The following is a 57133-nucleotide window of genomic DNA, read 5'->3' as shown; positions in this document are numbered from 1 at the left end:
GCCGGCGTGCACCACCGCCGTACCCCACGGATAGTCGGCGCGCCGCTCCAGCTCGTCCACGAACTGCGAGATGCGCTCGTCGGCGAGCTCGGCGTCGCCGTCGACGATGCCCCACTCCTCGCCGAAGCCGTAGTGGGTCGACAGCCACACGAAGATGCGCCGGCCCGACGGGCCCTCCCACCAGAAGCCGCTCGGCTGGGTGAAGGGCGCCCGTCCGTGATCGGGGTTGAGGGCCATCACAAGGCGCGTGAGCCCGACATCGCGCATCTGGTCGACGACGCCCCACGCGATGCCGTTGACATCGCCATGCTGCTGGGTGCGCACGGCGATGCCCGCCGCGCGGATCTGCGCGAGCTGCTCGTAGGCGGCGTCGAACTCGAAGGTGCTCGGCAGTTGCGTCATGTTGAGGTAGCCGCCGGTGACCGCCAGCGCGCCGTTGCGCGTGAGGCCGGCCAGGTGCTCGATCTGCTCGGGCGTCGCGCGGTGCAGGAAGTTCAGGACCGGACGGGCGACCTCGAAGGTCCAGCGGAAGCCGTCGGGACCGGTCGTCGGCAGCTCGTCCGCGATCTCGAGCACGCGGTCGACGATGCCGCTGTGCATCCGGTCGATCAGGCGGGGGCTGTTGGTGTAGCCGACGTCGTGGTGGGTGTGGCCGATGAGCAGGATCTGCCGGATGGGCATGGCGAGTGCATTCCTTGGTGGATTCGTCTTCTCGGAGGTGTTCGTCTTGTCGAGATCGCCCGGGGCGAGGAAGGGGCGGGCCGACCGAAGTCGACCCGCCCCCGTGTTCCCCCCGGAGCGAGCGCGCCGGCTCAGCCGGCGGTCGCGTTCTCGTACGCCCGCATCGCGGCCTGCTGCGCGTCGGCAAGTGCCTCTTCGGGCGTCTTGTCGCCGAGCAGCGCTGCGGTGACGGCGTTGTTCAGCTCGTTCTGGATGTCCTGACCTGCCGGTGACGAGCCGAACGACTGCCCGTACTCGAGCACGTCGTAGTACGTGCTGATCGTCTGGTCGAAGCCCGCGTTGCCCGACTCCGTGACGTACTGCTCGCGGATCGACTCGTCAGGACCGGGCGAACCGGTGAACAGACCGGTGTTGATGCCGCCGTCCTCGGCGCGCGTCTCGGCGCGGGCTGCGCCGGCGGCCTCCCACGCGTCCTCGCTCGTGAGCTCGACCATCCACGCGCACGCAGCGGCAGGGTTCTCCGCGCCGGCGGGGATCACGAACGCCGTGCCGCCCGACACCGAGAACGGGTTGCCCTCGCTGTCCTTGAACGGCACCGCCTCGATCTGGATCTGGTCGACGTACGGCGAGAGCACGTTCGGGTACCACTGGGCGTTGACCTGCGCGCCGACCTGGTCGGCGACGTACTGGTTGTTGTCGCCGAAGGTGTCGAACGAATCGGTGAAGCTCTTGACCGCCGCGTAGCCGCCCTGAGCGTCGTTGATCTGCTTCAGCAGCTCGATCCCCGCGATGTTGCTGGGGTCGTCGAGCGTCGGGGCGCCGTCGCCGTCGATCAGCTGACCGCCCTGGCCCAGGATCCACAGCGCAGCCTGCCCGGTCGAGACCGGGTCGAAGCCGAGCACCGACGGCACGCCGCCGGACTCCTGATACATCTTCTCGACCGCGCCGAGCAGGGCGTCGGGGTTCGACGTGTCGATCTCCTCGTTCGTCACGCCCGCGGCATCCATCACGCGCTTGTTCAGGATGATGGCCGGCGGCTGGTAGAACTGCGGCACCGCCCAGATGCCGTCCTCGTACCGCACGTCGTCCACGACGAACGGGTACCAGTAGTCGTCCGGCGTGACGTCCTGCGCTTCGAAGCACGCGTCGAGCGGGATGATGAGGTCCTGCGCGGCGTACTGGGTGACGTACCGGCGGTCCATCTGCACCACGTCGGGCACATCGCCGCTGGCGATGCGGGTGGTGAACTTCTGTGCGTCGAACGCGGTCGCGTCGAGGTCGACTTCGACATCGCTCAACTGCTCGGCGGCATAGTCCAGGCGCGACTGGCCGACGTCGTCGGCGTTCTCGAAGCCCCACGCCGACAGGGCGCCCGTGGGCTCGGCCGTGAAGTCGATGTCACCGCCCGTGCCACCGCCGCCACCGCCGCTGCCGCACCCGGCGAGCACGACGGCAGACGCCGCGATGGCGGCGATTCCGATAATGCGCTTGCGCATCTGTTTCCCTTTCGATCGGGGCGGCTCCGTCGCCGCCGCCGCGTGGCTGGGTCCCGAATGTGGGAACCTTCCCACATGACGGTACCCACTTCATCGCGGCGGGGCAACGGATGTGCCCTGGTGTTTATTGGTTTGTGATGTGTACGTTGTGGAATCGATGTCAGTCGGGCAGCGGCATCCGGATCATCCCTTCCGGCCCTGCGTCGCGACGCCCTCGATGAAGTACCGCTGACCGAAGGCGAAGATGATGAGCATCGGCAACGTGACGAGCAGCGATGCCACCATCACGTACTGGTAGTCGCCGTGGCCTCCCGCGGTCGGGCTGTACTTGGTCATCGCGTACGCGATGCCCAGCGGTGCCGTGAAGTCGTCGACCGAGCCGGCGTTCAGATAGATCAGCGCGGCCTGCAGGTTGTTCCAGCTCGCCTGGAACTCGAAAAGGAACACGATCACGAACGACGGGATCGACAGCGGCATCGCGATGCGCCAGAACAGTCCCCAGTAGCTCGCGCCGTCCAGTCGCGCCGCTTCGAAGAGCTCCTTCGGCAGACCGAGGAAGAACTGGCGCTGCAGGAAGATGTAGAAGGCCGAGCCGAACAGGTTCATGCCCCACAGTGGCACCCACGTGCCGAGGAACCCGGTCTCTTTCCAGATCAGGTAGATCGGGATCATGGTGACCGCGCCCGGAAGCATCATCGTGGCCAGCACCAGGCCGAAGAGCAGATTGCGTCCGGGGAACTTGAAGTACGCGAAGCCGAACGCCACGATCGAGCTCGACACCGCCACCGCCGTCGCCGCCAGCAGCGCGATCGCGACGCTGTTCCACATCCAGCTCAGCAGCGGCAGCTGGTTCCACACCTCGACGTAGTTCTCGGGCATCCACGTCTTGGGGATGAGCGAGTTGTCGAACACCTCGCCGCGCGGCTTGAGACTGGCCGACAGGAGCCACACGAACGGGTAGAGGAAGAGCATCCCGAAGCCGATCAGGACGATCGTCAGGATGATGTTGCCGAGGAGTGTCTTTGGCCGCGCGAAGTGACGGCGCCAGCGCGAGCGCTTGGGCACGGTGACCACGACGGTCGCCGCCTCGGGGGTGGGCCGGGTCACGCCCGGAGTCTGCAGCGACGCCGACATCAGCGGTCTCCCTCGTAGTAGACGAAACGGTTGCCGAACTTCACCTGGATGACCGTGATGATCATGATGATGACGAACAGCAGCCAGGCCATGGCGGCGGCGAAGCCGAAGTTGAACTGACGGAAGGCCTGCTGGAACAGATAGATCGCATAGAAGAGGGAAGCCTCAGGCGACGAGTTGCTCTGATCTCGCCAGAACAGCAGGAACGCCTGGTCGAACACCTGGAACGCCGCGATCGAGAGCACGATGACGTTGAAGAACATCGCGCCCGAGATCATCGGCAGCGTGATCGAGAAGAACTTGCGGATCGGGCCCGCGCCGTCGAGCGAGGCGACCTCGTACAGCTCCTGGGGCACGTTCTTCAGTGCCGCGAGGAAGATCACCATGGTCCCGGCGACCGTCCACAGCGTCATGATCACGATGCTGGGCTTCACCCACGCCGGATCGACGAGCCATTGCGGCCCTTGGATGCCGAAGAACCGCAACCCCTGGTTGATCGCGCCGGTGTTGCCGTTGAGCAGGAGAAAGAACACCGCCGCGGTCGCCACGGCGGGCGTCATCTTGGGCAGGTAGTAGAGGGTTCGCCAGAAGCCCGCACCGCGTGCGGCGCGATTGAGGAGCATTGCCAGCACGAGCGCGAAGATGATCTCGAGCGGCACAGCCATCACGACGTAGAACAGGGTGTTCGCCAGCGACACGCCCACCCGCGGGTCATCGAACAGCCGGGCGTAGTTGTCGAAGCCGACGGGCCGCGCGGTGTTGGTGGCCAGGTTGTAGTTGCTGAACGAGATGTACAGGCTGTAGACCATCGCGCCGGCCGTGAAGACGAGGAAGCCGATGATCCACGGCGAGATGAACAGGTAGCCCGCGATGGCCTCGCGCTTGTTGTAGTGCGTCTTGACCTTCGGTGCGCGGTCCTTCTTCTTGCGGCCGCGCTCACCTTCTTCAGCGCGCCCTTCGAGCGCCTCGACGTAGGCGTCGGGCTGCGACGTCAGGCTCATCTCGGCGCCTCGCTCAGCGCGGGCTGCCAGCCGTTCCTTCTCGTCATCTCACTTCTCCACCTCGAGATGTGGCATCGTTACCACATGCCAGTGACTATACGGCGGGACGTCTGCTCGCCGCAACCGCCCCGGTTCGACCACGCGCCGATGCTAGGCACCGGTGACGCTGCGATCACGGGGGTTGCGCGCCCCGGCGCCTCTGTGCTTCTCGCCGGGCGGCCCTCGTGATCGGGGCGGACGTCGTGGTCTACGCGGCGACATCGGCAGGCGTGTGCGCGGCGGTCGCCGCGGCCCGCACCGGCGCCCGCGTCGTGCTCGTCGAGCCGGGCCGCCACATCGGCGGCATGACCAGCGGCGGCCTCGGCTACACCGACGTCGGCGACGTCCGCGCCTTGGGCGGCATGGCCGCCGAGTTCCGTGCCGCCGTGGCCGAGCACTACGGCGTGCCGGTCGGGCACTACGCCGGGCCCGAACCGCACGTGGCCGAGCAGATCTTCCTGCGTTGGCTCGACGAGGCCGGCGTCACCGTCGTGTTCTCCGCGAGCATCGCGGGCGTCGACATGCGGGACGGGCGGATCGCACGGCTGACTCTTCGCGACGGTTCGGTCGTCGAGGCCGCGGTGTTCGTCGATGCGAGCTACGAAGGGGATCTGCTCGCGGCATCCGGTGTCTCGTATGCCGTGGGGCGCGAGTCGCGGTCGCTGTACGGCGAGGAGTTCGCCGGACGGCGCGAGGTCGTGCCGGGACGCCATTCGATACCGCCATGGATCTCGCCGTTCGGTGACGATCCCGCGGGTCTGACGTCCGGGCCACTGCTCCCCCAGATCAAGCCGGAGCCGATGGCCGACGTCGGCGCGGGCGACGGCGGCGTGATGTCGTTCGGATACCGTGTGTGCCTGTCGCGCGCTCCCGACCGCATCCCATTCCTTCGTCGCGAGGGCTACGACGACGCGCACTGGGAGCTCGGCCGTCGCATCTTCGCCGACGCCGAACGCCGCGGCGACGTCCATCCTGCGGGCCGGTATCTCGGGCTCGAGCCGAACCTGCCCGGGGGCAAGGCCGACGGCAACTCGCTCGGGCCGTTCTCGCTCAGCGTGCTCGACGGCAGTGCGTGGGAGTATCCGGATGCCGCTCCCGAGCGCCGCGAGCAGCTCCGGCTGCATCACCTGCACCACGCCGAGGACTTCCTGTGGTTCCTCGCGAACGACCCCGGCGTGCCGGCCGACGTGAGGCGAGGCATGCAGGAGTGGGGACTGCCCGCCGACGAGTTCGCCGACACCGGCCACCTGCCGCACCAGCTGTACGTGCGCGAAGCGCGCCGGATGGTGACGGATGCCGTCATCACGGAGCACGAGCTGCGGTCGGGGACGGTTCCACCCGACGTCGTGGCGCTCGGGTCGTACCACCTCGACATCCGCGAGGTGCAGCGAGCGTGGCGCTGGGTCTACGAGCATCCCGACCCGATCGCGATGGTGGTCAGCGAGGGGTACCTGTCGGTGCCCGTGCCGATCTACGGCATCGGCTACTCGGCGCTCGTCCCGCGGCGCGACGAGTGCTCGAACCTCGTGGTCGCGGTGTGCGTCGCGGCATCCCATGTCGCGTTCTCGTCGATCCGCATGGAGCCGCAGTACCAGATGCTCGGCCACGCGGCCGGGGTGGCCGCGGCCCTCGCGGCCCGGGCGGGGGCCGCGGTGCATGACGTCGACGTCGATCTGCTGCAGCAGCGTCTGCGCGACGGCGGGGCGGTGCTCGGGCTCGCCTTATGATGGGCCACGTCTCAGACCCCGGTTCGGAAGGGGGCCGCAATGGCTTCGGGCGATCTCACCCACCTGCAGGAGGGTGCCGTCATCCCGTTCGGCGGCGACCGCTTCACGACGGTCCCCGCTGAGCTGGCCGAGGCGTTCCAGCCTGGCGATCACCTTCACGTCGTGCAGACCACGGGTGCGCTGCTCCATGTGCCGGCCGCGGTGCGCGACGCCGTCCGCGAGCAGGTCGACGCCGCCGTCGCCGCGTTCGAGCAGCTCCGCACGGCCGGCGCCGAGCCGGTGCACGCGTTCTACGCGGCGTTCGCCGACGCGCTGGCCGACGACGGGGTCTGGGCGCGGATCGTGCACGCGAACGAGGCCGACGTCGAGCGGGCGGAATCCCTGGGCCGCTCGACCACGCGGCTGCGCGTCTCGGACCGCATGCGCGAGGACATGATCGAGGGACTCCGCGGTTGGGCCGCGCACGTTCTGAACGCGCCGGCCGCCGATGTCGTCGCCCGCGTCGAGCACGACGACTGGGTCGTCGAGACGGTGGCCGCGCCGTTGGGTGTCATCGCCTTCGTCTTCGAGGGCCGGCCCAACGTCTTCGCCGACGCCGCGGGCGTGCTGGCGACCGGCAACACGGCGGTCCTGCGCATCGGCGGGGACGCGCTGGCCACGGCCCAGGCGATCCAGGACCACGCGCTGCGCCCCGCGCTCGAGCAGTCGGGCCTGCCCGACGGCGCCGTCCGGCTCATCCCCGTCCGTGAGCGCTCGGCCGGGTGGGCGCTCTTCAGCGACGCCCGCCTCGCGCTGGCCGTCGTGCGCGGATCGGGCACGGCCGTCACCGAGCTCAGCAGCGTCGCACGGCAGAGCGGCATCCCCGTCAGCTCGCACGGCACCGGCGGCGCGTGGCTGATCGCCGACCGCACCGCCGATCCTCAGCGCCTCGCCGGCGTGGTGCGCAACTCGCTCGACCGCAAGGTGTGCAACACGCTCAATGTCGCCGCCGTCGTGCGCGATCGGGCGGCCGAGCTGGTGCCGCTGCTGCTGGCCGCCGCCGACGAGGCCGCCGCCGCGCGGGGCGGCGTCGCCCGCCTCCACGTCGTCGACGGCAGCGAATCGTGGATCCCCACCGAGGACCTGGCGCGCACCATCGAGGTGCGTCGCGCCGAGGGCACCGTGACCGAGCCCCGCGCCACGCTGCTCGACGTGGCCGACCTCGGCACCGAGTGGGAGTGGGAGGAGACGCCCGAGCTCAGCCTCGTCGTGGTCGACGACGCCGAAGAGGCCGTGCGCCTCTTCAACGCGTACAGTCCCCAGTTCGTCGCGACGCTCATCTCGGAGGACCCCGACGCGCACGCACGCTTCCGCGAGAGCGTGAACGCCCCCTTCGTCGGCGACGGATTCACCCGATGGGCCGACGGCCAGTACGCGCTGCACCAGCCCGAGCTCGGCCTGTCGAACTGGCAGAACGGTCGCCTGCTCGGACGTGCCGGCATCCTCACCGGCGCCGACCTGACCACGCGTCAGACCTTCGCCCACCACGACAGCGCGGATCAGCACCGCTGACGGGCGTCGCCCCGCCCGACGTCGTCGAGCGGGGCGGGGTGGCCGTCAGGCGTGGAAGGCGCTCGCGTGCTCGCGGGCCCATTGCGCGAAGGGGCGAGCGGGCGTTCCGGTGAGCCGGGCGACCGTGTCCTGCACGCGCTGTCCGACCGCGGGCGGGTTCTTCGCCAGCCCGATCATGAACTCGACATACTCCGGCGGATAGCCGAGCTCCTGCAGGCGCAGGCGCTCCTCGTGCTCGGTCAGGTGCACCCAGCGCAGCTCACGGCCCAGCGCCTCGCCGATCCGCGCAACCCGCTCGGCGGGCCTGAGCGCCTCCGGACCGGTGAGGTAATAGGTCTCACCGTGGTGCCCGTCTTCGGTGAGGACTGCCACGGCTGCTGCCGCGATGTCGGCCTCGTGCACCATGGCGCTCGGGAAGTCCGCCATCGTGCGAATTACGCCTTCGCCCGACACCTGCGCCGCCCACTCCAGGGCGTTCATCATGAACTCGACGGGCGCCACCAGCGCCCACGCCAGTGCGCTGTCCCGAAGCGCCGGCTCGAGGGTGCTCTGCTCCCATCCACCGAGGACGCTCACCCGCCTCACGCCGGCCTTCTCTGCGACCTCGACGAGGTCACGGCCGTTCCGCAGCGTCGTGCCGGATGCTGCGTCGAAGGTGATGAAATGCACCGCGTCGCATCCAGCCATCGCCGCGCGCATCGCTCCGGCATCCGTGAGGTCCCCGCGCACCACCTCGACACCATCAGGCAGGTCCGCCGCCTCCGGCCTGCGCGTGAGCGCCCGCACCGTCTCACCCCGCTCCACCAGCTGGGCGACGATCTGGCGGCCGACATTTCCGGTTGCCCCGGTGACGAGAATGGTCATGCGTGATCCCTTTCGTTCGATGTTCACGAACAGAGACTCTCGCTCCACCCGGACAGGAACTGTCCTCAACGAGGACCCGACCGAGTCGCCGCCAGGACCAGTCGATATCATGCAGCGCATGGCCATCAAGCTTGAGAACGTCGGCATCGCGGTTCGCGACATCGAAGAGGCGATCGCCTTCTTCACCGACCTCGGCCTCACAGTCCTCGGACGTGACACGGTCAGCGGCGAGTGGGCCGAGACCGCCGTCGGGCTCGACGGCAACCACGCCAAGATCGCCGTGCTGCAGACGCCGGACGGTCAGGGCCAGCTCGAGTTCTTCGAGTACATCCACCCGCAGGCGATCGAGACGGAGCCCACCCGTCCCAACGAGATCGGCATGCACCGCGTCGCGTTCTCGGTCGACGACATCGATGAGGCGCTGGCGATCGCCGCGCGGCACGGCTGCTACCCGCTCCGTGGCGTCGCCACCTACGAGGACGTGTACAAGCTCACGTACCTCCGCGGTCCGAGCGGCATCCTCGTGATGCTCGCCCAGTCGCTGCAGAAGGACTAGAGGAGCAGACATCACCAGGACAAGGAGCGCACCGTCGTTGCCCAGTCCGCGCCGCGTGCAGGGCACGTACTACACGCTCATGCTCGGCAACACGCTCGCGGCGTCGTTCATCTGGGGGATCAACACCCTCTTCCTGCTCGATGCCGGCCTCTCGAACCTCGAGGCATTCGCTGCGAATGCCTTCTTCACCGCGGGGATGCTGCTGTTCGAGATCCCGACGGGCGTCGTGGCCGATACCGTCGGACGCCGCGCGTCGTACCTGCTCGGCACGGTCACATTGGCGGTGACGACCGTCCTCTACTGGCTGCTCTGGGTCTGGCATTCGCCGTTCTGGGCCTGGGCCGTCGTCTCGGTGCTGCTCGGACTGGGCTTCACGTTCTTCTCGGGTGCCGTGGACGCCTGGCTCGTCGACGCACTGAAGGCGACCGGCTACCAAGGCAGCCTCGAGACCGTCTTCGGCCGCGCGCAGATCGTGGGCGGCATCGCGATGCTCTCCGGGTCGGTGCTCGGCGGCGTCATCGCGCAGGTGACGGATCTCGGCGTGCCGTTCCTCTTCCGAGGCGCCATCCTGCTGCTGATGTTCATCGTCGCCGCCCTGCTCATGCGCGACCTGGGCTTCGTGCCGGATCGGAGCGAGAGCCCCCTCCGGGCGACCCGCACCGTCCTGCGCGCCTCCGTCCGCTACGGCCTCGGTGATCCGCCGGTGCGCTGGCTCATGCTCACGGGCCCCTTCACCGCGGGCGTCGGCATGTACGTCTTCTACGCGCTGCAGCCTTATCTGCTGGAACTCTGGGGCGACGAGGAGGCCTACTCGGTCGCCGGGCTCGCCGCCGCTCTCCTGTCGGGCGCGGCGATCCTCGGCGGAGCGCTGGCACCCCGTGTCCGCAGACTGTTCCGAAGGCGCACTTCGGCGATCCTGCTGGCGACGGTCTCGAGCGTCCTGGTACTGATCGGTCTCGGGCTGGTGCGTGAGTTCTGGTTCGCCGTCGTCCTGGTGGCGCTGTGGGGCATCGCATCGGCGATCGATGATCCCGTGCACCGGGCGTATCTCAACGACATGATCCCGTCGAAGCAGCGCGCAACAGTGCTCTCGTTCGACTCGCTGATGGGCTCGGGCGGTGGGGTCGTCTTCCAGCCGATCCTGGGGCGAGTTGCGGATGTCGGGGGCTACGGTGCATCCATGATCTGGAGCGGCGCGATTTCGGTCCTGGCCGTTCCCCTCATCCTGCTGAGCAGAGCGCAGCACTCGCCGGCCGACACGGCCCGCGAGGTCACTGGCACCGACGCCTAGACCCGGACGGGGTTGCGAGCGCGGGTCGGTCTCCTTCGCAGTCTGCGGACGAACGACTGACGTCGGCGGAGCGGCGTGGGTCAGCGACCAGCCGGTGCGGGGGCGGTGCTCTCGCGCACCGTGAGGGACGTCGCCAGCTCCACGTGACGGGACGAGGGATGCCGCCCCTCCGCCATCACAAGTATGGTCTGGACCGCCATGGCGCCCATGCCCTCGAGGTGCTGGTGGACGGTCGTCAGAGGAGGCGTGGTCCACGCCGCTTGCGGCGTGTCGTCGAAGCCCGTGACGCTCAGTTGCTCGGGTACGCGGATGCCGAGTTCGTGGGCCGTCGCGAGCACACCGACGGCGATCTCGTCGTCGCCCGCCATGATGGCGGTCGGGGGCCGGGTGGACGTGAGCAGATCGCGCGCGTGCTTGGCGCCCGAGGCGACGGCGAACTGGTCTGCGCGGATGAGCCCCGGATCGACGGCGATGCCGGCGGCGTCGAGCGCCGCTTGGTATCCGTAGAGCCGGTCGCGCGCAGCATCCGACGCCTCGGGGCCGCCGATCCATGCGATGCGATCGTGACCCAGCTCGATGAGAAGCTCGGTCGCAGTGCGTGCGCCGGCCCAGTTGCTCGAGCCGACGCTCACCATGCGGGGGTGGTGCGTGTCGACGGGGTCGACGATGACGAAGGGCAGATCGGCATTGCTCGCCGCTTCGATCAGCGCGTCGGGGGCGGACAGCGTCAGGCCGATGATGCCGACGACACCCGACTCCTGCTGCTCAGCGACCCATCTGCGCGCCACGGCACGCTGCGTGCGCGTGGCCCGAGCGGGGGCGAGGCGCGTCAGCAGGTCGATCTCCGTCTCTGTCGTCGCCGAGAGGACGCCCTGCAGCACGCCGAGGATGTACGGCGAGGCGGGGAGATCGAACACGACGGCGATCGCGCGGCGCGCCGACTCGGGCGCCGTGACGGTGGTCGGCCGGTAATCGAGTTCGGTGACGGCAGCCAGGACGCGTTCCCGTGTTTCGGACGAGATGTCGTCACGGCCGTTGAGTGCCTTTGAGACCGTGCCCCGCGAGACTCCGACCGCCGCGGCCACGTCGGCGAGAGTTGCGCGACGTGGCGTGCTCTCACGGCCCATAGCGTTCTCCAGGTCGAACTAGTTTCGAAATTCGACGCCTCATTCCCCGCCGATCCCTGCGTCTTTGACGGCGCATGTTGACATGGTACGCCGCTGTACCTAACATGATCACACGATACACGTTGCGAAACATTTTCGCAAGAGTCGTTCCCGAATCTCTTCTGCTGTGACCAAAGGAGGTCGTCTGTGTCCGTCGTGACATCGCCCGCGCTCATGATCGACGGCCGGGTCCCCGCCGACGCGCCGTTGCACCATGTCTGGAGCGTGTGCGTCGGCGCCGGTCGGGCCAATGAGGCGCTCCGCGCGGACTGGCAGAGCCACTTCCGCGAAGCCGTCACGACATTCGGCGCACGATACGTGCGATTCCACGGCCTCTTCCACGACGACATGTTCGTCTACCGTGCATCGAACGGCGGAGGCTTCGGCCCGCCGACTCCCCTCGACAAGCCGGTGTACACCTTCGCGTACGTCGACAAGGTCTTCGACGCGATCCTCGACACGGGGGCTCGCCCGTTCGTCGAGCTGGGATTCATGCCCCGAGAGCTCGCGACGCAGACCGAGACCCTCTTCTGGTGGAAGGCGCATTGCAGCCCGCCGAACGACATGAACGCGTGGGTCGACCTCGTCACGGCGACCGTCCTGCACTGGATCGAACGCTACGGCCGCGAGGAGGTGCGCACGTGGCCGTTCGAAGTGTGGAACGAGCCGAACCTCGTGCCTCATTTCTGGACCGGCACGCGCACGCAGTACTTCGAACTGTACGAGGCGACCGCCCGCGCGCTGAAGGCGATCGATCCCGGCCTGAAGGTCGGCGGCCCCTCGTCATCCGTCTTCGTTCCCGACTCCCGGTACGACGGCGAGTACCACGACAGGTCCGTCGAGGCTGCGACAGCCGAAGCGCCCGATCCCGAGGTCCTGCCGTGGAAGCCGGTGTGGATCCACGAGCTCATCGCCTACTGCGCGGAGCGCGAGCTCCCGATCGACTTCTTCTCGACGCACCTCTACCCCACCGACTACGCGTTCGACACCCAGGGCGTCGGCCGCGCGATCAGCCGCGACCGGGATGCCACACGCAATGACCTCGAAGAGATGCGGCGGATCATCGCGGCATCCCCTTACCCGGATGCCGATCTGCACATCACCGAATGGTCCACGTCACCGTCGAGCCGGGATCGGATGCACGACACGGTGTACGCGGCGACCTACATCACGCGAGCTTTCCTGCAGGCCCACGCGCTCGCTGATTCCATCTCGTACTGGACCTTCACGGATGTCTTCGAAGAGGGCGGCGGCGGCATCGGACCCTTCCACGGCGGATTCGGCTTCGTCAACGAGCAGGGCATCCACAAGCCCACCTTCCACGCGATGGCGATGCTCCACCGACTCGGCGAGCGCATCGCCCTCCAGACCGAGCACGGCATCATCACGAGCACGACCGACGACGCGATCGCCGCTGTCTTCTTCAACTACCCCGACTCGATGGGATCGCGGTCGGTCGGCGATGCCACCAGCTACGTACAGACGCGCCGGCTCGCCGGCGAGGGGCCCGCTCGACGAATCAGTCACTCCGTCGCCGGGCTCATCCCGGGCGACACCTATGCCGTCGAGATCCTCGACCAGGACCACGGGAATGTGGCCGAGGCGTGGCATCGACTCGGCGAGCCTCTCAACCTCTCTCGCCAGCAGGTCGCGGATCTCCAGAGGATCGCCGACGACCTCTCCACGAGCACGCTCACGGTGAACGACGACGGCGTGCTCGCGATCGACGTCACCCTGGCGCCCTGGGCCGTCATGTCGATCTCACGAGCAACCCCCTGACCCAGCCGATCCGGGCACAACGACGTCACGAAAGGACCCACATCATGAGACTCAGCAAGCGAGCCGCCGCGGTCGCGGCCACTGCAACGCTCACCGCTCTCGCCCTCGCCTCCTGCAGCGGAGGCGGCGGCGGGGGCGGCGGCGGCGAAGAGGCCACCGAAGACAACAAGCCCGAGAAGCTGACCGTCGCGGCGTGGATGGACTTCCCGCCCGAGCTTCTCGCCTCCTTCGAGGAGGAGTACGGCATCGAGGTCGTGGTGAACTCGTTCCCCGACGGCGCCTCAGCTCAGACCGTCCTGCGCAACGGCCTCTCGTCCGAAGGAGCAGGGCTGTCGGACGTCCACCTCATCGAGCTCGACTGGTGGACCGAGATGATGGCGGTCCCCGAGGACTGGGTGGAGCTGCCCGAGATCCCCGACCGCTGGGTCGACTGGAAGGTCACGCAGGGCTCCGTCGACGGCGTGATCACCGGATACGGCACAGACATCGGTCCCCTCGGCATCGCCTTCAATCAGGACATGACGGGGACGGCCGGCCTCGCCGCAGACCCCGAGTCCTTCGGCGAGTTCATCGGAGGCGATGCCGCGACGTGGGAGTCGTTCCTCGACGCCGGCCGCGAATACGTGGCCGTCTCGGACAACTTCTTCATCGACTCGCTCTCGAGCGCCTTCCAGGCAGCCATCAACCTGCTGCCCGACGCCTTCGAGGATCCGGAGTCGGGTAAGCCGTACAACCTGGCCGACAACGCCGCCATCGAAGAGCTGTTCATGACCTTCGCCGAGGCGGCTGAAGACGGCATCTCCGCCGGCATCCCCATCGGGCACGCCGACTGGGGCGCCGGATTCCAGAACCGCCAGTGGGCGACCGTTGTGACCCCCGCCTGGATGGCCGGCATCATCGCCGAGAACGCCGACGGGATCCCGGGCTGGCGCGTCTCGAGCACGTTCCCGGATGGCGGCGGCAACTGGGGCGGATCGTTCTTCGCCGTGCCGTCGACCGGTGAGAACACGGGATGGGCGGTCGAGCTGGCCGACTATCTGACGTCGCCGGATGCCGCCATCCAGTGGTTCCACGAGACTGGCCAGTTCCCGTCGCAGCTGGAAGCCATCGAGAGCCCCGACATCGCCGAGACCGAGAACGAGTTCTTCGGCGGACAGCGACTCGGGCAGATCTACGGCGATCTCGCGGCGGCCGCGGGAGATGCCGCAGCGGGCGGATACCGCGGCGAGAACTTCGCGGGCATCCAGACGCTCGTCACGGACGGAATCGGTCTGGTCGAGTCGGGCAGCGCCACCCCGCAAGAGGCATGGGAGTCGGTGGTGAGCGACTTCGAGGCACTCGGATTCGACACCGCCGACTGACCCCTGAACGGCGGTCCGGCTCAGCACCGGGCCGGACCGCCACCCCACACGGACCCGGAAGCACGGAGGCTCGAACGATGGCTGTCAATTCGGCGGTGCCACGCACCGCGAGGCGGATCGGATGGGGGCAGCGGCTCTCGCGCTGGGACTTCAAGCTCTCGCCCTACCTGTACGTCTCGCCCTTCTTCCTGCTCTTCGCGGTCTTCGGCGCGTTCCCCCTCTTCTTCAACATCGTCGTCGCGCTCCACGACTGGCATCGCCGTTCCGGAATGGGCGAGTTCGTCGGTCTCGACAACTTCGCCTGGGTGCTGCGGCAGCCGCTGTTCTGGCGCTCGCTCGAGAACACCATCTCGATCTTCCTGCTCGGCGGCATCCCGCAGCTCATCCTCGCGTTGCTGATCGCGGCGATCCTCGACCAGAACCTGCGCGCCCGCACGTTCTGGCGGATGAGCGTGCTCATCCCCTTCGTCGTCATGCCCGTGGCGACGTCGATGATCTTCGGGCAGGTCTTCGGTCAGTTCGGCATCCTGGTGCCCAACCTGCACGCCCTCGGACTGTTCACCGAGAGCAGTTCGCCCTTCTTCCAGGACCGACTGCTGTCGCACATCGCGATCGGCTCGATGGTGGTCTTCCGATGGACGGGATACAACGCGCTCATCCTCCTCGCGGCCATGCAAGCGGTCCCGCGAGACCTCTACGAGGCGGCGACGGTCGACGGTGCGAGCCGCTTCCGCCAGTTCTTCTCGGTCACCATCCCCGGCATCCGCCCGACCCTGATCTTCGTCATCCTGACGATGACGATCGGCGGACTCGAGATCTTCGACGAAGCACGCCTGTTCGACGGGGGTGGCACGGGCGGTGGCTCGGGCGGCGCCGACAACCAGTGGACCACGGTGATGCTCTACCTCTTCAACCTCGGCTTCGGTGAGTGGCAGGACCGCCTCGGCCAGGCCGCGGCGGTCGGATGGATCTTCGCGTTCATCATCCTCGTCATCTCGCTGCTCAACTTCCTCCTCACGCGTTCGATCTCGTCGTCGGGAGCTCCGCGCAGCCGCGGCCGCGGGTCGCGGCGTTCGGGCCCGCCGCGCCGGCCGGCTTCCCCTCCTATGGGTGCGACGCCGGCGGCCGTCGCTGAAGACACGATGGAAGGAGTTCTTCGATGAGCACGGCATTCATCGAGAACACCGCAGGTCGGGGCGCCGCGCGGTACGCGAAGAAGCGCGCGGCCCGTGGCCGTCCGGTCGCTTCCCACAATCCGTCGGCGCGCCGTCCCGGCTGGGTCACGTACGGGTTCCTGACCGTCGTGATCGTCCTGTCGGTGTTCCCTCTCTACGCGGCTGCGATGTACGGTTCGTCGACGACCACCGAGATCACCCGGTCCGTCGGCAACCTCCCGCGGTGGCTGCCGACCGCCACCCTGTGGCAGAACTTCGGCGAGGTCTTCGCGGCGGAGCAGTTCAGCATCTGGATCGCCTTCGCCAACTCGCTGCTGGTCGCGGTGACCGTGAGCGCCTCCGTCGTCTTCTTCTCGACGCTCGCCGGTTTCAGCTTCTCGAAGCTGCGATTCCCCGGGCGGCGGGCACTTTACGTCGCGGTGCTCGCGACCCTGATCATCCCCGCACAGGTCGGGACGATCCCGCTGTTCGTCATGATGAACGAGTTCGGATGGATCGATTCGCTGCTGGCGCTGATCGTCCCCGGTCTTGTGGCGGCGTTCGGCGTGTTCTGGATGACCCAGTACCTCGAAGAGGCCCTGCCCTATGAACTCATCGAGGCGGCCCGCGTCGACGGGGCCTCGATGCTGCGCACCTTCTGGTCGATCGCCCTGCCCGCCGCCCGGCCGGCCGCAGCGACCCTCGCGCTCTTCACCTTCATCGGGTCGTGGAACAGCTTCTTCTGGCCGTCGGTCGTCATGCGGTCACAGCTCACCATGCCGCTCGTGGTCCCCCAGCTGCGAGGAGCGTTCACGTCCGACACGGGGCTCGTGATGGCCGGCGTCTTCCTCGTCGCGGCGCCCCTGCTCATCGTTCTGGTCCTCGCGGGCAGGCAGCTGGTGTCGGGGGTCATGGCCGGCGCCGTCAAGGGCTGACCGCGCGGGCCCACACCCTGGCGGGCGTACCTGAGGTGAGAAACCACACTCAGGTTGAAACACCCCGTGCGCCGTGGTTTCTCAACCAAGACATGGTTTCTCAACTGACGCGTGGTCTCTCAACCGAGGCCGCCGGCGGACAGGCATGAGCAGGAAGACGGATGCCGCGGCCACCGGCGCGACGACTCGGAGCGCAACCGAGGCCGAGGCACCTGAGGTTGAGAAACCACACGTAGGTTGAGACACCGCGCGTCGAGTGGTTTCTCAACCGGCACGTGGTTTCTGAACCGAAGCCGCTCGTGCGGACCCGCGTGAGCAAGAAGACGGATGCCACAGCGACCACCGCTGCCACCGGCGCGGCGCCTCGGGGCACAACCCCGGCCGGCAGACCTGAGGTTGAAAAACCACACGCAGGTTGAGACACCCCCCGCGCCGTGTTTCTCACCCGTGCGCCGTGGTTTCTCAACCTCCGTACGGTCTCTTAAGCGACGTATGGCTTCTCAGCCGAGGCGACGTTGCGGACCGCCGCGCGAGCGCGGCGGTCCGCATTCAGTCGAGCGGGTCGACCCCGAAGTGCTCAGCGAGTTCGGTGATCACCGCGTGCGCACCCTGGATCGAGACCGAAGAGACGAACGTGCCGTCGTCGACGGCGACGACCTCGCCGGTGAGGCGCTCCCACAGCGGATTCGACTCGAACTGGGCGCGCTGCGCACGGGAGGCGTCGCCCTCCGCGCCGTCGGGCTCCCACGAGCTGACCAGAACGATCGATGCGTCCGCCTGCAGGATGTTCTCTGCCGACAGCGGCACGAAGATCGTCTCGGTCGTGTCGGGGGCATCCGCGGGCCGCGGCAGTCCCATGTCGATCATGATCTCGCCGATGAACGAGTTGCTCGAGTACAGCCGAGCGGTGTCCTCGCCGGCGAAGCGCACGAGCGAGTAGGTGGTGTCGGGGTCCTGGGCGAGGATCTCCTCGCCGACGGCGGCCGCGCGTTCTTCGTACTCGTTCACCGCGGCCTCGGCTTCGTCCTCGAGCCCGAGCGCCGTGCCGAGCAGCACGACGTTCTCCTTCCACGTCGGGCCGGTGCTCTCTGAGAAGACGGTCGGCGCGATCTTCGACAGCTGCGGGTAGAGGGCCTCCTGCCGCACCTTCGCCGAGATGATCAGGTCGGGCTCGAGCTCGAGGATCTTCTCCAGGTCGGGCTCGGCGATGGTGCCGACGTTCACCGCGTCGGCGGTCTCGTCGCTCACGTCGCCGAGGTACGGCGCGAACGGGTTCTCGGGGTCCTGGCGGTACTCGGCGTAGCCGACGAGTTCGGCGCCGAGCAGCAGCGTCGCGTCGACGTAGCTCGGGTCCAGCGCGACCACCCTGATGGGCCGCTCCGGGATCGTCGTCTCTCCCATTGCGTGCTCGATCGTGAGCGGGAATCCGCTGTCGGAGGAGGCTTCGGGGGCGGCCTCGTCGGCAGGGGTGGACTGGCAAGCGGCCAGGCCGAGCGCGAGCGTGCCGGCGGTGATCACCGACAGGACGGAGCGGAGTGAAGGCATGGGAGTGGCAGGTGCTTTCTCGTCACGGTTAGGATGGAATGGCGCACGCAGGAAGCTAAGGCTTACCTAAGTTGGCACTCCCGAATCTAGCAGACGACGAAACGCGCCCGTGATCCCCATCTCCCCGCCGCGGCGGCGCCTGAGCCGCCCGGTCGTGCTCGTCGGAGCCGTCGTCGCGATCGTCGTCGCCGCGGTCCTGAGCGTGTGCGTCGGCGGCATGCCGACGTCACCCGTCGAGGTGTTCACGGCGCTCTTCGCACCCACCGGAACAGACGCCGACGTGGCGATCACCGGCCTCCGTGTGCCCCGCACAGTCCTCGGCATCGTGGTCGGCGCGTGTCTCGGACTCGCAGGGACGCTCGTCCAGGGGCACACCCGCAACCCCATCGCCGACCCCGGCCTGCTCGGAATCTTCCAGGGCGCCGCGCTGGCGATCGTCCTCGTCGCCGCGACGGGCGATCCCTCCGGCCCCGTCCAGGCGCTTTTCTCCTTCATCGGCGCGCTGGGCGCCTCGGCGCTCGTGTTCGCGATCGCGGCGAGCGCGCGCGGAGGTGCCACGCCCATCACGCTCGTCCTCGCCGGCGTCGCGGTGTCGGCACTGTTCGGCGCACTCGTGACTGCGACTGTACTGATGAACCTCGACGCGCTCGACGCGCTGCGCTTCTGGCAGGTGGGATCGCTCGCGACGCGCAACGGCGCCCTCGCCTACATGTGGCCGTTCGTCGTCGTCGGGGCCGCGCTCGCGCTGGCGAATGGGCCGGCGCTCAATGCGCTGGCGCTCGGCCCGCAGGCCGCGGCATCCCTCGGCGTCTCTTTGCGACGGGCGCGCGTGCTCGGCATCGCCGCCATCACCCTGCTCGCGGGCGCGGCGGTCATGCTCGCCGGGCCGATCGCGTTCGCGGGGCTGATCGTGCCACACATCGCACGGGCGCTGGTCGGCGCCGACTACCGCTGGCAGCTCCCCGCGTCCGCGCTCATCGGCAGCGCAGTCCTGCTCGTCGCCGACACCATCGGGCGCGTCATCGCCCAGCCCGGCGAACTGTCGGTGTCGGTCGTGCTGGCCGTCGCCGGCGCGCCGTTCTTCATCGCGCTCGCGCGCCGTGGACGGGTGGTCTCGCTGTGACCACCACGAGTTCGCGCCGGCCGCTGCTTCCGGTCATCCGGTGGGGCCCGGTGTCGGTGCTGTGGCATCCGCGCGGTGTCGCGGTGCTGGCGGCACTCCTCGTGGCGACCGTGCTCGCGTGTGCGCTGCACGTGTCGCTCGGCGGCAGCTCGATCGACTTCCTGGCGGTGCTGAGCACCCTGTTCGGCGCGCCGCCCGACCCGCGGACCGAGCTGGCGGTGATGGAATTCCGGATGCCGCGCACGGTCGCCGCCGTCGTGTCGGGGTCGGCGCTGGCCGTCGCCGGCGCGATCACGCAGACCATCGCACGCAATCCGCTGGCCAGCCCCGACATCCTCGGAGTGACGGCGGGCGCGTCGCTCGGCGCGGTCGGCGTGCTGGTGCTCGCGGGCGGCGGCGCGGGCGGGCTCTCGGGAGCCGCGGCGCTCATCGGGATGCCGGCGGCCGCGTTCCTCGGCGGCCTGCTCGCCGGGCTCGCCGTGTTCCTGCTCGCGTATCGCGGATCGGTCGACGGCTACCGCATCGTGCTGGTCGGCCTCGGAGTCTCATGGCTCGCGACGAGCCTGGTCACGTGGCTGCTGACACTCGGCGACGTCACCAACGCCGCGCAGGCGCTCACGTGGATGTCGGGGTCGCTGAACGCCGAGGAGTGGACGCTCGTCGGGCCGCTGTCGGTCGCTGCCCTCGTGCTCATGGCGGCGACGGGGTTCGTCGCCCGGCCGCTGTCGCTCACCGCGTTCGGAGAGCCGACCGCGATCGGGCTGGGCGCGCGCGTCAATCGGTCGCGAGCGCTGGCGCTCGTGGCGGCTGTGCTGCTGGCATCCCTCGCGACCGTCATCGCCGGACCGCTCGCGTTCGTCGCGCTGGCGGCCCCGCAGATCGCGCGCATGCTCGTGCGTTCGGCAACGCCACCGCTCGCAGCATCCGCCCTCGTCGGCGCCCTCATGGTGCTGCTTGCCGACGTGCTCACCGCTCGCCTGTTCCCCCTCCCGCTCCCCGCGGGCGTCGGGACCGCCATCATCGGTGTGCCCTATCTGGTCTGGCTGCTGATCACCACGCAACGGAGGACGGCATGACCGCACGCCTGTGCGCCCGCTCGCTCACGCTCTCGTACGATGGCCGACCCGTCGTATCGGGGCTGGACTTCGAGGTGCCCGACGGTCAGGTCACCGCGATCATCGGACCGAACGGATGCGGCAAGTCGACGCTGCTGCGAGCGCTCGGACGCGTGATGGCGCCCGCGGAGGGCGATGTGCTGCTCGACGGGGTGTCGTTGCGCAGCATCCCGACGCGGCAGGTCGCGCGTCAGATCGCGCTGCTCCCGCAGAGCCCTGAGGCGCCCGCGGGACTCACCGTCGCCGAGCTCGTCGCCCGTGGGCGGCACCCGCACCAGCGGTGGTACGAGCAGTTCGGGCGCGCCGACGAGTCGGTCGTTCGCGAGTCCATGGCGGCGACCGGCGTCGACCATCTCGCCGACATGCCGCTGGACGAGCTGTCTGGCGGGCAGCGACAGCGCGCGTGGCTGTCGATGTCGCTCGCGCAGCAGACCGAGATCGTGCTGCTGGACGAGCCGACGACCTACCTCGACCTCGCGCATCAGGTCGAAGTGCTCGAGCTCGTGCGCGACCTGAACCGGCAGCACGGTCGCACGGTGCTCATGGTGCTGCACGACATCTCGCTCGCGGCCAGGTATGCGTCGCAGATCGTCGCGATGAAGGATGGGGCGATCGTGGCCTCGGGGACTCCCGACGAGGTCGTGACCGAGGACCTGCTCGCCGATGTCTTCGGTCTGCGCGCAGCGATCGTCCGCGAGCCGGTGCAGGGCCGGCCGCACGTCATGCCGTTGGGGCTGGCCGGTCAGCTCACGCCCGATCGAGGGCCCGACGAGGTCTGACCGTTGGAGGCGGTCACGCCGGCTGTGCGAGGTGGCGGCCGAGGGCTTCGAGCAGTCCTCGTGTGCCTTGCTCGCGACCTGCGCCATCCGCCCAGAACTGGTCGAAGAAGACGCCGTGCTCGACGTGCGTGAGCCGGGTGCCGGCGGGAATCTGCTCGAACTCGAACGATGCCACTGAGGTGGACATGTGGACTCCGTCGAGCCACATGTCATAGGTCGTGACGATGCGGACGCGCTCGACGATGTCGGTGTAGACGGCTTCGTATCGCGACACCGGACCGCCGTGGAACTTCGCCTCGTCGATGTCGCGCCCACCGACGCGGAAGTCGAACGCCCACTCCCGTGGCTCGAAGGCGTCGCCGTCACCGAGCCAGTTCCGCTTCTGGTCCGCGTCGGCGAACGCCTCCCAGACCCGGTCGACGGGTGCCGGATAGTCCCTGGTGAGCGTGAAGCTGGAGTGCGCGAGTCTGCGCTCGATCGTCATCTGCTCGTCCTATCGGGTGAATGTCACGTGGATCGTGCCGCTCTCGGCGACCTCGGTCGTCACGGCGTGGGTCTGCTCCAGTCCGCGAAGGTCATCCCACACGCGGTTGCCACGAGCCAGCACGATCGGCGCGATCGCCACATGCAGATCGTCGACCAGTCCTGCGCGCAGGAACTCCTGCGCCGTGCGCACACCGCCCCCGACGCGGACGTCGAGGCCGCCGGCGGCAGTGACCGCCTCGGCCAGCACCTCTTCGATCGCACTGCTGCGGAAGTGGAACGTGGTCCCGCCCTCCATCGGGATCGACGGCCGCGGCGCGGAGTGGGTCAGCACGTACACCGGAAAGCCGAACGGCGGTCGATCACCCCACCAGCCCTTCCACTCCGGGTCGTCGGGGTACGTGTGCAGGCCGAACATCGCCGCGCCGATGATCTCGGCGCCGACTCCCGTGAAGAATGCGGAGGCGTAGGCCTCATCGATTCCCGTCGTTCCCGCGCCGCTCGTGTCGCCGAAGACCTTCTCGCGGAAGGTGCGGGTCGCCGCGTACGCGGCCGTGAGCGGGCCCCAGTCCTCCCCCATGGGATTGTCGGCCGCGGGGTCGGGCGCGGCGGTGTAGCCGTCCAGCGATGAGAAGAGGTCGATGCGAACGCGGGTCATGTCAGTTCTCCTTGGAGGTGGCGCGGGCCAGGTGGATGCCGAGGCGGTCGGCCTGGCGTTCCGCAGAGGTTCGCTGCTCGCCGAGCCACAGATGCAGGATGTCGAGCGCGCCGGGTCTCAGGCTCACGGTGCGGACGCGTCCCTGCTTGTTCGAGGTGATCACTCTCGCGTCCTCGAGGACCCGTAGATGCTGAAGCAGCGACGGCAACGTCATCGAGAACGGCGCCAAGAGATCCGACACGACTGCCGGGGACTTGGCGAGCCGCTCGACGACCGCCCGCCGAGTGGGGTCCGCGAGTGCGCGCAGCACCGCGTCCAGCTCGACGGGATAGTTAGGCATATGCCTAACTATCGCACGCGCGGCCGTTCAGGTCAACGGATGTCGGTCAGCTCCCGAAGGCGGCCAACGCGCGGCGATACCTGTCGCTGTCCGCGCGGGTGCCTTCGGTGACGAGCAGCGCGTTCGAGTTCAGTGTGCGAGCGTGCTCGCCCTGGCAGGGGATGACCACGATCTGAGTCAGTCCCGCACGCCACGCCGGGACGAGCGCCTCCAGGTCGCGGTGCTCGGGGCTGTCCGCGAGCGAGCGGGGTCGGCTGGCGTGAAACTCCTCCATGCTGCTCTCCGCCCACCGTCGATACGACGGATCTTCAAGGGCGTCCCGGCCGAACTCATCGTCCCAAGTGGGCCCGACGAGCTCGCTCAGGAGCGCCATGCGTTCTGCGCCACCGAGCGCCGTGCCGTGGAGCCGCTCCAGCAGCTGCGGATCGCGTTCGCGTCCCGCGTGCGCGGCAGCAGCGTGCCAGATTCGTGTCCAGGCGCCTGCCCATTTCTCGCGGGTAGCGTCGTCCACCGTCTTCTCTGCAGGGTCCGGAGTGTGGATCAGCAGCGGGGGAAGATCGTCGCCCTCGGGATGGAGACCGTATGCCTCCCGCAGCCACAGCAATTCGAGGAGTGCACTGGGGCGGTCCTCGACGGTGATGATCATGTCGTGCGGCCAGGGGTTGCCCGGGATCGGCGAATGAGATCGCATCACCTCATTCCAGCGCATGGCGGGCGGATGCGTAAGTGGCGGGTGTCGACGAACGGCATGACTGACGAAGACTGGCGTGTTTGCTACATAGTTTCGATGGTGCAGACGTCGCTCTAGGCTCGCCGATGCGTTCTCTCGCATCGCCTCACCACGCCTAGAGTTCTCGAAGTGAGCGCGAGAATTCGGTCAGGGCGCAGTCTCAATTCTGCTTGTCAATGTCGTAGTTGTGTACTATTCTGGGTGCATGGCAGACGCTTCCGACTTCGATCCGTGGGGTACGGATGCGGTGGAGTGGATGCCGGTGCCGGATGCGGTGGATCTGGTGACCGAGACGGCGACGATGATGTCGGTGTTCGCCGCGGAACGCTACGTGCGGATCGATGCGATGCGCCGTGAGCTGCTCGCGGAGGCGGTGGGTCGTGGTGTCGGGGTGCTGGACATCGTGGAGCGGTCGATCCGGTTGGAGCTGGCCGCGGCGATGCGGGTCACCGAATACACCGCCGGCCGGCTCCTGATGCTGGCTGAGGCGCTCACCGGCCGGTACCCGGCCGTGCTGGCGTCGTTGGGGGCGGGGCGGATCACCGAGAAGCACGCCGAGGTGTTCGTGGACCTGGTCGACGAGGTCCCGGCAGAGCTGCGGGACCAGATCATCGACAAGGCCGTCCAGTTGGCGGAGGCCGAACCGGTGGGTACGTTCCGGCGGGGCCTGCGCATGCTGATTCAGACGGTGCAGGCGGCGACGTTGGAGGAGCGGCACCAGGAGGCGCTGCGGGAGCGGCGGGTGTGGGTCGACCCCGGACAAGACGGCATGGGCACCCTGTCCGTATACGGACCACTGGTGGAACTGCATGCCATCCACGGCCGGGTCACCGCGATCGCCAAAACCATCACCGGCCGCCACCGCAACCAAGACGACGGCGACGAGAAGACCCGGAGTGACGAGAAGGCCCGCGGCGGGCACGGGGTTGATACCCGGACGTTGGATCAGGTGCGGGCGGATGTGGTGTGCGACCTGCTCATCGACGGCACCACCACCGCGACCCCGGCCGCGGCATCCGGGATCCGCGCCACCGTGGTGGTCACCGTGCCCGCACTCGCGCTCCTGGACGATGAGGCCGCGAAAACCGGTGATCCGCCGGTGGTGGAAGGCATCGGCCCCATCCCCCTCACCAGGGCGCGGGAGTTGTGTGGGGGTGACAGCAAGTGGATGCGGGTGCTCACCCACCCCGAGACCGGCATGGTCCTCTCCGTCGGCCGCGACCGCTACGACCCCCCAACCGGACTCCGCAAACTCGCGAAATGGCGGGCCGACCGGTGCATGGGACCCGGCTGCACCATGCCCGCCTCCCGCTGCCAAATCGACCACCAGATCCGGTGGACCGACGGCGGCCACACGTCACTGGACAACCACGCCCCGCTCTGCCAGAACCACCACCTCGTCAAAGACAACACCGACTGGACCGTCACCCAGATCCACGGCAGCGGCGGCGCCATCCAATGGCTCTCACCCACCGGACGCCGATACATCGTGCAACCCGAACGCAAAGTACCCGTCTTCACCACACCCCGCGACTACACCACCCACCACGCACCCTTCTAGAACCACGTCTAGAACCACGCCCACGGCGCGATCGCACCGGGCGCTCGGCGCAGTGCGTCACTCTTGCGGATCGGTGATCGTCCCGGTCGGCTCAGCCTCCTCGACGACGTGCGCGAACCCGAGCTCCTCGGCGACGGTGCGACCGCCGTCGATCGCCTCCTCACGGCTGGAGGAGCTCTGCGACAGCTCGGGTCGCCCATCCACGGTGACCTCCCACTGCCCGCGGTTCGGACGCGTCACGACGGTGTTCGTGTTGTCTGACATGAGTCCTCCAGAGTCGATTGAGTCCCACGATGCCCGCCTGACCCGGACCCCCGCGAGGGGGTTGACGTGCTCCAACGACCCGACGATCGTGACGGCCCCATCGCCGGTCCCCCACCGGATGCTCAGTCTGCGGCGGACTGTCGCGGCAGCACGCCGATCTCGTGCCCTTCGTCGTCGAGCACATGAAGAACGTCGCCGATGACGACGGCGCTGTCCATGCCGCCCAGCCAGTGCTCACCGCCTTGGCATGCGACCAGCGTCATGACCGTGTCACGAAGGACCACGGTGTCGTCGATAAGCTCCCACCTGCCGCCGAATCCGTTGCATCCGTCATGGCCGCGAGCAGTGCCGTCGTCCTCAAGAGTGAGGTGGGTCTTGCGATCCTCGGCGTCGCCCCACCGCCCGACGGGCGACCCGGGCCGGAGGGTGTGGCCCGGCGTGCACGCCGCGAGCAGCAGCGCCGTTGCGGCGAGCCCCGCGAGCGCCAGTGGCCAGGCTCTCCACCGCCGGAGGGACGTCATGCCGTCATCCTGCCACGCGACCCACGCGCGTACCCGACACGGGCGAGCTCCACCGTCCGGACGGAACGCCATCACCCGTACGACCCACCCGCCACGAAGCATCTGCCATCGGGCCGAAGACCCTCACGCCGCGCCCTCGACGCGGCCTCATCCCGCCGAGGCACCGCATCCGATCCGCGCTACCGAGCGGCTGCCTTCGCAGCCGGCGACGCAGCCCCGGCAAGGAACTGCTGCCACGTCGCGCCCACCCGGTCCACCGGAGCCGACGCGAGGTTGGCGCCCTCGCGATATGCGCGCCCGAGCGCTCCGGGCACCGGCATCCCCATCACTCGCCGCTTCAGCTCGTGGTGGGCGTTGTACTGAGCGACGAGGTCGGCGAAGGTCAGGACTTCGGGCCCGGCGAGATCGGCGACGCGACCAGACGGCCCACCGAGCGCCAGCTCGGCCAGTCGCGTGGCGACCGCTTCGCCGTCGACGGGCTCGAGCCGCACATCACGAGGCGCGATCCGCAGGCTCGACAGCTTGGACGCGACCGGGAGGAGGAGGCTGTGAAGCTGTGCCGCACGCAGAATCGTGAACGGCACGGCAGATTCGCGCACGACCCGTTCCGCCTCCCCCTTCGCACGGACGTACCCGATCGGCACGTCGCCGGCGCCGATCACCGAGATGAGCAGCAGATGGCTCGTCCCGGCACGTTGCGCGGCCTCGGCCACATTACGCGCACCCACGTCATCCCCCTTCGGCCCGCCCGCGAGATGGACGACCGTCGGCGCACCGGCGAACGCGGCATCGAGCCCGGCTCCCTCGCGCGTGTCGCCGACCACGTGCTGGATTCCGGGGGCATCCGTGCCGCCACGGCGACTCAGCACTCGCACGTCCCGTCCCGCGCCGTGGAGCAGCGTCACCACGCGCCGGCCGATCGTTCCCGTGCCGCCGGTGACGAGGATAGGTTCGTTCATGGTCTTCGTCCTTTCGTGTCACACACCGCTCGGTGTGTTCGTCGAGGTGTTGACGAACGACAGCGAGGACATGTGACATGACGGATCGAAGACTTCTGGCCCGGCGATTCGAGACAGCCCGCCCGCGCCTTCGGGCGATCGCACGCCAACTGCTGGGATCGGATGCCGATGCCGACGACGCCGTGCAAGAGGCGTGGCTGCGACTCGAGCGCGTCGACGCCGACGGCATCGACAATCTCGACGCGTGGCTCACCACGGTCGTCTCGCGGGTGAGCCTCGACATGCTGCGCGCGCCCCGGCGCACTCGCGAGCACTCGTGGCAGGTGGAACCATGGCGCGACGAGCCGGTGTCCGAGGCATCCGACCCCGCCGACGTCGTCGCCGCCGCCGACCGCGTGAACGTCGCACTGCTGGTCGTGCTCGATGCCCTCTCCCCTGCGGAGCGCATCGCCTTCGTGCTGCACGACGTGTTCGGGCAGCCCTTCGACGAGGTTGCCTCGGTGCTCGACAAGTCACCCGAAGCCACACGCCAGCTCGCATCGCGGGCGCGACGCCGGCTGCGCGACGCACCCGAACCAGAGCGACCGGCGCCGCGCACTTCGCGCCGGGTGGTGGATGCGTGGCTTGCGGCAGCCCAGGGCGGCGACCTCCGCGCGCTCCTCACGCTTCTCGACGAGAACGCCGTGCTGCACGCCGACTACGGCACGACCACCCGCACCATCGAGGGCGCGGGCGACATCGCCGCCCAGGCCACCCTGGCCGCGCGGTTGGCGGCGCATTCGACTCCGGTGCGAATCGACGGGATGCCGGGAGTCGCGGCCGTCCTGAACGGACGCGTCGTGTCCCTCATGGCGTTCGAGGTGCGGGGCGACCGCATCACCGAACTGCACGTCCTCGCCGACCCGGAGCGGATCGCGACGCTCGACGTCGACCGGAGACTCAGCGAAGTCGACAGAACCGAAGGACCGGACGGCGCAGGCGCCTCCCGCATGCCCTAACCCACGGTCAGCTCATCTCGTTCGTGCCGTCCGCGGTGGCGATGTCGTGACCGGCTGGCATGACGGTGCCGTACCGAGGACGTCCAGGTCTCTCGGCCTCGGCACCTGTTGATCACGCCTCGTGGCGGACGAGTGCGAACCGGTGACAACACCACCGCTCGTGGACCCACCGCGGCTGCGTGGACGGTCGTCGCGGCCAACCGGGAGTCACCAAGCAACAGAAGCACTGTTCGTCATGGCGCATCGCTCACGAAGGTCCAGATCCGTTCACCTTTCGCGGCGCGTCGCCCGGGTCTACGATGCACGCATGATCGCGGAACGAGGCGGTTCCGCCACAGCAGACGACCCTCCCTCGAGTGGACGTGCCCGTATACCCCTGTGGCTTGTCATCGCCGCGCCCATCACTCTTCTCGTCGTCGCCGCTGTGATCGTCTTCGCGGTGGCCACGTCTCGGTCCAACCCAGACTCCGACACCGTCATGCGAGAACTCTGCCGGTCAGCATCCGAGGCGCAACTGGCCGGCCGAGGCGTCGATGACATCGAGGTGTCCGCCTCCGGGATGGAGGTCACCTCCACGGGCGATGCGTACCGCGTCCAGGGAACCGCATCGTTCACGGAAGACGGCACCGTCCATCACGCGAACCTGCGGTGCACGATACGCGGCCAGGACGGCGCCTGGAACGTCACCGCGGTACGGGTCAGCGAATGATGCGCTGCGCACCTGCGCACTCGTGCAAGTGTGCCTGATTAATAATATGCGTGCATACTATCTACATGACCCTTCTGAGCGAGCACTCTCGCGTCACCCGCCATACGCCGGCGGCGGTGTTCGCGCTGTGGAGCGACCCGACGACGTGGAGCGTGTGGGATCCCGAGGTCCGCGCCGTCGAGTTCACGGCGCCGTGCGTCGTCGGTGCGCGTGGCAGGCTGCGGCCCGCGAGCGGGCCCGCACTGACGTTCACCGTGACCGCACTGCGGCAGGACGAGCTGTTCACCGACACCGCAAGGCTTCCCGGCGCACGGCTCGAGTTCGAGCACCTCGTCGCGACGATCGCCGAGGGCAGCAGGATCTCGGTCACCGTCCGCGTGCGGGGGCCGCTCGCGGGCTTCTGGCGACGCCTGCTGCGGTCGTCGATGGGCGACGCCGCACGCACCGGCGTCGAAGGCCTCGTCGCCCACCTGGACGGCGCTTCCCGGACGGAACGGGGAGCCGCCCCGGCGCTGCCCGACCCGAACCTGCACCCGAACCCGCACCCGCTCGCGGAGGGAGCCGGGGAGCATGCCGCTGCAGAGTGAGCATGCGCATCCCTCGGCCAGCACGGGCCTGATGCTGTGGAGGGTGACCAACGCCTGGCAGAGGCACATTCGCGCCGTCCTCGCGCCCTTCGATCTCACCCATGTGCAGTTCGTCCTCCTCGCGTGCATGGCCTGGATGACGGGACCTGCGCCCGTCACGCAGCGTGCGCTGGCCGAGCAAGCCGGCACCGACGTCATGATGACGTCGCAAGTCGTGCGTGCACTCGAGGCGAAGGGACTCCTCGTCCGGACGACGCACCCGACCGACGGTCGCGCCGTCGCGCTCACGGTGACGTCGGCCGGGGCGCGCCTCGCGGACGAGGCGAACCGTGCGGTCGAGGCGGCTGACGCGCGCTATTTCGACGCGCTGCCGGCCGAGCTGCACGCCCATTTCCTCGGCGCCCTGCAGCAGCTGCACGAGTGAGCCCTCCCCCCTCAGCCCCAGGCGATCCCGGGGTCGAGCAGGTTGGCGTCGCGACCGTGCAGCGTGAGCGTCAGCTCGGCGGCCGCTTCGAGCTCCTCGCATAGATCGACCGCTCGCTCGAGGTCCGGCGCGCACACGACGCTGCCGTGGTTGGCGAGCAGCATGACGTGCGCGTCGACCGCGGCGGCGCCGACCCCCTCGGCAAGAGCGCTCGAGCCGGGCGGTGCGTAGTCCACCAGCGCGACGCGGCCGAGCGTCTTCACCCGGTACGGCGTGTAGGCGGGCAATGGGTCGACGCCCGGCGCGCAGGCGAGGCACGACACCGCGGTGGCGGCGCGCGAGTGCAGATGGATGATCGCACCGGCTTCGGGGCGCACCCGGTAGGCGGCCACATGAAGCCCCCATTCCTTCGTCGGCGCCGGACCCGACACCTGCATGCCGTCGAGTGTCAGCTCGGCGATGTCGCCGGGCTCGACGCGCCGCAGCGATGAACCCGTGGGCGTGATCAGGATGCGGTCGCCCTCGCGGATGCTGGCATTGCCCGAGCTGCCCGGCGACAGGCCCGCCGCCGCCACGGCCCGGCAGGCAGCCACCAGCAGCCGTGCGCTCATGCGTCCTCCTCGAAGGCGTCGGTGAAGAACTCCGGTCCACCGAAGTTGCCGGACTTGAAGCACACGTCGAGCACGCGGCCGACCGCGTCCTGGGCCGTCGTCCATGCGACGCCCGGCGCTGCGACGCGACGCACCCGCAGCACGTCGACACCGAGACCGGCCGCGACCGCGCCAGAGGTCTCGCCGCCCGCGACGAGGATGCGACGCACACCCAGCTCTTCGACAGCCGCGGCGGCGATCTTCGCGAGCGCATCCTCGATGAGCACAGCAGCCCGCTCACGCCCCCACCGCTCCTGCGCACGGACGACGTCCTCGGGTTCGGCCGTCGCCGACACGAGCGTCACGGCATCGCGCGACCGCACGAACTCGAGAGCCTCGGCGACGACGGCCTCGAAATCAGCGGCGAGCGCGTCGACCTCGAGGTCGAAGCGCGGACCCGCGAAAGCGGCCACCTGCGCACGCGTGCGCTCCGACCCGCTGCCCGACAGCACCAGTGCCCGGCCGGCCGGCGGCGCGTCCGCGACCGGCGGCGTGCCTGCACCGATCTGCCGGGCAAGCGCCACAGCAAGACCCGCCGCCCCGCCGAGCAGCACGTCGCCCGCCTGCGCGACCGCCGCGGCCGCCGCATCCAGGTCACGGTCCTCGACCGCGTCGAGCAGCACATGACGCACGTCTGAACCACGCAGATCCCGGATGCCGGAGGCCACGGCGTCCGCCCCCGCCCTGGCCTGCTCGATCGGCACGAAGCCGACGCGATGCGGAGTCTGACGCCCCAGCACCCGCACGAGGTCGGGGTCGCGCATCGGCGTCAGCGGATGGTGTGCGAGCGAGGACTCCGACAGCAGCCGGTCGCCCACGAACAGATGCCCGCGGTGCATCGTGCGTGCGACCGCCGGAGTCGCCGGAGTCCCCACCGAGACGGCGGCGCCGAGCTCGTCGACGAGGGCGTCGGCGACCGGGCCGATGTTGCCCTCGTCGGTCGAATCGAACGTGGAGCAGTACTTCTGGTAGATGCGGCGCGCGCCCCATCCGCGCAGCACCCGCGCGGCGGCGACGCTCTCGCTCACCGCCGACTTCACCGGAGCGGTGCGGGACTTCAGCGCCACGATGACACACGCGCTCGCGGGCGCCTTCGCGGGGTCGGGCACACCCAGACGCACCTCTGCGCTCAGTCCGGCCGCGGTCACCCCCGCTGCGACGTCGCAGGCGCCCGTGATGTCATCGGCGATCACGCCGAGCTCGAGCGTCATCGCGCGACCCTGACCTCGACGCCCGCGGACTCGAAGCGCTCGATGACGCCCGGTTCCACGCGGTCGTCCGTGATGAGCGTGTCGACGATGTCGAGCCCGGCGATGCGCACGGCCGAAGCCTGGTCGAGCTTGCTCGCGTCGGCCAGCAGCAGCACCCGCTCGGACTGGCGGGCGAGCACGCGCTTGATCGCGGCATCCAGCACGTTCGTGCCCCACAGCCCGTCGAGTCCCACTGCGGTCGCCGAGAGCAGGGCGACGTCGCATCGCACCGCCCGCAGCGTCTCTTCGGCCAGCGGCCCGGCGAAGCTGCGCGTGTCGGGCTGGTAATGACCGCCGGCGGCGATGAGCCGAGGCTCTGGCTCCCGCGAGAGGGCCTCTATCACCGGAAGCGAATGCGTCACGATCGTCGCCGAGCGCAGGAGGGATGCCGCGGCGGCGACGGTCGTGCCCGCGTCCAGCGCCACGACCTCGGCGCCGGCGGCCTCGCGCGCCGCGAGCTCGGCGATCGCCTGCTTCTGCGCCGCCCCGACCGCATCCCGGCTCTCGAACGGAACGCCCGCCGACGCGATCGTGGCACCGCCGGCCACACGGCGCAGCACACCCCGTTCCTCGAGCAGGCGCAGGTCGCGGCGCACCGTCATCTCCGACACGCCGAGAAGCTGGGCGGCCGCGGCCGACGCGACATAGCCGTCGGTCGACACGAGCCGCTCGAGTTCCGCGCGCCGCTCCGGCGCTGCCGTGTATCGCATGAACCCATCCTCCCGTCCCTGACGATTATCGAACAACATTTGCCAAATGTGTTCGAAATGTCACAAACTGGACGCGTGACGCTCGTCCTGGGTCTGGACATCGGCAGCACGACGACGAAGGCCGCCCTCATCGCCGTGTCTGCAGAGGTGTCAGTCGTGCGCGTCGCTCGGACGTCGACCCCCACCGACGTCGCCGAGCTGCTCGCCGCCTGCGCCGCCGTCGCGCGCGAATGCCTGACCGACGCGCGAGAGCCGATCGCCGCCATCGGCATCGCCTCGATGGCCGAGAGCGGCACCGCGCTGGACGGCGACGGTCGTCCGCTCACACCGCTGCTGCGCTGGGATCGGCGCATCGACCCGGGCCATCTCGACGACCTGCTCGCGCGGCATCCGGAACTCCCGTCCCTCACCGGCGTACCGGCGACGACCAAGCCCGCCGCGGTGGCGCTGCGTGCCCTTCGCGCCGAACGCCCCGACGTGTTCCAGGCGATGCGCCACTGGGCCGGCGTGGCCGACCTCGTCGCGCACGCGCTCACGGGCGTGCGGGCGACCGACCACACGCTGGCCGCCCGCACGATGATGGCGGGCGCTGACGGCGACGCATGGGATGCCGCGGTGCTGACGTCCACCGGCATCGCGGCCGGCATCCTCCCCGACGTGCGGATGCCCGGCGAGCCCGTCGGGCCGACCACCGCCGACGCCCGCGTGTTCGGGCTGCCGGCCGGCGTCCCCGTCTACATCGCCGGACACGACCACGCCGTCGGGGCGTGGGCGAGCGGCGTGCGCGCCCCGGGAGCGGTCGCCGACTCGCTGGGCACGGCTGAGGCGGTCGTGCGGGTGACGGATGCCGCGGCCACACCGGCGGCGGTGGCCGACGGATTCTCGGTCGGGCGCACGGTCGACGGCTCGGCGCGGACGCTGCTCGGCGGCAGCCGCGCGTGCGGCGCGATGCTCGAGTGGTGGGAGTCCGAGCATCCGGCCGACCGGCTGTTCGACCGGCTCCGCGGGCTCGAACCGGACCGATGGGTCACGAGCGGGATGACTGTGCTGCCCTACCCGTCGGGCAGGCAGTGCCCACGACCCGACCCCACCGCGGGCGTCGCCGTCCACCGCGAAGAGGCCGACCCCGAGCGCCGCGCCCGCGCGGTGCTGCAGGGTCTCGTACTCCACGCGCGCTGGATGCGCGAGACGATCGACGCGCACGCCCATTCGGCGGCCACTGACCTCACGCTGCTCGGCTCCCTCGCCGACCGCATCCCGTCGTGGGCACCCCTCGCCGCGACGGCCGGCATCCCGACGCGCCGCACGACCACCCGCGAACCCGTCGCCGCCGGCGCGGCACTGCTGTCCGCGGTGCGGGCGGGCGCGGCATCCCCCGACTTGACCCTCGAGCGCACCGACGTCGCACCCGCGACCGCTCCCGGACTCGACGACGCCTATCGACGGTTCCTCGAGACCGTCCTCACCGAAGGAGAACGATGACCACCCTCGACGCCATCGCCCGCCCGTCCGGCGCATTCGCCATGGTCGCCATGGACCAGCGCGAAAGCCTGCGCCACATGTTCGACGTCGCCGGCCGCGGGCGCCCTGCCGATGACGTCCTCATCGACTTCAAAGTCGCTGTCGCCGAGACGCTCGGCCCGTACGCCTCGGGGTTCCTCGCCGACCGCCAATTCGGCTTCGACCAGGTGCGCGCGGCCCTCCCCGACTCCGCCGGGCTGATCCTCGCCGTGGACGCACTCGACCAGGCCGACGGCGGCCCCGTCGAAGACACCGACCTCGACGACGCCGCCCTGGCCGGCATCCCGGAGCAGGTCAAGGGCCTGAAGCTGCTGCTCATCTGGCGGCGTGACGAGCGGCGCGAGGCGCGCGTCGAGCTGGCCTCGCGCTTCATCGAAGCGGCCCGTGAGAAGGGCGTGCTCTCGGTACTCGAGCCCGTCGTGCGAGCCGCCCCCGGCGAGTCGGACTTCGATCCGGATGCTGCGATCCGCGAAGCCGCGCGCGAACTGGCGGCGCTGCAGCCGGATCTCTACAAGTCCCAGGTGCCCCTGGCAGGCGCGGGCGACGAGGCGCAGCAGCGCGCGGCGAGCGCTCAGCTCAACGAATGCATGACCGGACCGTGGGTCGTCCTGTCACAGGGCGTCGAGCGGGATCGGTTCGCCGATGCCGTGCGCGCCGCGTGTCTCGAGGGCGCCAGCGGATTCCTCGCCGGACGAGCCCTGTGGAGTGATGTCGTCGGCACCGCCGATGTGCGGGGCGAGCTGCGCGCCCGCTCGATCGACCGGCTCAAGGCCCTCGGCGACATCGTCGACGAGACGGCCCGACCGTGGCACCAGACGGCGAACGGGCACGAGACGGCGAAGGGGCAGGAGGCGTGAGCATGCGCATCGGCGTGCTGCACACGGTGCCGGCCCTCGTGCCGGTGTTCCAGGGACTCCTCACCGAGCGCCGCGGCGACCTCGACATCGTGCACGTCGCGGACGGCTCACTGCTCTCCCGCGCGATCGCGTCGGGCATCACCGGCGACGTCGAGTCCGGCATCCGGGGTCATCTCGCTGCGCTCCGCGACGCCGGCGCGCAGGCGGTGCTCGTGACGTGCTCGTCGATCGGTGAGGCGGCGACGGATGCCGCGGCCGCCGTGGGCGTGCCGCTCGTGCGCGTCGACCAGGCCATGGCGGGCGAGGCCGTCTCGCGGGCGACCGCGGGGTCGGGACGGATCCTGGTGCTCGCGACGCTCGCGGCGACGCTCGGCCCGACCAGCCGGCTCGTACAGTCCGCTGCGGCGGGCGCCGACGTCGAGGTGCAGGCCCAGGTCGTGGCCGACGCCGCAGACGCTCGCGCCGCCGGCGATCTCGCGACCCACGATCGGCTGATCGCCGAGGCGATCGCCGCGGCCGGCGACGTCGACGTGATCGTGCTCGCGCAGGCGTCGATGGCGACCGGCGCGGGCGGCGACCCGCGCGTGCTCACGTCTCCCGAGTCGGGCGCCGACGCGTTCGTCGAGAGCCTCTCGTCGTGACCGGAGTCTCGCTCCTCACCTACGCGGACCGGCTCGCCGGCGACCTGCCCGGGCTGGGCATGCTGCTCGACGGCCGGATCTCGGCGTTCGACGGTGTGCACGTGCTGCCGTTCTTCACCCCGTTCGACGGCGACGACACCGGGTTCGACCCGATCGACCACACCGTCGTCGACCCGCGGCTCGGCTCGTGGAGCGACATCCGGCGTCTCGCCGACGCGCGCGAGGTGACGGCCGATCTCATCGTCAATCACGTCTCGAGCCGCTCCGCGGAGTTCGCCGACTGGCTCGATCGCGGGGCGCAATCACCCCACGACGGCATGTTCCTCACGTTCGATCGCGTCTTCCCGAACGGGGCGTCCGAGGCCGACATCACGGCTTTCTACCGTCCGCGTCCCGGGCTGCCGGTCACGCCCTATCGCGGTGCCGACGGACGCCGTCGCCTGGTGTGGACGACGTTCATGCCCTCTCAGGTCGACATCGACATCACGCACCCGGCCGGCATCGGCTATCTCGAGCGCCTCGCCGACACGCTCGCCGCCGGCGGCGTCGGCACGGTCCGGCTCGACGCCGTCGGCTACGCCGTCAAGACTCCCGGCACCGACTCGTTCATGACCCCGCAGACCCTCGAGTTCGTCGCCCAGGCCGCCGAGCTGATCCGCGCGCGGGGCATGCGGGTGCTCGTCGAGGTGCACGCGCATCACTCCCAGCAGCAGCAGATCGCGCCCCTCGTCGACCTCGTGTACGACTTCGCGTTCCCGCCGTTGCTGCTGCATGCGTTCGCCACCGGCCGGGTCGACCGCATCGCCTCGTGGCTCGGCATCCGTCCCTCGAACGCCGTCACCGTGCTCGACACGCACGACGGCATCGGCGTGATCGACGCCGGCCCGTCAGGCGACCGACCGGGATTGCTGTCGCACGACGACATGGCCGCCGTGTTCCGCGCCGCGCACGACGCCACCGACGGGCACTCGTCGATCGCGTCCGTCATCCCGGCGTGGATGACGCTGCCGCACCAGATCAACGCGACCTTCTTCAGCGTGCTCGGGCGCGACACGCGACGGATGCTGCTGGCCCGCGCGCTGCAGGCCTTCCTGCCCGGCGAGCCGCAGTTCTACTACGTCGGCCTGCTCGGCGGCGCCGACGACACCGAACTGTTCGAACGCACGGGTCAGGGACGCGACGTCAATCGGCACTCGTACACCCGCGACGAGGTGCTGCGAGCGCTCGACACCGACGTGACGCGTGGCCAGCTGTCGCTCGCACGGCTGCGGAGGCATCCGGTGTTCGACGGCTCGTTCTCATGGGACGCGCCCGACGAGGCCTCGCTGGCGCTGCGCTGGCGCAGCGCCGGCCACGAGGCCGTCCTGCGTGCCCGCGTCGACGAGCCCGACTTCGAGATCACGCTCGACGGGATGCCGGTGGACCTGCTGGCCTGACGGAGCGGGCGAGCACGAAAGCCTGGTCGTGCGTCTCGCTCGGACGAGCCGCGCGGTCGAGCACCGTGTCGATGCCGAAGCCGCGGGATCGGAGCACCTCGCACACGTACGGGGTGTGGTGCAGGTACGCGGTTAGCTCGACGTCGTGCCCATAGGGCCTGTCGAGCCGGCGATCACCGGTGCCGGCCTGATAACCGAGCAGCAGCACGCCGCCCGGGCGGAGCACGCGGGCGAACTCGTCGAAGACCGCGCCCAGCTCGTGCGGCGGCGTGTGGATGACGGAGTACCACGCGAGCAGCCCGTCGAACCGGTCGTCGTCGAACGGCAGTGCCGCGTGGCTCGCCGCGACGAGGTCGAGATCCGGATGCCGCGACCGGGCCTGCGCGAGCATCCCGGGCGACAGATCGCTGCCGGTGATCTCGAGCGCGCCGTCGAGCTCGGCGAGCAACGTGATCATGCGGCCGGTGCCGCAGCCGGCGTCGAGCACGGTGGCCGGGCGGTCCGGCATGGCATCGACGAAGTGCCGCACCATCGCGAGATCGACGGGCGCCTCGTACCTCGTGTCGGGGATCATCGCGGCGTAACTCGCCGCCACCACGTCGTACCCTGCCCGCGTCCCGTCCGTCACCCCTCGGATGTTACTGCTGCAGGGCTTGCTTGCGAGTCTGTGGTCGCGTAGCACACGGGACGACGAGATCGCACCCCCTGGAGACGCGCGTCCGCACCTGAGACCGTGGCGACATGCGTATCCCGGCCGACGACTCCCTCTCGCTCCTCACCCGTGGCTACGACTTCGGCGCGTCGATCTGGCGGCGCGTCGGAGAGAGTGCGCGCTCCGCCCCGATGCGACTGCTCGGCAAGGACGCACTGCTGGTGCGCGGAGTGGACGGCGTGGAACTCTTCTATGACGAAACCGTCATCGCGCGGCACGGGGCCATGCCCGCCATCGTGCAGGAGACGCTGTTCGGCCACGGATCGGTGCACAGCCTCGACGGCATCGAGCACCGTCACCGCAAGGCGACGTTCGTCGACGTCGCCTACGACGATGCACACGTTCGGCGGTTCGCGCCGCTGCTCGAGAACGAGTGGGGTCTCGAGCTCGACGAGTGGGTTCGCGGTGGCACTCGATCGGCCTACGACGCGGCCGTCGGCGCCTTCGGCCGTGCCGTGATGCGCTGGGCCGGAGTTCCCGGCACCCGTGACGCGCAGACCCGGTGGGCGGCGCGCCTCGCCCAGATCGTCGACGGATTCGGCGCTCCCTACTCGCCCGCCTTCGCACTCGCGCAACTCAACCGCCTCTGGTCCGATCGGCACGCGGAACACCTCATCGAGGCCGTTCGCGGGGGTTCACTCATCGCGCCGGCGGGCACCGCGCTCGGAGCCTGGGCCTGGCACCGGGACCGCGAGGGCGCCCTGTTGCGAGCGCGCGTGGCCGGAGTCGAGCTGCAGAACAGCATGCGGCCGATGATCGCGGTGGCCCGCTTCGTAGCATTCGCCGCGAAAGAGCTGCACGACCGGCCGGAGTGGCGCGAGCGCATCGCGGCCGAGGTGGTCGAGCGCGAATCACTGGTCGGCGGCCCGCTCGCGACGATGTTCGCGCAGGAGATCCGGCGCACCGCCCCGTTCGTGCCGATGCTGCCGGGATGGGCGACGGCCGCGATCGAGGTCGACGGCCGGAGGATGGATGCCGGAGGCCGGGTGGTCCTCGACATCCTGGGCACCGACACCGATGACCGCTCGTGGGAGCGCCCCGACGAATTCGACCCCGAGCGCTTCCGGGGTGTGGACGACTACGAGGCGCTGCGCGCCTTCATCCCCCACGGCGGGGCCGACGTCGCGACGGGCCATCGCTGCCCTGGCGAGAAGCTCGCCATCGCCGGACTCGCCGCCGCCATCTCGGCGATGAGCGATCCGCGCGTCACGATCCTCGGTTCCGGCCTCGAAGTGAACCGGCGGCGTCTGCCGACGATGCCCCGCTCGGGCGGCCGCGTCCGCACCGCGGGCACGCCCTCGCGCTGCCCCTTCCACTGACGGCTTACAGCGCGGTGTCGACCGCGGCTCCGGCATCCGGTGCGGGTTCCGCGGTGCGGCGCAGCGGCCGGTGATTGCGCCACGCGGTCTGGAACGTCCATCTCCCGTACATGGCGAAGCCCACGACCAGGATGACTCCGACCAGCACACCGGCGGCGATCGCCCAGCCGGTGTCCGCGCCACCCGTCGCGACGCATCCGCCGACGAACAGCCCGACGACGCACGCGTTCACGACGATGATGAGCATCGCCGAGCTTCCGAACAGGTGACTGAAGCTGCGCCGCCGCAGGAAGGAGTAGGTGCGTTCCATGCCCGGCAGGTCGTCGGCGACCGCCGCGAGGAAGTAGCGCTCCACGGCCGGATCGAGATCGGCGTAGGCGCCGCGCAGCCGGTTCATCGCGACGACGTACATGAGGTCCTCTTCGGCCACGTTGAAGACGCGCGTCAGCGTCATGAGCCCGACCAGCGCCAGGAACCCCAGGATCGCCAGGGCCGCCCCCGCGAACCACCCGCCGAACCGCGTCGCCTGCGAGAGCAGCCCGATCGTCACCAGGCCCGCCGAGACGAGCGTCAGGTAGATCGTGATGCGCGTCAGGACCTCGGACTGCGCGGTTCCCCGCGCAGCCAGCAGACCCCAGTGCTCGGTCGCGAGGATCTGCGCCCGTCTCGCGAGCGCCGCGTCGGACTCGGGACGATCCGGCGACGGCGAGCCCTCATCGGCGTCGGCGGCGCCCGGTGGATCCGCGGTCATGGCTCATTGTCCGCCCGCGGGCCGCCGCGCGCCAGATCACGGCGCGAGCGGCTCGATCGGCTACGGCGCCGGCGTGGCCACGGGCGAGGGCGTCGGGATCGGCGCCGGAGGCGTCTGCGTGCTTCCCTCCGGACCGCAGGTCGTCGGCGCCTCGGCACCCTCGAAACGGTCGGCGATCCACGAGACGTACTCGTCCTTCGCGTACCGCGGGATGGTCTGATGCGTCGCGCCCGAGTAGATCGTGTACTGAATCGGCATCCCGAATCCGCACGCCCGCTCGTAGTACTGGCTCGTCCCGTTGGGATTGACCACCGTGTCGGCGGTGCCCTGCATGACGAGCACGGGAGCCGTCGGTGCGGAATACCCCGCCGTGTTCTCGTCGAGACGCTTCTGCCAGTCCTCGGGGATGCTCGGCTGGAGCAGCGACCCGTAGTCGGTGAGGTTCGAGTTGATGACGTACGCGAAGTGGTTCACGCACTGCGTGGCGGCCCCGGCGAGCGCCTCTTCGCCGGCCTCGGTGACGACGTCGGATGCCTCGAGCTCCGGGTATGCGGCGAGGAAGCCCCAGAACACATTCAGCTGAAGAGCCACGGCATGCGCGGGCGAAGTGCCGTTCTGCGGCCCCTCGGGCACCTGGCGGGCGAACTGCGGCCCGTTGTCGGCCGCGGGTGCCAGCGCTGCGGTGCCGAGCAGGTTGAGGGGCTCGCCGTACTCGGTGTTCTGTCCCATCCACACCGACGCCCCGCCGCCCTGCGACCAGCCGAGCACGACCATGTCGTCGCCCGCCTGGGTCTCGTCGATCTGCTGCGCGGCCTTGACCGAGTCCCAGACGTTGTTGGCCTCGGAGTTCAGCACGGTGTACTGCTGCACTCCCGGCGTTCCGAGTCCCTGGTAGTCCGTCGCGACCACGACATAACCGGCGTCGAGGAACTCCGTGAGAGCGGGAACCCCGACATCCTGCTGGAACGGACTGTCGTAGGTGAAGTAGTCGATCAGGTCGACGGCGGGCTCCGCCGCGAGCGACGGTGCGCAGTTGCGGCCGCCACCCTCGGTGCCGTGGGCCCACGCGACGACCTTGCGACCCTCCTCGGGTGCGTCGCCTTCGGGCGCGACGACGATGCCCGACGTCGCCACCGGCGTGCCGTCGTGCAGCTCGGACATGTACAGGATCCGCCACGCTCGCGCACCCTCGGGTGCTTTCACCTCTTCGGTGCGCAGCAGAGTGCCGTGCTCCTCGTCGGGGAGCGGCTCCGGCGGCTCGTAGAACTCGGGGATCGCGAACTGCCCGTCGACCGTGGGCGCCGTCGTGGCGGCAGGCTCCCCACTGGGCGCGCCGGTCGGATCACTGCTCGCGGCGGGAGCGAATGAGCATCCCGTCATCACCAGTGCGGCTGTGGCGACGGCGGCGAGAGCGGCCGTGCGGTATCGGCGTCGAGGCAGCTTGCGCCCCGCTTCACCGATCGTCGTGGAGTTGTGGATGGACAGGCTGCGTGTTCCCCCGAGGATGCGCACGCTCTGAAGCTAGGGCATGCGCTCTCCACGCGTCAACGACAGATTTTCACCTGGTCATCCCGGCATCCGGAGACCGCTCCAGCACGGCACGGACGAAGCCCGGAACCACGTCGGTCGCGACCTTGGCGGTGTGCGCTTCGGCGCGCGCGAGCGCCGACTCGACGTCCGCGCGGCCGGCCGCGTCGTCGGCGAAGTCGAGCGCCGTCACCCCGGCGGCCCCCATGTCGCTCGCGGCCTCGAGCCACGGCCGGAGCGAACGCGCAGGCTCCCGGTCGACGGCGAGGTCGCGCAGGGCGACGAACTCCTCGAGCCGGGCGCGCAGTTCCGCCGTGTCCGTGCCCGCGAGAGCCGCATCCGCGGCCTCCGCGAGCGCGGGATCCATCGGAGCCGACGGCGGCCACGACGACAGCGTGCGCACAAGCGGGGCAAGGGCCGCGGCATCCGTCCCCGCCACGATCCTCAGGGCGGCGCGGGCGGCGCGATCCGGGTCGTACGCCGCGGGGTTCCACGCCCAGTCGGCGAACGCCGCCATACCGAAGCAGCCCGGAGCGAACTCGACCATGGGGTTGGTCCAGGCACCGTGCAGCGCCGAGCCCTCGACGTCGGCGGTGCGTCCCACGAGCGGACCGAGGAACGCACGGCCGCGGTCGAAGTCGTTGACCGGGAAGTTGTCCCACAGCAGCAGCCGGTCGCCGAAGACCTCGCCCGCCGCATCGATGTCGGCCCGCGTGATGTCGCCGACGACGATGTCGCGGCCCGTCCACCACACGTAGGTGTCGTCCGGCAGGCCCGCCGCGAACGCGGTGCGGTAGTCGGAGGCGCCGGTGCCGGCGTAGTCGGTCGCCACGACGAGCAGCTCGGCTTCGGCCTGCCGGGGTCGCAGCACATCGGCCCTGAAGCGTGTCGCTGTCAGCGCATGCGCCGTGCCGACCCCCGCGCCGTCATCGCCGAACCGCTCGCGGTCGGCGTCGTTCGTGGGCGTCATGGGCACGTCGTCGAAGAGCAGGGCGACCGAGGGGATGCCGGCGTCGAGCAGCTGCGTCGCCTTGGCGGCGAGCAGCTCGTGCTCGGCATCGTCGGCGAAGACCATCGACCCAGCTGGGTGCAGCGCCACCACGACGTCCACCCCGTGAGCCTCGCCCTCGCGGGCGAGTTCCACGAGCCGCTGGAGCGCGTCGGCGGGGTAGAGCTCGCGCCAGCGTTCGCGGTGCCACGGGTCGTCCTTGGGTGCATAGACGTAGGAGTTGAGCTTCACCCGCCCGGCCAGTCGCAGCGCGGCGAGGCGCTCCTCATGCGACCACGGCTCGCCGTAGAACCCCTCGATGATGCCGCGCCGGCGCAGCGCCGGGGCGTCCTCGATCACCGCACCCGGAACGAGGCCTCCGTTCGCATCGGCGAGTTCGTCGAGCGTCGCGCGCGCATGGCGGAACCCGTGAGGACCGGATGCCTCGACCACCGCGCGTCCCTCGGCCACCTCGAGCCGGTACCCCTCGGCGGGCAGATCGGCGACCGTGGACTCCGTCACCACGAGGTCGGCGAGGGGCCACGCACCGGGCCGCCGTTCGGCACGTCGAGGCTGCGGGAGGACGGGCATCGGGTCGAGAATCGCGTCGTCTTCGAGCACCTGGGAACGTTATCACATAGACTGTCGGCATGACCTCGCTCCCCTCGCTGACGAGTGACAAGGACCGACGGACGGTCCGCGGCACGAGCTACTCGCTGTCGTGGCGCACCGGTGCGTCCGGGCTTGTCCGCTCCCCCTACCTCGAGCTGGCCGACGCCGACGGCTCCCGCTGGATGCGCCTGTGCGCCATGTCGAGCGCGCACACGCATGACGCGCGCGACGAGAGCATGAGCCTGTCCGAACCGGAGGTCCGCACCGAAGCCGACGCGGTCGTCGTCACGATTCGCAGCGCATCGCCGGCGTGGCGCGAACGAGCGCTCGAACTTCGCTGCACGCATGACTCGGTCGAGATCACGCTCGAGGCCCGCGGCACCGGCGTCCTGACCGACGTCACGATCCTCGGCGGCGACGGCATCCTGCCCACCGGCGCGAGCGGCACCTTCCGCTCGGGCTTCGACGCTCAGTCGCTGTACGTTCCGAGCCCCACCGAGCCGGTCGCCTTCGTGCGTCCGGTGTGGTCGGCGGCCTCGCTCGGCGTCGTCGGCGACGCCGACCCCGGACGCCTGAACGGCATCTTCTCGCCGCCGCCGCTCGCGCTCGCGTTCGGCCGCGACCCTGCGACGGACGCCTTCTCGCCGGGTGAGGGTCCGTGGCTGGCGACGTGGCTGCGCGCTCCGGTCGAAGAGCTCGGCTTCACCACGATGCGCTTCGACCCGGTCGACGGCGGGGGCCTGCTGCGCCTGACGTACGAGGGGCACACCCCGATCGACACCGGCGCCGACGGCGTCTGGCGATCGCCCACCATCGTGATCCGCCCCGTCGCCACGCCTGGCGACGCGCTCCGTGAGTATCGCGACGACCTCGTACAGGCGGGGTTCGCGAGGGCCGCTGCGCCGCGCCCGACGCCGTGGTGGCTCGAGCCGATCTTCTGCGGCTGGGGCGCCCAGGTCGCCCGCGGCGGCGCGCCCGCACCGGACCTGTGCCGGCAGGAGATCTACGACGAGTTCCTCGAGACGCTGGCCGCGGCATCCCTCGATCCCGGCACGATCGTGATCGACGACCGGTGGCAGGCGCAGTACGGCACCGCCGAGCCCGACACGGACGCGTGGCCCGACCTGCGCGGCTGGATCGACCGTCGCCATGCCGAGGGCCGCCGCGTGCTGCTGTGGTTCAAGGCGTGGGACCCCGCGGGGCTCCCTGCCGAGGAATGCGTGACGGACGCCGCCGGCCGGCCGATCGCGGCCGACCCGGGAAGCCCGGCGTACCTGGCCCGCCTCGACGCCATCGTGGAGCGGCTGCTCTCGGTCGAAGGACTGGACGCCGACGGCTTCAAGGTGGACTTCACGCAGCGCGCCCCGAGCGGCAGCATGCTGCGCTCGGGCGCCGGAAGCGACGGCGTGTGGGGCGTCGCGGCGCTGCACCGGCTGGTGGGCCGCATCCATGCCGCCGCGAAGCGCATCAAGCCCGACGCCCTCGTGATCACGCACACGGTCCACCCGTCCTTCGGTGCCGTGACCGACATGGTCCGCACGAACGACGTGCTCGAGCACGACGTCACCGGCGCGCCGGTCTCGGTGGCGGCGCAGCTGCGGGCACGGCACGAGATCGTCGCGAACGTCCTGCCGGGCCATCCCGTCGACACCGACCAGTGGCCGATGCCCAACCGCGAGGAGTGGCTCGACTACGCCCGCACCCAGGTGCGGCTGGGCGTCCCCGCCCTGTACTACCTCGAGCGCGTGCGAGAGGATGAGCCGATCGACCGGGAGCACCTCGCAGCCATCGGTCGCACGTGGGACGAGTACCGGGAGACCCTCGCATGACCGTGACGGCGATCGCGCGCGGTGTGTGGCGCATCGCCGACACGTGCCACGTGTACCTGCTCGTGGACCCCGACGCGCCCGCGGGGGAACGGGATGCCGTGGCGATCGACTTCGGCTCGGGTCTGGCGCTCGATCATCTCGAAGCCCTCGGCATCCGCCGCATCAGCGATGTTCTGATGACCCATCACCACCGCGATCAGGGGCAGGGCCTGCCTCGCGCGGTCGCGCACGGCGCCCGCATCCACGTGCCACCGGTCGAGCGCGAGCTGTTCGACCGCGTCGAGGAGATGTGGGAGGGGCGCCAGCTCGACAACGACTACAACCTGCGCCAGGACCGCTTCTCGCTGCTCGAGTCGGTGCCGGTCCACGCGACCGTGCCGGAATACCGCGAGCTCGAGGTCGCCGGTGTGCGACTGCTGGTGCTGCCGACACCCGGCCACACGATCGGCTCGGTGACGTACGTGCTCGATCGCGACGGCGAGCGCCTCGCCTTCACCGGCGACCTCGTCTACGCGCCCGGCAAGGTCTGGTCGCTGGCGGCGACCCAGTGGTCGTACACCCAGAACGAGGGCCCGGCCATGACGGTGCTGAGCGCCCTGCTGCTGCACCGGTACCGCCTGTCGGCGATCGCGCCGTCGCACGGCGAGATCATGCATGATCCCGATCAGGCCCTCGAGCTGCTCGCCCAGGTGATGCAGGAGTACGTGGATTCCCGCCGGTCGTACCCGTGGGACCTCCGCGCGCGGCTCGAGGACCCGTTCGTCGCCCTGACCCCGCACCTGCTGCTGAACCGCACGGCGATGTCGTGTTCGTACGTCGTGCTGTCCGAGACCGGCGAGGCGCTCATCGTCGACTACGGCTACGACATGATGACCGGGCTCGTGCCCGGCCAGGAGCGCGCGTCGCGCCGGCCGTGGCTCGCGTCGATCCCCGCGCTGCGCGAGCTGTACGGAGTGACGCGGATCTCGGTCGCCCTGCCCACCCACTACCACGACGACCACATCGCCGGGATGCCGCTGCTGCGCGACGTCGAGGGCACCGAGCTGTGGATCCCGGAGAACGTCGCGCCGACGATGGCCGACCCGTGGTTCGAGGACCTGCCGTGCCAGTGGTACGACCCGATCGTCGCCGACCGCGTGCTGCCGCTGGGCGAGCCCTTCTCGTGGAACGAGTACACGTTCACCGCCCACGCCCAGCCCGGCCACACGCTGTACGCGGTGGCCTACGAGCTCGACGTCGACGGGGTCAAGGTCGTGTTCACCGGCGATCAGCAGGAGGGGCTCGGAGGACGCGACGGGCGCCGCGACATCATGAACTACCAGTACCGCAACCTCTTCCGCCTCGGCGACTACGCGCAGAGCGCGAGCCTGTACCGGCGGATCGGGCCGGGGCTGATGGCGAGCGGGCACTGGGATCCGCGCTGGGTCGACGACGAGTACCTGGACTACCTCACCGACTCCGCGCAACTCGTCGACGACATCCATCGGCGGCTGCTGCCGCTGGACGATCTGTCGATCGGGCCCGACGGCCAGACGGCGCGTCTGCTGCCCTACCGTCGCCGCGCCGGCGTCGGCGAGCCGCTCGAATACACGGTGCGCGTGCGCAACCCGCTGGCAGCGTCGGCGCTGGCACGGCTGACGCTCGTCCTGCCGGTAGGCTGGCGCTCGTCCGTCCCCGAGTTGGCCCTCGAGCTCGGACCCGGCGAGGAGTCCACCGTGCAGCTGACCGTGACCCCTGCGTCCACGGGACGCAGGCAGCGTCTTGCGGTCGACGTCGCCATCGGCGACCTGCGGCTGGGTCAGCACGCCGAGGCACTGGTCGACGTCGAGGAGCGCACGGCGTGAGCGAGACACCGCGACGAGGTCCCGTCGTCCGTCCGACGATCCGCGAGGTCGCCGACGCGGCGGGTGTGTCGCGGTCCACCGCGTCGCGCGCACTCTCGGGCAACGGCTACGCCGCTCCCGAGGTGCGCGAACGGGTCCGCGCGGCGGCCAAGGAGATCGGCTACGTCGTGGACGTGACCGCCCGCAGCCTCAAGCAGCGCACGAGCCGGTCGGTCGGCGTGCTCGTATCGGACCTGCGCAACGTGTTCTACGCCGAGCTCGCCTCCGGGATCGGCGAGGAGGCCCGCGCGCACGGGCGCACGCTCGTGATGGTCGACCTGCGCGGCGAGGAGTCCGACGAGCTCGAGGCCGCCGAGACGCTCGTCGGATCGCGTGTGTCGGGCGTCATCGCGACGCCCGTCTCGCGCGAGCTCAGCGCCTTCCTGAGCCGCGTCGGCGTGCCCCTCATCGAGGTCGACCGCCGGTTCGACGCGGACGAGACCGATGCCGTCGTCGTCGACAACCGCGCCGCTGCGCGCGACACGACGAGTCGCCTGCTCGCCGCCGGGCACGAGCGGATCGCACTGCTGATCGACGAGACCGAGTGGACAACCGGCGAGGAGCGACAGCGCGGGTACCTCGACGCCCTGGCATCCCGCAAGGTCCGCGTGGACGAGTCGCTCATCGTGCAGGCCGGCTGGGATGCTGAAGAGGCGATGGCCGCCGCGCAGCGGATCCTGTCCCGCCCCGATCGCCCGACCGCGGTGTTCGCGGCCAACAACGTGCTGACCGAGGGGACGTGGCGCGCAGCATCCGCTCTCGGCCTGCGCATTCCCGAGGACGTGAGCCTCGCCGGCTTCGACGATGCACCCTGGATGACCATGGTGCAGCCGGGTGTGTCGACGCGGATGCAGGATGCCGGAGCCCTCGGCGCGACCGCGATGCGGGCGCTCCTCGAGCGCATCGACGCCCCCGAGTCGCCGGTGCGCACGATCGTGCTGCCGACGCAGTTCGTGGATCGCGGCTCGATCGCGCCGCCTCCCGCCCGCTGACCCCGCACCATCGCCGCGCCGCCCCGCGCACCCTCGCGCCGCACGCCTCTGTTCGTTCGGGGCCGCAGTGGCGTCGAACGCGTCGGTGTTGGTACTATGTGGGAACGATGTCACATCCCGTGGTCACCTGGCTGATCACAACGTGCTCGTGACCACATCGCGCGCGGGAATCGCGTCGCGCAGGCCGGAGGAACCCCATGGCAACGAAGCACCCCGTGCTCGCGCTCGACATCGGCGGCACGAAGCTCGCCGTCGCGATGGTGACGCCCGATGGGCTCACGCACGGCTTCCTCTCGGAGCCCACCGACAAGCACCGCGGTCCGGACGCCGTCATCGCCCACCTCTTCGACATGGGCGCGCGCAGCATCGCGGCCGCCGGGATCGGCGCGCCCCACGCCGTGGGCATCAGCTGCGGCGGACCGCTCGACGCCGCCGCCGGCATCCTGACCGGCCCCCTCCACCTGCCGGGGTGGATCGACATCCCGATCGTCGCGATGGCCTCCGAGGCGTTCGGGGTGCCGGCCGTCGTCGAGAACGACGCGACCGCCGCCGTTCTCGGCGAGCACCGGTTCGGCGCTGCTCGAGGCGCCGAGATCGCGCTCTACCTCACACTGTCGACCGGTGTCGGCGGCGGGTCGATCATCGACGGCCGACTGCACCGCGGTGCGGCCGGCAACGGCGGCGAGTTCGGCCATCTGATGGTGCGGCCCGGTGGCCGGCGATGCGAATGCGGCAGGAACGGATGCCTCGAGGCCTACGCCTCGGGCACGAACATCGCCGTACGTGCCCACGAGATGCTCGCGGCGAGCGACCGCCCGTCGACGCTGCGCGAGCTCCCGCTGGTGCGTGCCGAGCACGTCTCGGCCGCCGCAGCCGCCGGAGATCCGCTCGCCACCGAGATCTGGAGAGAGACGACCGACCTGCTCGGCCAGGCCGTCACCGACCTGGTCAACGTCTTCGAGCCGCACGTCGTCGTGCTCGGCGGTGGCGTCACCCGCTCGGGATCGATCCTGCTCGACCCGGTGCGCGACACCGTGCGCGACACCGCCATGCCGCCCGCCGCCGCGCGGGCACTCGTGACCCTTGCCGGACTCGGCGACGCGGTGTGCGTCGTCGGCGCCGGCGCCCTCGCCCTCGACCTCGTGGAGGCCGCCCGTGTCTGACTGGCTCGAAGAACAGCTCGACGCCCACATCCGCACCGCACAGCAGGCCAAGCCCCTCCTGGACGACGTCCGCGCCGTCGGGGCGGTGCTGATCGATGCCTTCGCAGGCGGCGGCACGCTGTACACCCTCGGCAACGGCGGCAGTGCCGCCGACGCCCAGCACTTCACCGGCGAGGTCATCGGCCACTACAAGCGCGACCGGCGTCCGCTCCCCGCCGTCACCCTGACCACGGATGCCACGGTCTCGACGTGCATCGCGAACGACTACGCCTTCGAGGACGTCTTCTCGCGCCAGGTGCAGGCGCTCGCCAAGCCGGGCGACGTGGTCGCGGCCTTCACCACGAGCGGGCGCTCGGCGAACGTCGTCAACGCATTGTCGGCCGCGCGCGCCAATGGCGCGACGACGCTGCTCTTCGCGGGCGGCGACGGCGGGCCCTCCCTCGCCCTGGCGGATCACGTCTTCCTCGCGCCGTCCAGCGAGACGCCCCGCATCCAGGAATTGCACACCTTCCTTCTGCACGCGCTGTCCGAGATCCTGGACGCCTGGGCGGCTGGAGAGGAGCCCGCGTGACCGACCGAGCCCGCGTGACCGACCGCGCTCCGATCGCCAACGCCCCCTCGGGCGCCCAGCCGCGCGACATGACGCCGGCATCGCGCCCCGCCGCGACGCCCGACCGCACCCTCCACATGATCGGCAACGCTCACCTGGATGTGGTGTGGCTGTGGCCGTGGCAGGAGGGGTACCAAGAAGCCCGCGCCACGTTCGCCAGCGCCCTGGACCGCATGGACGAGTACCCCGACTTCGTCTTCACGTGCGACCAGATGGTGCTGCTGTCGTGGGTCGAGGAGCAGGACCCCGAGATGTTCGCGCGCATCCAGGAGCGCGTCGCCGAGGGCCGCTGGGTCAACGTCGGCGGCTGGTGGGTGGAGCCGGACTGCAACACCCCGATGGGAGAGTCCTTCGCGCGGCAGGGGCTCTACGGACAGCGCTACCTGCAGTCGCGCTTCGGCAAGATCGCCAGCGTCGGCATGAACGTCGACCCCTTCGGGCACAGCGCCTCGCTCCCGCAGATCCTGCAGGGTCAGCGCATGGACTCGTACTGCTTCCTTCGCCCCGGCCCGCACGAGGGCGACCTCGATGAGACGCTGTTCCACTGGGAATCCGCCGACGGCTCACGCGTGCTGGCGTATCGGATCCCGTTCGAGTACTGCAGCCCGCCCGGCGACGTGTCAGGGCAGACCGAGAAGTCGCTCGCACAGCTGGATCGGGCACTCGGCGAGATGATGGTGTTCTACGGCGTCGGCAACCACGGCGGCGGGCCGACGAAGGCGAACATCGAGTCGATCCACCGCTACGACCGCATGGGAAGCTTCGGAAGGATGACGATGTCGTCACCGCGCGCGTACTTCGACGAGATGCTCTCTCGGGGCGAGGGGTTCCTCGACGCGCTGACGGTGCGCCGCGACGACCTGCAGCACCACGCACCCGGCTGCTACTCGTCCCATTCGGGGATCAAGGCGTGGCAGCGCCGCGCCCAGCACGCCGCACTCTCGGCCGAGCGCTGGGCAGTGATCGACGTCGCCCTCACCGGAGGCGACTACCCGCGCGAGGACCTCGAGCGGGCATGGAAGCAGATCCTCTTCAACCAGTTCCACGACATCCTGCCGGGCTCCGCGATCGAGCCGTCCTACGACGATGCCCGCGATCAGCTGGGCGAGGCCGTCGCGATCTCGAAGCGCATCATCACGCGCGCGCACAATCGCATCGCGCGCCGCATCGACATCCCGCTGGACGAAGCCACCCAGCCCGTGGTGGTGTTCAACCCGCACCCGTGGCCGGTGTCGGTCGACGTCGACATGCAGTACGGGGCGCAGCGCAACGGCGTGCGCATCGTCGACCACGAGGGCACGCCCGTCGTCTCGCAGGCGACCCAGTCCACCGCGACCACCGGCGACCTGAGCCGCGGCGCCGTGACCTTCCGCGCCGACGTGCCCGCGCTGGGCTATGCGCTGTACCGGATGCTGCCGGGGCCGGCCCTGCCTGCCGAGACCGGGCTGTCGGTGGCCGGAGACGGCACCGTCATCGAGAACTCCCACGTGCGGCTCGAGCTCGACCCGCAGACCGGCGACCTCGTGTCGCTGCTCGACAAGGCCAGCGGTGTCGATCCGCTCGCCGGCACGCGGGGCCAGCCGCGCACCGCGGTGTGCGACGACCCGACCGACACGTGGGGCCACCGCGTCATCTCCTACGCGTGGCCGGGTGCCGCCATGACGCTCGACCGCATCGTCGTGCGCGAGACCGGCCCGCTGCGCTCCCGCGTGCGGGTGGAGAAGTCCTGGGGCGCCAGCACGCTGGTCGAGGAGTACCTCCTCGCGCACGATGCGCCCGCCGTGCGCGTCGACGTCACGATCGACTGGCGCGAGAAGGCGCACCTGCTCAAGCTCCGCTTCCCCGTCGGGCTCGACGACCCCGAGGCGACCTACGAGATCCCGTACGGCACGATCCAGCGCCCGGTCGACGGCGCCGAAGAGCCGGCGCAGTCGTGGGTGGATCTCACCGGCACCGTCGACGGCGCCCCCGCCGGGCTCACGGTCATCGCCACCACGAAGCACGGCTGGGATGTCTCGCCCGCCGACTCGGCGGGCGGCGAGACGCCCAGCATCGGCATCACCGCGGTGCGCAGCCCCGTCTACTCGTGGCACGACCCGAGGCTGCTCGACCCCGAGGGCGTCTACTCCTTCCAGGACCAGGGCATCCAGCGCTTCAGCCTCGAGCTGGTCCCCCACGCGGGCGACTGGCGCGCGGCGCAGCCGACCCGGCGCGCCGCGGTGCTCGGCGCGCCGGTGCGCGCGCAGCTCGAGTCGTTCCACGGCGGCGACCTGCCGCCGCGCCGCAGCTTCGCCGACGACGGTGCGGGCGCGGTCATGGTGACGGCGGTCAAGGGCAGCGAGGACGCCCCCGCCGGCGGCCCGGCCGACCTCATCGTGCGCGCCGTCGAGACGCGCGGCAAGGCGGCGTCGGCGCGCATCGAGCTGCCGCTGGTGGCTCGCACGATCGACGCCGACTTCCGGCCGCACCAGGTGCGCACGTTCCGCGTGCCGCTCGATCCGGACCGCGACATCGTCGAGGTCGATCTGCTCGAGTGGCCGCTCGGGGAGCAGCCGGCGTGAGCTCCACGCCGTCGGTGGCGATCCTCGATGCGGATGCCGCCGGCTTCGACGTCGCCGTCGTCCCCGACGGCGACGTGCACCGCGTGACGGTGCGCTTCGGCGGCGCCGCCCCGGTCGAGGCGGCCGTCCGCGTCACCGTCCGGGTAGAGGACGCGAGCGACCCGTGGTGGCTCATCCCGGGTCTCTTCTACGGCGAGAACCGCCCGGCCGCCAACGACCGGCTCTATCCGCGGTTCGCGGCCGGCGCAGACGCACCCGAGCAGCACGCCGCGTTCGTGAGCGACGAATGGCACTTCCGCTCCGACCGCGCCGCCACCCCGGCGGTGTTCGTCTGGCCTTCGGCGGGTGCGGCGGGCATGGCCCTCTCGGTCGCCCCGGTCACCGATCTGGGACTCACCGGACTCGGCTTCGCGTTGCGAGACGGCGGGGCCGAGCTGAGCGCCACCTTCCCGGCGCGGGAGTTCCCCGTCACCTACTACGGCGACGGGGAGCCCCGCCCGGCCGAGGTGCTGCGTCACCGCTTCGAGCCCGGCGATGCGATCGAGCTCTCGGTGCGCGTGCACGTGCTCGGCCCGGATCGTCACGACTACGCCCCGGTGCTGCGAGCTCTGCACGCGGCATCCGCCCCGTCCGCTCCCCTGCGGCCGTGGGTCGATGTGCCGACCGCCGCCGCACTGAGTGCCGAGGGATTGCTGCGCTGGCACTACGACCCCGACCCGGGCGTGCTGCTCGAGACGGTCGGCTTCGACCGCGAGGTCTCGGGCCGCGACGGCAAGTCCGTCGACCGCCAGGCGATGCACGTGGGCTGGGTGTCGGGCATCCCGTGGGCCTATGCCATGCTGCGCCACGCGGAGCGGACGGATGCCGCGGCCCTGCGCGACGCCGCGCTCGACGTGATCGACTTCTGCACCGCCGAGCTCTCGCCCAGCGGCACGCTGTGGGGCGTGTGGTATCGCGACAAGGGCTGGACGCAGAGCTGGACGACCCACCGAAGAGGTCTGCACAGCCGCACGCTCGGCGAGGCGACGCAGTTCCTCGTGCGGGCGGGTGCGCTCGCCGATCGTGAACGGTGGCGCGAGGTCGCGCGATCGAACCTCGACGTCGTCGTGGGCCGTCAGCGCGACGACGGCAACCTCGGCAGCATCCACCACGCCGAGACCGGCGAGGTGCTGTCATGGAGCGGCTCAGCAGGATTGGCGTGGGTGGGCGCGCTCGTCGAGGCTGCGGACTGGGACGAGCGGTACCTCCGGACCGCGGTGCGCGCGGGCCGCTATTACGCCCGGTTCGTCCTCGACGAATACCTGCACGGCGCTCCCGAAGACGTCGACCTCGCCGTCACGAGCGAGGACGGCTACGTCGCCGTCATGGCCTACATGGCGCTGCACCGAGCGACCGGCGACAGCGAATGGCTCGACCTCGCCCGACGGGCCGCCGACTTCGCGCTGACCTTCCGTTACACGTACGACGTGGAGTTCGCCCCGAGCACGATGCTCGGCATCTACGACTTCGGCACTCGCGGCGCGGATCAAGCCTCGGCATCCAACCAGCACCTGCATGCCTATGGCCTCGTCTGCACGCGGGAACTGCTCGAGCTCGCCGACGCCGCGGGCGACCCGCACTACCGAGAGCGCGCACTCGAGACGCTGGCGTGCTTCCGGCAGTTCGTCGCCCGCTTCGACGGCGACTTCAACGCCTACCGCGGCATGGTGACCGAGCGGTACTACCAGACCGAGTGCTTCCAGCCGAAGGGGATGCTCCTGACGCTCTCTCACGCGTGGAGCGCGGGCGTGCTGCTGCTCGGCTGCGAGGACGCCCTGGCCGCCGGCGCCGGCTGAGTCGCAGCATCCGTCCCCACCTGCTCACCTCCGCGCCGCGCCCGGCACCCGTCAAGCCCGCGAGAACCGCTTGCACAGTGCCGACGGGGAAGCAAGCCCCTCGGGATGAAAGGCCGGCGGGGTGACCATGGCTTCTCGATGCACTCGCGACGTCAGGCGCACGGAGGTGGGATGGACGTCATTCTCGTTCCGGGACTGTGGATGGGCGCGTCGGCATGGCACGACGTGGCGACGGCATTGACGGCGGCCGGACACACACCGCACGCCCTCACCCTCCGAGGCCTCGATTCGCGCGCGGCGGATCGCAGCGGAACGATGCTCGCCGACCACGTCGCCGAGATCGTGGCGGCCATCGATCGCTGCCCCGGCAAGGTCGTGCTGGTCGGGCAGGCGCAGGCCTGCGGTCTCGTGCACGCGGCGCTGAATCGTCGCGTGGATCGCGTCGCGGCCGCCGTATATGTGGGCGGACTCCCCAGCGCCCACGGCGCGCACGTCCTCAGCGGCTTCACGCTGGACGCGCGCGGCACCACGACGAACACGGCCGGCTATCGCGCGGTCGACGCGAGCCTGTCGGGATGGCACGACCGCGTCCGCGAAGACGCCGACCACGTGCTGGATCAGGTCCAGAAGCTGACCGACGAGCGTCGGCTCGCCGTTCCCGTCACGGTCGTCGCCACCGAGTTCACGACCGACGACGTGCGGCGGTGGATGGCCGCGAACATCGACCCCGCGCGCGAGCTCACGATTCTGCACGCCGTCACGCTGGTCGACATGCCCGCGGGCCGCTGGCCGCAGATCGAGCGTCCGGATGACCTCACGCGCATCATCGCCCAGGCGGCGTCGGTTCCGGATGCCGCGGCCCCGAGCGCGCACGCCGCTCCGCTGGTCCCGGGCAGCTGAGCGCCCCCGCCGGTGCGGCTCAGACGGCCGCGGGCTTCTCGACGGCGCGCACGGCGGCGATCGCTCCGGTCGTCGCCGACTCGTAGGCCGCCAGGATCACGCCGAGCACGTCGATGCCCTCGACGTGCGTCTGGATCGGCCGTCGCCCCTCGAGGATGCACTCGGCGAAGTGCGCCACCTCAGCGGCGAACTCGTGAACCGGCTCGAACGTCGTCGTCACCGGCTCCTCGCCGCGCACGCGCGAGATCAGCGTGGTGCCGTCGGAGCTGAGCGACCCCTTCTCTCCGACGAGCGAGAATTTCTCGGTGCCCACGGCCGGCTCGTACGCCCAGCTCGTGGTGACGTGGCCGACCACGCCGTTGTCGTACCGCACGAGCACCTGCGCGGAGTCCTCGCCTTCCATGAACTCCAGGCGGTGGCGCGACAGCATGGCCGCCACCTCGACGGGAGTTCCGCCGGCGAGATGCTGCAGCAGGTACAGCGGGTGGTAGCCGGTGTCGATCAGCTCGCCACCCCCCGCGGTGGCCGCCTGCGCCCGCCATCCCATGCTCTCGACGGTGAAGTCGTTGTAGAAGCTGTCGGTGGTCCGCACCTCGAAGACGCGTCCGAGGGCACCGCTCGCGACGAGCGCCTTGGCGGCGGCGACCGCCGGCAGGAAGAGCTGGTTGTGCGCGCACATGACCGTCACGCCGTTGCGCTCGACCGCGGCGGAGATGGCCGCCGCCTCGTCGAGGCTCAGGCACAGCGGCTTCTCGCACAGCACGTGCAGTCCCGCATCCGCCGCGGCGATCACGGCGTCGGCGTGCAGATGATGCGGCAGGCAGATGTCGACGGCGTCGAGCCCGCCTGCCGCAATCATCTCGCGGTAGTCGGCGTAGATCCGCACGCCCTCGTCGTCGCCACGCCGCTTCTCGGCGTTCGCGCGCACCGGGTCGGCGATCGCGGCGAACTCGACAGTGTCGGGGTTGCGGCGATAACCGGCGACGTGCGCGCCGGCGATGTCTCCTGCGCCGATGAGTCCGATCCGCACCTTGCGGGTTTCGCTGACCGTCATGACCGTCCTTCTGTGTCGGTGTCGGTGTCTGTGTCTGTTTCTGTGTCTGTTTCTGTGTCTGTGTCGATGTCTGTGTCGATGTCGATCGCCGCGCCCGTCGCAGCGGCGGTGTTGGCCGCGACGACGAACCGGGTCAGTTCGATCGCCGCCCGGACGTTATCGCTGGTGTCGCCGCGGCCGTTGATCGCGTCGACCCACAGGTCGAAGGGCGCGGTGGCCGCGCCGCCGAGCGGCACCGGCGTCCAGTCGTCGCCGAGCTGTCCGCCCTTGCCGATCAGCTCCTCACGGCCGAAGCCGTACAGAAGCGAGCCCTTCGTGCCGCGCACCTCGAACGCGAACGCGCCGGGGGTCGTCACGAAGCTGGCCTCGGCCACGCCGAGAGCTCCATCGGGATAGCGGGCGACGACCACGGCGTTGTCTTCGACCGCGCGGCCCGTGACGTGGCCGTAGGCGGCCGTCACCTGCGCGGGCCGCGCGCCGAGGAACCGCTGCACGAGGTAGGCGGGGTGGCAGCCGAGGTCGGCGAAGGCCCCTCCGACGGCGGCGACCGGGTCAGCGAAGCGCTCCGGGAGCCATCCGCCCAGCCAGCCGTCGTGCGCCATGCGCACGCGGGCGTAAGTGATCTCTCCGAGGACTCCGGACTCGACAAGACCGGATGCCGCGACGATCTCGCGCTCCGACAGCCGGGGCAGCGACACCACGAGGGCGACCCCGGCGTCGCGGGCAGCCGCGGCCAGCGCCACGGACTCGGCGACCGTCGGAGCGAGCAGCTTCTCGGTGAAGACGTGCTTGCCGGCCTGGATCGCGCGCGAGATCACCGCGGTGTGGTCGGAGGTGGCCGTGGTCACGGTGATCGCGTCAAGATCGGGCCGCGCCAGCAACTCGTCCAGCGACGACGCGCGATCGATGCCGAGACTCTGGACGCCTTCATCCGCCAGAGCCGGATCGGCGTCCCACCCCGCCACCACCCGGGTGGCCGGATGCTCCGTCGCGCTGCGCGCGTAATCCGGCGCATGGACATGCCAGAATCCGGCGATTCCCACGCCGATGACGTCGTCTGTCACGCTGTGCACTCCTCTGTGTGTGCGTTGGGTCCCGCCGACGTGTGGCAACGTTACCAGATGCTTCTCACCGGTCGCGAGGGCGCACGAAGAGCACCGCCTTCCGGAAACGATCGGGATCCGTAACCGCGCTGCGCGCGGGGGTGGCGCCTACATGTGCGATCTCGCAGCACCCGATACCGAAGTCGCCGACCTCCTTCACGGTCTTCACCGGCATCCCCGAGTCGTAGGCACCGGCAAGGAGCGCGTCGAGCACCGCGAACTGGGTCACCGCAGCGTCTGCGACTTGTCGGCCTGCGACGTCGCGAGGCTACAGCGACCGGAGCCAGATCGATCCGATCAGACTCTCCGCCGCTTCATTGACAGATCGGTCAGCGGGCTCGACTCACTTGCACACTCGGACTGACCGCTCGCAGTTCACTTGCGGCGCCCTGACCAGACGGCAAGCCAAATAGCCACCAGAGTCGCCACGGCCACCACGGCTGCAACCACGATCCCGATCGTGAGCAACGCAGGGATGGATGGCAGCTACGGGTTGGGCGACATCATGATCACGCTCACCGCGATCGCAGAATAGCGTCGCCGCTACAGCAGAGCCAGCGAGTTGCACCTTGAAGGATCCTTGGGTTCTTGCGGTGGTCGCAACACTTGCTGAATGGAGAGTGTTGTGGCGGAGTTGGCGCTGAGGTTCCGGCTGGATGTGGTCCAGCAGGCGTGGGAGTGCTTTCAGGCGGGGCAGT

The 57133-nt window shown here is 70.1% G+C and carries 53 protein-coding genes (1 of these 53 cut by a window edge); 29 read left to right on the top strand and 24 right to left on the bottom strand.

The annotated features are described in order from the left end of the window. The 4 genes from ACLKM7_RS15840 to ACLKM7_RS15825 form a co-directional block, all read right to left on the bottom strand. Positions 1-681, bottom strand: partial view of a hypothetical protein gene (locus ACLKM7_RS15840; protein ID WP_436448126.1) — the start only. 1791 nt of this gene lie to the left of the window's left edge; only the first 681 of its 2472 coding nucleotides appear in the window; the start codon lies at positions 679-681; the stop codon falls past the left edge of the window. A gap of 131 nt (positions 682-812) precedes the next feature. Then, a complete protein-coding gene (locus ACLKM7_RS15835) occupies positions 813-2177 on the bottom strand; it encodes an ABC transporter substrate-binding protein (protein WP_436448125.1) in 1365 nt (454 codons plus the stop codon). Between the two features lie 183 nt (positions 2178-2360). Continuing rightward, on the bottom strand, positions 2361-3311 hold the full coding sequence (locus tag ACLKM7_RS15830; protein ID WP_436448124.1) for a carbohydrate ABC transporter permease: 951 nt from the start codon (positions 3309-3311) through the stop codon (positions 2361-2363). Further along, positions 3311-4312: a carbohydrate ABC transporter permease gene (locus ACLKM7_RS15825; protein WP_436448123.1), complete on the bottom strand. Its 1002-nt coding sequence runs from the start codon at positions 4310-4312 to the stop codon at positions 3311-3313. The genes ACLKM7_RS15830 and ACLKM7_RS15825 overlap by 1 nt, the downstream gene beginning before the upstream one ends. Positions 4313-4536: 224 nt before the next feature. Here ACLKM7_RS15825 and ACLKM7_RS15820 point away from each other — a divergent pair, with 224 nt between their 5' ends. Together ACLKM7_RS15820 and ACLKM7_RS15815 are read left to right on the top strand one after the other, a co-directional pair. Further along, complete coding sequence (locus ACLKM7_RS15820; RefSeq protein ID WP_436448122.1) at positions 4537-6078, top strand: FAD-dependent oxidoreductase; 1542 nt, start codon at positions 4537-4539, stop codon at positions 6076-6078. 39 nt (positions 6079-6117) lie between these two features. After that, positions 6118-7629, top strand: coding sequence for an aldehyde dehydrogenase family protein (locus ACLKM7_RS15815; RefSeq protein ID WP_436448121.1), 1512 nt, complete (start codon positions 6118-6120; stop codon positions 7627-7629). A 45-nt stretch (positions 7630-7674) separates the two neighbouring features. Here ACLKM7_RS15815 and ACLKM7_RS15810 read toward each other — a convergent pair whose 3' ends face one another. Further along, a complete protein-coding gene (locus ACLKM7_RS15810) occupies positions 7675-8493 on the bottom strand; it encodes an NAD(P)H-binding protein (protein WP_436448120.1) in 819 nt (272 codons plus the stop codon). A 118-nt stretch (positions 8494-8611) separates the two neighbouring features. On the opposite strand from ACLKM7_RS15810, the gene ACLKM7_RS15805 reads away from it, so the two are divergent. Together ACLKM7_RS15805 and ACLKM7_RS15800 are read left to right on the top strand one after the other, a co-directional pair. After that, positions 8612-9049, top strand: coding sequence for a VOC family protein (locus ACLKM7_RS15805; RefSeq protein ID WP_436448119.1), 438 nt, complete (start codon positions 8612-8614; stop codon positions 9047-9049). A gap of 79 nt (positions 9050-9128) precedes the next feature. Beyond that, complete coding sequence (locus ACLKM7_RS15800; RefSeq protein WP_436448416.1) at positions 9129-10340, top strand: MFS transporter; 1212 nt, start codon at positions 9129-9131, stop codon at positions 10338-10340. Between the two features lie 80 nt (positions 10341-10420). Here ACLKM7_RS15800 and ACLKM7_RS15795 read toward each other — a convergent pair whose 3' ends face one another. Then, positions 10421-11467: a LacI family DNA-binding transcriptional regulator gene (locus ACLKM7_RS15795; protein ID WP_436448118.1), complete on the bottom strand. Its 1047-nt coding sequence runs from the start codon at positions 11465-11467 to the stop codon at positions 10421-10423. Between the two features lie 186 nt (positions 11468-11653). On the opposite strand from ACLKM7_RS15795, the gene ACLKM7_RS15790 reads away from it, so the two are divergent. From ACLKM7_RS15790 to ACLKM7_RS15775, 4 genes are all read left to right on the top strand, one after another. Beyond that, complete coding sequence (locus ACLKM7_RS15790; RefSeq protein WP_436448117.1) at positions 11654-13285, top strand: GH39 family glycosyl hydrolase; 1632 nt, start codon at positions 11654-11656, stop codon at positions 13283-13285. Between the two features lie 44 nt (positions 13286-13329). Continuing rightward, the gene (locus tag ACLKM7_RS15785) at positions 13330-14646 is read left to right on the top strand and encodes an extracellular solute-binding protein (RefSeq protein WP_436448116.1); all 1317 of its coding nucleotides are present in this window, start codon (positions 13330-13332) and stop codon (positions 14644-14646) included. A gap of 77 nt (positions 14647-14723) precedes the next feature. After that, positions 14724-15809 (top strand): carbohydrate ABC transporter permease, encoded by a 1086-nt coding sequence (locus ACLKM7_RS15780; protein ID WP_436448115.1) that lies wholly within the window; start codon positions 14724-14726, stop codon positions 15807-15809. Continuing rightward, a complete protein-coding gene (locus tag ACLKM7_RS15775; RefSeq protein ID WP_436448114.1) occupies positions 15806-16735 on the top strand; it encodes a carbohydrate ABC transporter permease in 930 nt (309 codons plus the stop codon). Before ACLKM7_RS15780 ends, ACLKM7_RS15775 begins: the two co-directional genes overlap by 4 nt. 549 nt (positions 16736-17284) lie before the next feature. Here the strand turns inward: ACLKM7_RS15775 and ACLKM7_RS15770 are convergent. Then, the gene (locus tag ACLKM7_RS15770) at positions 17285-18280 is read right to left on the bottom strand and encodes an ABC transporter substrate-binding protein (protein ID WP_436448113.1); all 996 of its coding nucleotides are present in this window, start codon (positions 18278-18280) and stop codon (positions 17285-17287) included. 109 nt (positions 18281-18389) lie between these two features. Here ACLKM7_RS15770 and ACLKM7_RS15765 point away from each other — a divergent pair, with 109 nt between their 5' ends. The 3 genes from ACLKM7_RS15765 to ACLKM7_RS15755 are packed head-to-tail and all read left to right on the top strand — an operon-like array spanning position 18390 to position 21297. After that, a complete protein-coding gene (locus ACLKM7_RS15765; RefSeq protein ID WP_436448112.1) occupies positions 18390-19403 on the top strand; it encodes a FecCD family ABC transporter permease in 1014 nt (337 codons plus the stop codon). After that, a complete protein-coding gene (locus ACLKM7_RS15760; RefSeq protein WP_436448111.1) occupies positions 19400-20479 on the top strand; it encodes a FecCD family ABC transporter permease in 1080 nt (359 codons plus the stop codon). The genes ACLKM7_RS15765 and ACLKM7_RS15760 overlap by 4 nt, the downstream gene beginning before the upstream one ends. Further along, the gene (locus ACLKM7_RS15755) at positions 20476-21297 is read left to right on the top strand and encodes an ABC transporter ATP-binding protein (protein ID WP_436448110.1); all 822 of its coding nucleotides are present in this window, start codon (positions 20476-20478) and stop codon (positions 21295-21297) included. Before ACLKM7_RS15760 ends, ACLKM7_RS15755 begins: the two co-directional genes overlap by 4 nt. Before the next feature lie 13 nt (positions 21298-21310). Here ACLKM7_RS15755 and ACLKM7_RS15750 read toward each other — a convergent pair whose 3' ends face one another. Genes ACLKM7_RS15750 through ACLKM7_RS15735 form a run of 4 tightly spaced genes read right to left on the bottom strand, consistent with a single transcriptional unit; the run spans position 21311 to position 23424 of the window. Next, on the bottom strand, positions 21311-21781 hold the full coding sequence (locus ACLKM7_RS15750) for an SRPBCC domain-containing protein (protein ID WP_436448109.1): 471 nt from the start codon (positions 21779-21781) through the stop codon (positions 21311-21313). A 9-nt stretch (positions 21782-21790) separates the two neighbouring features. After that, entirely contained in the window at positions 21791-22438 is a 648-nt protein-coding gene (locus tag ACLKM7_RS15745) for a dihydrofolate reductase family protein (RefSeq protein ID WP_436448108.1), read from the bottom strand. 1 nt (position 22439) lies between these two features. After that, positions 22440-22778, bottom strand: coding sequence for an ArsR/SmtB family transcription factor (locus ACLKM7_RS15740; RefSeq protein ID WP_436448107.1), 339 nt, complete (start codon positions 22776-22778; stop codon positions 22440-22442). Positions 22779-22824: 46 nt separating this feature from the next. Then, a complete protein-coding gene (locus ACLKM7_RS15735) occupies positions 22825-23424 on the bottom strand; it encodes a hypothetical protein (protein WP_436448106.1) in 600 nt (199 codons plus the stop codon). A gap of 340 nt (positions 23425-23764) precedes the next feature. Here ACLKM7_RS15735 and ACLKM7_RS15730 point away from each other — a divergent pair, with 340 nt between their 5' ends. Next, positions 23765-25069, top strand: coding sequence for a DUF222 domain-containing protein (locus tag ACLKM7_RS15730; RefSeq protein WP_436448414.1), 1305 nt, complete (start codon positions 23765-23767; stop codon positions 25067-25069). A gap of 57 nt (positions 25070-25126) precedes the next feature. Here the strand turns inward: ACLKM7_RS15730 and ACLKM7_RS15725 are convergent, their stop codons facing one another. The 3 genes from ACLKM7_RS15725 to ACLKM7_RS15715 form a co-directional block, all read right to left on the bottom strand. Beyond that, complete coding sequence (locus ACLKM7_RS15725; RefSeq protein WP_436448105.1) at positions 25127-25333, bottom strand: DUF2188 domain-containing protein; 207 nt, start codon at positions 25331-25333, stop codon at positions 25127-25129. 122 nt (positions 25334-25455) lie between these two features. Next, positions 25456-25854, bottom strand: a complete 399-nt coding sequence (locus tag ACLKM7_RS15720; protein ID WP_436448104.1) for an META domain-containing protein — start codon at positions 25852-25854, stop codon at positions 25456-25458. A gap of 179 nt (positions 25855-26033) precedes the next feature. After that, positions 26034-26813: an SDR family oxidoreductase gene (locus ACLKM7_RS15715; protein ID WP_436448103.1), complete on the bottom strand. Its 780-nt coding sequence runs from the start codon at positions 26811-26813 to the stop codon at positions 26034-26036. Between the two features lie 77 nt (positions 26814-26890). Between ACLKM7_RS15715 and ACLKM7_RS15710 the strand changes: the two genes are divergently transcribed. The 4 genes from ACLKM7_RS15710 (at position 26891) to ACLKM7_RS15695 (ending at position 29531) form a co-directional block, all read left to right on the top strand. Then, positions 26891-27811 carry a sigma-70 family RNA polymerase sigma factor gene (locus ACLKM7_RS15710; RefSeq protein WP_436448102.1) on the top strand — a complete coding sequence of 307 codons (921 nt, stop codon included), beginning with the start codon at positions 26891-26893 and terminating at the stop codon, positions 27809-27811. Positions 27812-28118: 307 nt separating this feature from the next. Then, complete coding sequence (locus tag ACLKM7_RS15705) at positions 28119-28520, top strand: hypothetical protein (protein ID WP_436448101.1); 402 nt, start codon at positions 28119-28121, stop codon at positions 28518-28520. A gap of 65 nt (positions 28521-28585) precedes the next feature. Then, complete coding sequence (locus ACLKM7_RS15700) at positions 28586-29107, top strand: SRPBCC family protein (RefSeq protein ID WP_436448100.1); 522 nt, start codon at positions 28586-28588, stop codon at positions 29105-29107. Then, the gene (locus ACLKM7_RS15695; protein WP_436448099.1) at positions 29091-29531 is read left to right on the top strand and encodes a MarR family winged helix-turn-helix transcriptional regulator; all 441 of its coding nucleotides are present in this window, start codon (positions 29091-29093) and stop codon (positions 29529-29531) included. Before ACLKM7_RS15700 ends, ACLKM7_RS15695 begins: the two co-directional genes overlap by 17 nt. Positions 29532-29542: 11 nt before the next feature. Here the strand turns inward: ACLKM7_RS15695 and ACLKM7_RS15690 are convergent, their stop codons facing one another. From ACLKM7_RS15690 to ACLKM7_RS15680, 3 genes are read right to left on the bottom strand one after another with little or no spacing between them, the layout of a single operon-like run. Next, positions 29543-30142, bottom strand: coding sequence for a class II aldolase/adducin family protein (locus tag ACLKM7_RS15690; RefSeq protein WP_436448098.1), 600 nt, complete (start codon positions 30140-30142; stop codon positions 29543-29545). Then, complete coding sequence (gene otnK, locus ACLKM7_RS15685; RefSeq protein ID WP_436448097.1) at positions 30139-31392, bottom strand: 3-oxo-tetronate kinase; 1254 nt, start codon at positions 31390-31392, stop codon at positions 30139-30141. Before otnK ends, ACLKM7_RS15690 begins: the two co-directional genes overlap by 4 nt. Further along, entirely contained in the window at positions 31389-32141 is a 753-nt protein-coding gene (locus tag ACLKM7_RS15680) for a DeoR/GlpR family DNA-binding transcription regulator (protein WP_436448096.1), read from the bottom strand. Before ACLKM7_RS15680 ends, otnK begins: the two co-directional genes overlap by 4 nt. A gap of 75 nt (positions 32142-32216) precedes the next feature. Here ACLKM7_RS15680 and ACLKM7_RS15675 point away from each other — a divergent pair, with 75 nt between their 5' ends. From ACLKM7_RS15675 to ACLKM7_RS15660, 4 genes are read left to right on the top strand one after another with little or no spacing between them, the layout of a single operon-like run. Further along, positions 32217-33623, top strand: coding sequence for an FGGY-family carbohydrate kinase (locus tag ACLKM7_RS15675; protein WP_436448095.1), 1407 nt, complete (start codon positions 32217-32219; stop codon positions 33621-33623). Then, entirely contained in the window at positions 33620-34519 is a 900-nt protein-coding gene (locus ACLKM7_RS15670) for a hypothetical protein (RefSeq protein ID WP_436448094.1), read from the top strand. The genes ACLKM7_RS15675 and ACLKM7_RS15670 overlap by 4 nt, the downstream gene beginning before the upstream one ends. Before the next feature lie 2 nt (positions 34520-34521). After that, positions 34522-35160: an aspartate/glutamate racemase family protein gene (locus ACLKM7_RS15665; RefSeq protein ID WP_436448412.1), complete on the top strand. Its 639-nt coding sequence runs from the start codon at positions 34522-34524 to the stop codon at positions 35158-35160. Continuing rightward, a complete protein-coding gene (locus ACLKM7_RS15660; protein ID WP_436448093.1) occupies positions 35157-36596 on the top strand; it encodes an alpha-amylase family glycosyl hydrolase in 1440 nt (479 codons plus the stop codon). Before ACLKM7_RS15665 ends, ACLKM7_RS15660 begins: the two co-directional genes overlap by 4 nt. Here the strand turns inward: ACLKM7_RS15660 and ACLKM7_RS15655 are convergent. Continuing rightward, positions 36559-37224 carry a class I SAM-dependent DNA methyltransferase gene (locus ACLKM7_RS15655; protein ID WP_436448092.1) on the bottom strand — a complete coding sequence of 222 codons (666 nt, stop codon included), beginning with the start codon at positions 37222-37224 and terminating at the stop codon, positions 36559-36561. The genes ACLKM7_RS15660 and ACLKM7_RS15655 overlap by 38 nt on opposite strands. 113 nt (positions 37225-37337) lie before the next feature. On the opposite strand from ACLKM7_RS15655, the gene ACLKM7_RS15650 reads away from it, so the two are divergent. Next, positions 37338-38627, top strand: a complete 1290-nt coding sequence (locus ACLKM7_RS15650) for a cytochrome P450 (protein ID WP_436448091.1) — start codon at positions 37338-37340, stop codon at positions 38625-38627. Positions 38628-38631: 4 nt separating this feature from the next. Here the strand turns inward: ACLKM7_RS15650 and ACLKM7_RS15645 are convergent, their stop codons facing one another. From ACLKM7_RS15645 to ACLKM7_RS15635, 3 genes are read right to left on the bottom strand one after another with little or no spacing between them, the layout of a single operon-like run. Beyond that, positions 38632-39378 (bottom strand): hypothetical protein, encoded by a 747-nt coding sequence (locus tag ACLKM7_RS15645; RefSeq protein ID WP_436448090.1) that lies wholly within the window; start codon positions 39376-39378, stop codon positions 38632-38634. Between the two features lie 60 nt (positions 39379-39438). After that, the gene (locus ACLKM7_RS15640) at positions 39439-40890 is read right to left on the bottom strand and encodes an alpha/beta fold hydrolase (protein ID WP_436448089.1); all 1452 of its coding nucleotides are present in this window, start codon (positions 40888-40890) and stop codon (positions 39439-39441) included. A gap of 46 nt (positions 40891-40936) precedes the next feature. Beyond that, the gene (locus tag ACLKM7_RS15635; protein WP_436448088.1) at positions 40937-42514 is read right to left on the bottom strand and encodes a beta-N-acetylglucosaminidase domain-containing protein; all 1578 of its coding nucleotides are present in this window, start codon (positions 42512-42514) and stop codon (positions 40937-40939) included. A gap of 29 nt (positions 42515-42543) precedes the next feature. On the opposite strand from ACLKM7_RS15635, the gene ACLKM7_RS15630 reads away from it, so the two are divergent. The 8 genes from ACLKM7_RS15630 (at position 42544) to ACLKM7_RS15595 (ending at position 54278) form a co-directional block, all read left to right on the top strand. Next, positions 42544-44334, top strand: a complete 1791-nt coding sequence (locus ACLKM7_RS15630; protein WP_436448087.1) for a hypothetical protein — start codon at positions 42544-42546, stop codon at positions 44332-44334. Then, positions 44331-46178 carry an MBL fold metallo-hydrolase gene (locus ACLKM7_RS15625; protein ID WP_436448086.1) on the top strand — a complete coding sequence of 616 codons (1848 nt, stop codon included), beginning with the start codon at positions 44331-44333 and terminating at the stop codon, positions 46176-46178. Before ACLKM7_RS15630 ends, ACLKM7_RS15625 begins: the two co-directional genes overlap by 4 nt. Then, positions 46175-47209 (top strand): LacI family DNA-binding transcriptional regulator, encoded by a 1035-nt coding sequence (locus tag ACLKM7_RS15620; protein ID WP_436448085.1) that lies wholly within the window; start codon positions 46175-46177, stop codon positions 47207-47209. Before ACLKM7_RS15625 ends, ACLKM7_RS15620 begins: the two co-directional genes overlap by 4 nt. 197 nt (positions 47210-47406) lie before the next feature. After that, on the top strand, positions 47407-48372 hold the full coding sequence (locus ACLKM7_RS15615; protein ID WP_436448084.1) for an ROK family protein: 966 nt from the start codon (positions 47407-47409) through the stop codon (positions 48370-48372). After that, complete coding sequence (locus tag ACLKM7_RS15610) at positions 48365-48943, top strand: D-sedoheptulose-7-phosphate isomerase (protein ID WP_436448083.1); 579 nt, start codon at positions 48365-48367, stop codon at positions 48941-48943. Before ACLKM7_RS15615 ends, ACLKM7_RS15610 begins: the two co-directional genes overlap by 8 nt. Further along, positions 48940-51543: an alpha-mannosidase gene (locus tag ACLKM7_RS15605; RefSeq protein WP_436448082.1), complete on the top strand. Its 2604-nt coding sequence runs from the start codon at positions 48940-48942 to the stop codon at positions 51541-51543. The genes ACLKM7_RS15610 and ACLKM7_RS15605 overlap by 4 nt, the downstream gene beginning before the upstream one ends. Beyond that, positions 51540-53378: a hypothetical protein gene (locus tag ACLKM7_RS15600; protein WP_436448081.1), complete on the top strand. Its 1839-nt coding sequence runs from the start codon at positions 51540-51542 to the stop codon at positions 53376-53378. The genes ACLKM7_RS15605 and ACLKM7_RS15600 overlap by 4 nt, the downstream gene beginning before the upstream one ends. A 171-nt stretch (positions 53379-53549) precedes the next feature. After that, on the top strand, positions 53550-54278 hold the full coding sequence (locus ACLKM7_RS15595; RefSeq protein WP_436448080.1) for an alpha/beta fold hydrolase: 729 nt from the start codon (positions 53550-53552) through the stop codon (positions 54276-54278). Between the two features lie 19 nt (positions 54279-54297). Here ACLKM7_RS15595 and ACLKM7_RS15590 read toward each other — a convergent pair whose 3' ends face one another. The 3 genes from ACLKM7_RS15590 to ACLKM7_RS15580 form a co-directional block, all read right to left on the bottom strand. Beyond that, a complete protein-coding gene (locus tag ACLKM7_RS15590) occupies positions 54298-55332 on the bottom strand; it encodes a Gfo/Idh/MocA family protein (RefSeq protein WP_436448079.1) in 1035 nt (344 codons plus the stop codon). Then, on the bottom strand, positions 55329-56396 hold the full coding sequence (locus tag ACLKM7_RS15585; protein ID WP_436448078.1) for a Gfo/Idh/MocA family protein: 1068 nt from the start codon (positions 56394-56396) through the stop codon (positions 55329-55331). The genes ACLKM7_RS15590 and ACLKM7_RS15585 overlap by 4 nt, the downstream gene beginning before the upstream one ends. 64 nt (positions 56397-56460) lie before the next feature. Continuing rightward, entirely contained in the window at positions 56461-56664 is a 204-nt protein-coding gene (locus ACLKM7_RS15580; protein ID WP_436448077.1) for an acetolactate decarboxylase, read from the bottom strand. Positions 56665-57133: the final 469 nt, after the last annotated feature.

Origin of the sequence: Microbacterium sp. I2, from assembly GCF_051364985.1 — a bacterium.
In the GTDB taxonomy this organism is placed as follows: domain Bacteria; phylum Actinomycetota; class Actinomycetes; order Actinomycetales; family Microbacteriaceae; genus Microbacterium.
Note: the sequence above shows the minus strand (reverse complement) of the source record. Positions and strands in the feature narration are given on the sequence as shown.

Bases quoted from the DNA above. Each gene is read 5' to 3' on its own strand.
- ACLKM7_RS15835 (WP_436448125.1), bottom strand. From the start codon at position 2,177: ATGCGCAAGCGCATTATCGGAATCGCCGCCATCGCGGCGTCTGCCGTC.
- ACLKM7_RS15830 (WP_436448124.1), bottom strand. From the start codon at position 3,311: ATGTCGGCGTCGCTGCAGACTCCGGGCGTGACCCGGCCCACCCCCGAG.
- ACLKM7_RS15825 (WP_436448123.1), bottom strand. From the start codon at position 4,312: ATGAGCCTGACGTCGCAGCCCGACGCCTACGTCGAGGCGCTCGAAGGG.
- ACLKM7_RS15815 (WP_436448121.1), top strand. From the start codon at position 6,118: ATGGCTTCGGGCGATCTCACCCACCTGCAGGAGGGTGCCGTCATCCCG.
- ACLKM7_RS15810 (WP_436448120.1), bottom strand. From the start codon at position 8,493: ATGACCATTCTCGTCACCGGGGCAACCGGAAATGTCGGCCGCCAGATC.
- ACLKM7_RS15805 (WP_436448119.1), top strand. From the start codon at position 8,612: ATGGCCATCAAGCTTGAGAACGTCGGCATCGCGGTTCGCGACATCGAA.
- ACLKM7_RS15800 (WP_436448416.1), top strand. From the start codon at position 9,129: ATGCTCGGCAACACGCTCGCGGCGTCGTTCATCTGGGGGATCAACACC.
- ACLKM7_RS15795 (WP_436448118.1), bottom strand. From the start codon at position 11,467: ATGGGCCGTGAGAGCACGCCACGTCGCGCAACTCTCGCCGACGTGGCC.
- ACLKM7_RS15785 (WP_436448116.1), top strand. From the start codon at position 13,330: ATGAGACTCAGCAAGCGAGCCGCCGCGGTCGCGGCCACTGCAACGCTC.
- ACLKM7_RS15780 (WP_436448115.1), top strand. From the start codon at position 14,724: ATGGCTGTCAATTCGGCGGTGCCACGCACCGCGAGGCGGATCGGATGG.
- ACLKM7_RS15775 (WP_436448114.1), top strand. From the start codon at position 15,806: ATGAGCACGGCATTCATCGAGAACACCGCAGGTCGGGGCGCCGCGCGG.
- ACLKM7_RS15770 (WP_436448113.1), bottom strand. From the start codon at position 18,280: ATGCCTTCACTCCGCTCCGTCCTGTCGGTGATCACCGCCGGCACGCTC.
- ACLKM7_RS15755 (WP_436448110.1), top strand. From the start codon at position 20,476: ATGACCGCACGCCTGTGCGCCCGCTCGCTCACGCTCTCGTACGATGGC.
- ACLKM7_RS15750 (WP_436448109.1), bottom strand. From the start codon at position 21,781: ATGACGATCGAGCGCAGACTCGCGCACTCCAGCTTCACGCTCACCAGG.
- ACLKM7_RS15745 (WP_436448108.1), bottom strand. From the start codon at position 22,438: ATGACCCGCGTTCGCATCGACCTCTTCTCATCGCTGGACGGCTACACC.
- ACLKM7_RS15740 (WP_436448107.1), bottom strand. From the start codon at position 22,778: ATGCCTAACTATCCCGTCGAGCTGGACGCGGTGCTGCGCGCACTCGCG.
- ACLKM7_RS15735 (WP_436448106.1), bottom strand. From the start codon at position 23,424: ATGATCATCACCGTCGAGGACCGCCCCAGTGCACTCCTCGAATTGCTG.
- ACLKM7_RS15730 (WP_436448414.1), top strand. From the start codon at position 23,765: ATGCCGGTGCCGGATGCGGTGGATCTGGTGACCGAGACGGCGACGATG.
- ACLKM7_RS15725 (WP_436448105.1), bottom strand. From the start codon at position 25,333: ATGTCAGACAACACGAACACCGTCGTGACGCGTCCGAACCGCGGGCAG.
- ACLKM7_RS15720 (WP_436448104.1), bottom strand. From the start codon at position 25,854: ATGACGTCCCTCCGGCGGTGGAGAGCCTGGCCACTGGCGCTCGCGGGG.
- ACLKM7_RS15715 (WP_436448103.1), bottom strand. From the start codon at position 26,813: ATGAACGAACCTATCCTCGTCACCGGCGGCACGGGAACGATCGGCCGG.
- ACLKM7_RS15710 (WP_436448102.1), top strand. From the start codon at position 26,891: ATGACGGATCGAAGACTTCTGGCCCGGCGATTCGAGACAGCCCGCCCG.
- ACLKM7_RS15705 (WP_436448101.1), top strand. From the start codon at position 28,119: ATGATCGCGGAACGAGGCGGTTCCGCCACAGCAGACGACCCTCCCTCG.
- ACLKM7_RS15700 (WP_436448100.1), top strand. From the start codon at position 28,586: ATGACCCTTCTGAGCGAGCACTCTCGCGTCACCCGCCATACGCCGGCG.
- ACLKM7_RS15695 (WP_436448099.1), top strand. From the start codon at position 29,091: ATGCCGCTGCAGAGTGAGCATGCGCATCCCTCGGCCAGCACGGGCCTG.
- ACLKM7_RS15690 (WP_436448098.1), bottom strand. From the start codon at position 30,142: ATGAGCGCACGGCTGCTGGTGGCTGCCTGCCGGGCCGTGGCGGCGGCG.
- otnK (WP_436448097.1), bottom strand. From the start codon at position 31,392: ATGACGCTCGAGCTCGGCGTGATCGCCGATGACATCACGGGCGCCTGC.
- ACLKM7_RS15680 (WP_436448096.1), bottom strand. From the start codon at position 32,141: ATGCGATACACGGCAGCGCCGGAGCGGCGCGCGGAACTCGAGCGGCTC.
- ACLKM7_RS15670 (WP_436448094.1), top strand. From the start codon at position 33,620: ATGACCACCCTCGACGCCATCGCCCGCCCGTCCGGCGCATTCGCCATG.
- ACLKM7_RS15665 (WP_436448412.1), top strand. From the start codon at position 34,522: ATGCGCATCGGCGTGCTGCACACGGTGCCGGCCCTCGTGCCGGTGTTC.
- ACLKM7_RS15650 (WP_436448091.1), top strand. From the start codon at position 37,338: ATGCGTATCCCGGCCGACGACTCCCTCTCGCTCCTCACCCGTGGCTAC.
- ACLKM7_RS15645 (WP_436448090.1), bottom strand. From the start codon at position 39,378: ATGACCGCGGATCCACCGGGCGCCGCCGACGCCGATGAGGGCTCGCCG.
- ACLKM7_RS15630 (WP_436448087.1), top strand. From the start codon at position 42,544: ATGACCTCGCTCCCCTCGCTGACGAGTGACAAGGACCGACGGACGGTC.
- ACLKM7_RS15625 (WP_436448086.1), top strand. From the start codon at position 44,331: ATGACCGTGACGGCGATCGCGCGCGGTGTGTGGCGCATCGCCGACACG.
- ACLKM7_RS15615 (WP_436448084.1), top strand. From the start codon at position 47,407: ATGGCAACGAAGCACCCCGTGCTCGCGCTCGACATCGGCGGCACGAAG.
- ACLKM7_RS15595 (WP_436448080.1), top strand. From the start codon at position 53,550: ATGGACGTCATTCTCGTTCCGGGACTGTGGATGGGCGCGTCGGCATGG.
- ACLKM7_RS15590 (WP_436448079.1), bottom strand. From the start codon at position 55,332: ATGACGGTCAGCGAAACCCGCAAGGTGCGGATCGGACTCATCGGCGCA.